We start from the raw sequence: 49,445 nt of genomic DNA, 5'->3' as shown, positions 1-49,445 counted from the left end.
GGTCCCCCCCCCCCGCGCCCTCCCCCACACCAACCCTTTAAACAGCGGGCAACCCCCCCCCGCTACCCCCGCTTTTACACACGTTTCGGCGGCTCGGCGGTTAGAAGCCCGTCGGCATCGTGACCGTGTAGGGGGCTTCGAGGGCCTGGACCTCGTCCTCCGTCAGCTCCAGGTGCACGGCGGCCACGGCGTCCGGGAGGTGGTGCGGCTTCGTCGCGCCGACGATCGGCGCGTCCACGACCGGGTTGCGCAGCACCCAGGCCAGCGCGACCTGCGCCATCGGGACACCGCGCGCCTCCGCGACGCGCTGCACGGTCTCCGCGATCGGCTTGTCGTGCTCCTCGGAGTACCGCGCCTGCAGCGGGTCGGTCTCGCCGCGCAGCGTCTGCTCGCCCCACGGCCGCGTCAGCCGGCCCTTCGCGAGCGGGCTCCACGGGAGGCTGCCGACGCCCTGGTCCGCCAGCAGCGGGAACATCTCGCGCTCCTCCTCACGCATCATCAGGCTGTACTGGTCCTGCATCGTCGCGAACCGGGTCCAGCCGCCGAGGTCGGCCGCGTGCTGGAGCTTGGCGAACTGCCACGCCCACATCGAGGAGGCGCCGATGTAACGGACCTTGCCCGCCTTGACCACGTCGTGCAGCGCCTCCATCGTCTCCTCCACCGGGGTCAGCGGGTCGAAGCGGTGGATCTGGTAGAGGTCCACGAAGTCGGTGCCGAGTCGCCGCAGCGACGCGTCGATCTGCTCCAGGATCGCCCGGCGCGAGAGGCCCGCTCCGCCCGGGCCGTCGTGCATCCTGAAGTTCAGCTTGGTCGCCAGCACGATGTCCTCGCGCCTGGTGTACTCGCGGATCGCGCGGCCGACGATCTCCTCCGAGCTGCCGAAGCCGTACACGTTGGCGGTGTCCCAGAAGGTGATGCCGGCCTCCACGGCCTGGCGGAAGATCGGTGCGGCGCCCTCGTCGTCCAGCGCCCACTCGTTGAAGCCGCGGGATGTGTCGCCGAAGCTCATGCAGCCCAGTGCGAGGCGGCTGACCGTCAGGCCGGTCGACCCCAGTCGGGTGTACTCCATAGTGTCGTTCTCCTCTTCGTGTCGACTCTCGGTGTCGACGCTACGCGGGAGCCGGCGCGGAAGGGAGGTACTGCGTGTGCCCCCGATCGGCCTACCATCACGGCATGACCGATGAACGAGAGAACTGGCCGGAGACCCCCTCCGGCGAGCCCATCGACGTCGACGCCCTCGCGGAGGGCACAGGCGGTGGCCCCTACGACGCCGACGGCGTCTTCGAGCCGGAGGACGACGCGGCGACGGACGACGAGGACGACCCCGGGACCTGAACCGACCACGAGCCGTCCCCTCCTGTTCACCCCACTCCTCTTGTCCCCCGGGCTTGTACCCCACTAGGGTGTGGTCCAGGAGCCAGTCCCGAGCCGGCGGAAACGATGTCAGGCGCACCTCCGACGACCCAGGGACCGGCTGCACAACTGGGGAGGGGTGCAGCGTGACGACCTATGAGACGCCGATCGGGAACGCGCCGAAACCGGGCCAGGACATCCATCTGGTGAGATGGATCCGGTCCGCGGACGGCTGGAGCAGCGAGACCGTGCTCTGCACGTATCTGGCGGGGACGCCCTCGCACTGGGTGGTCGAGAGGCACGGCGAGCGCGTGAGCCTCGACCGGGCGGAGTGGGCGCAGTTCGCCTTCTGACCCCGCGCCGCCCGGTCTAGACGCTCCGGGGCGTCCCGCGTTACTTTCCCGCCATCGGCCGGACCGACCGGCCACGGGGAGGTCGAGAGATGCCGATCGAGGGGACGCCAGGAGCGGGGTTCACGCCGGAGCAGATGCGGGAGGCGCTGGAGCGCATCTCCACACCGGACGAGCTGGCGACGGCCTTCGGGACGTTCGCGTTCGTCGACGGCGTGCCGCGCAGCGGATCGGTCGCGGCGATCTACGACGCCCTCGACGTCATGCGTGCGGCGGAGGCGTTCCTGGTCGGGATCCCCGGCGCCTCGCTCGTGGCGATGCGCGCCGGCCTGCGCAGCGCGGGCGTCACGTCGCCGGACATCATCGGGTACACCGATCCGCGTGCGAACTCCGGCGGCTACTACCTCACGCCCAACACGGAGACGACCTACGGGACGACCTTCCTCGACCTCCGGGCCTGGGGGCCGACCGTGATCGAAGCGCCGCCGCAGTCGCTGTGCGTCATCGACGACTTCTGGTTCCGCTACGTCACGGACATGGGCATCCCCGGACCGGATCGGGGCGAGGGCGGTTCGTATCTGTTCCTGCCGCCCGGGTACGACGGCGACGTGCCGGAGGGGTACTTCGTGTCGCGGCCGGCCACGTTCACGAACTGGGTGGTGCTGCGGACGCTCGGCGGCGTCCCCACGATGAAGACGACGCGCATCTACCCGCTCTCCGAGGCGGCCTCGCCGCGCGAGAACACTTTCGTGAACATCGCGGACGTGCCTCAGAACTCGGTGCACTCGAACGATCTCGCCTTCTTCCGGGAGATCGACCAGCTCATCCAGGAGGAGCCGCCCGAGGCGCTCGACGCGGAGCGCGCGGGGATCTTCGCCGCACTGGGGCTGCTGCGCGGGAGGCCGTTCGCTCCGGACGAGCACCGCGCGCACCTCCTCGACGCCGGAGCGCGGCTGGGGGCGGCAATCTCGCGCGCCATCGTGTTCGCCCCGCGCGACCCCGCCGCGTTCTTCTGGGAGGGGAGGTCGTGGAAGAACGCCTTCGTCGGCGGCAGCTCCGAGTTCCTCCGCGACGGCGTGCGGCTTCTGGACGCGCGGACGCAGTTCCACTACTTCGCCACCGTCATCACCCCGGCGATGGCGCACGCCCAGGTCGGCGCCGGATCCGCCTACGCGTACACCGCGGAGGACGGCGACCGGCGCACGCTCGACGGCGGCGCCACCTACACGCTGCGCATCCCGGCGGACCCGCCCGCGAAGAACTTCTGGTCGATCGACCTCTACGACACGCAGACGCGCTCGCTGCTCCGGCTGCCGGACAACCCGCACCCCGCGCTGTCCAGCCTCGCGGGCACGCTCCAGCAGGAGCACGACGGCTCGTTCCTGCTCTGGTTCGGCCCGCACGCTCCCGCGGGGCACGAGTCGAACTGGGTGGGCACCGTGCCGGGCAAGTCGTGGTTCCCGATGTTCCGCCTCTACGGACCGCTCGAGCCGTGGTTCGACGGCAGCTGGCGGCTCCCGGAACTCGAGCGGGTGACCGAGCCGATCGACTAGCCGCTCAGAGGCCTGCCCGCGCCGCCAGCAGCTCCACCGCCACCCGCCAGTCCCGCGCGGGGATGCCGTCGCCGGTCTCCTCCTCGCCGGGTGACCGCGCCACGAACGCCGGCCACGGGTCGCCGGGGATGTGCGACTCCTCGACGAGCCCGAGGTAGTCGCCGCCGAAGTAGACCTCCCACGCCGCGGTCGCCGTCGGGCTGTACATGAGCGTGAGCGGGAGCGTGCCGTAGGTGTACACGGCGTGCTGGTGGGCCAGTTCCTTCCCCGTCATGTCCGCCTCCACGTCCCGGCCCTCCCTCTCATGTCCGAGCGTAAGCGCGTCGGGCCTCCGGCGGAAGGGATTGCTACGCCACGATGCGGCCGTCGCCCTCGGTGACCTCGTCGTGGGTCGCGACGACCGCCTCGGCGACGACGTCGCTCATCCGTCCGCGCCGGGCGAGGGCGTTCCGCTGCCGGCCGGCGCCGCCTCCGCTGCGCAGGATCCGGTCCACCCCGCGGCGCACCAGTTCCAGGTCGCCGTAGCCGTCGAGCGCGCGCGCCGTGTGGGCGAGCAGGGCGTCGAGGGCGGCGATCGCCGTGCCTTCGCGGCCGGTCACCGGATGCGGGAGCATGCCGCCGACCCCGGTCAGCGCCGCCTGCCACTCGGCCAGCCGCAGGGCGGCGGAGGGCGTCGCCAGCGGCGCGACGCCCGAACGCCACTCGCCGACGGCGGTGTCGACGAGGGCGCGCACCAGAGCGGCCAGCACGACCGTGTCGCGCGCGTCGAGGCAGACGTCCGCGACCCGCACCTCCACGGTCGGCTGCTTGTGCGAGACCCGCGCGTCCAGGTAGAGCATCGCCTTGTCGAGGATGACCCCGGTCTCCACGAGCAGCCGCTCGAACCGGTCGTAGGCCTCCACCGACCCGAACACGTCGGTCGGCCCTGCGCTCTGCCACTGGTGCCAGGCCACGAACCGGTAACTCGCGTGCCCGGTGTCGACGCCGCCCACGAACGGCGAGTTGGCCGTGAGCGCCAGCAGCGCCGGGAGCCAGGTGCGGATGCGGTCGAGGACGGCGACGCCCTCTTCGCGGGAGTGGATCACGACGTGCACATGGCAGCCGCAGACCAGCGTCCCCTTCGCGGTGAGCCCGTACTTGGCCATCATCTTGTCGTAGCGTGTGCCAGGCGTCGGGTGCGGGCGCAACGGCAGCGGCGACATCGCGACCGCCACCGCCCTGGCGCCGTGCCGGCGCGCGAGCGTATCGGCGAGCGTGCGCCCCTCCACGACGTCCGCGTACAGGTCGTGCGTCGTCAGCCGCGGGAGCGTCTGCGTCTCGATCATCTCCTGCTGGATCTCGGCGCCGAGCCGCAGCTCGGTCCCGGCGGGGGCGTCCGCCAGCGCGTACGGGGCGACCGGAGTCGCGATCCCGCGTTCATCGACCAAGAGGAGCTCTTCCTCCACCCCGAAAGTCCTCACGAGACCACTATCGGTGAGGGGTCCTCAGGGAGCAATACCCCGTATCCCGTGAATCCGCCCAGCGCGGCTCGACCGACTCAGTCGGGGAGGCCGACCCGACGCTCGAGCACCTGCCCCGGCCACTCGCCGACCAGGAACGGGTCGGTGCGCGTGTACCCGCACGACTCGTACCAGCGCACCAGGTCGCCGGTCCCGCCCGCGTAGCAGTCGACCCGCAGCGTGCCGACCCCCGCGGCGAGCGCCTCCTCGTGGGCGAAGTCAAGCAGCCGCCGGCCGGTCCCCGTGGCGCGCGGGTCGCGGGAGCCGATCAGGACGCGCACGTACAGCTCCGGCTCCGTCGCGGGCGGCACGTACTCGGTCGCCGCCCCGAGCGCGAGGAAGCCCACGACGCCCGCCTCCGGGTGCTCGGCGATCCACGTCCCCGGCTCGGCGACCCAGCCCTGCACGCGGGTCACCTGCTCCGGCCGGTCCGAGAACGGCTGGGTGCCCCACTGCCCGGTGTTCCCGATGGTGAGGAACCAGGCGATCGCGTCGTCGAACAGGCGCAGCACGGCGTCGGCGTCGGCGGGGCGCGCCGGGCGGATGGAGGTCATGGCCCTGTTGGCTAGCGGCATGGGCTACCGGGCCAGCGCCTGCTCGACGTCGGCGAGCAGGTCGGCGACGTCCTCGATCCCGACCGACAGCCGGATGACGTTGTCCGGGACCTCCAGCTCGGTGCCGCGCACCGACGCGTGCGTCATCTCCGACGGGTAGCCGATCAGCGACTCCACGCCGCCGAGCGACTCCGCGAGCTGGAACACCTCCGTCGACTCCGCGAACCGCCGCGCCGCCGCCGCTCCCCCGCTCAGCGCGACCGAGAGCATGCCGCTGAAGCCGCTCATCTGCCGGGCGGCGAGCTCGTGGCCGGGGTGGTCCGGGAGGCCGGGGTAGTACACCGCGTCGATCCCGGGACGCCCGACCAGCGCCTCCGCGATGGCCTGAGCGTTCTCGCTGTGCCGCTTCATCCGCACGTCGAGCGTCTTGATGCCGCGGACCGTGAGCCACGCGTCCATCGGCGACGACACCGCGCCGGCCGCGAACTGGATGAACTGCGCCTTCTCGGCGAGCTCGGCGTCGGCGAACACCAGGGCACCGCCGATCACGTCGGAGTGGCCGCCGAGGTACTTGGTGGTGGAGTGCACCACCACGTCCGCCCCGAACGACAGCGGCTGCTGGAGGGCGGGCGACGCGAACGTGTTGTCCACGACGACGAGCGCCCCCGCGGCGTGACCCAGCTCGACAAGCGACGCGAGGTCGCTGACCTTCATCAGCGGGTTGCTCGGGGTCTCGATCCACAGCACGCGGGTGCGGTCGGTCCCCAGGGCGGCGCGGACGGCGTCCAGGTCGCCGAGGTCGACGGTGGTGTTGCGCACGTCCCAGGCGCCGTGGATGCGGTTGATGAGCCGGTGGGTGCCGCCATAGACGTCGTTGCCGAGCACGACGTGGTCGCCCGGTCGCAGCACGGCGCGCAGCAGGGCGTCCTCCGCGGCGAGGCCGGAGGCGAACGACAGCGCGCTCACGCCGCCCTCCAGCGAGGCCAGCAGCGACTCCAGCGACGTGCGCGTCGGGTTGCCCGCCCGCCCGTACTCGTAGCCGCCGCGGAGGCCGCCGACGCCGTCCTGCACGAACGTCGAGGTCTGGTAGATCGGCGGGATGATCGCGCCCGTGGTCGGGTCGAACTCCTGGCCGACGTGGATGGCGCGCGTGGCGAAACCGTGGGTCATCGTGATCCTTACTTCGATGCGGGGCTGAGCTGCGAGCGGTTATTCGCTCAGGTACGTGAGGAGGTCCTGCCGGGTCAGCACGGCGACGGGCTTGCCGTCCTCCGTGACCAGCAGCGCGTTCGCGACGGCGAGCGCCGCCCGCGCCGCGGTGACCGGCTCGTTGACGCCGATCAGCGGCAGCGGCTCGCCCAGGTGCGCCCCGACCGGGTCGTTCATCTTGGCGCGGCCGCCGAACACGTCGTCGACCAGCGAGCGCTCGTCGAGCGCTCCGGCGACCTCGCCCATGACGACCGGCGGCTCCGCCGTCAGCACGGGGAGCTGCGAGACGCCGTACGTGTTCATGATCTCGATGGCGTCGTGGACGGTGTCGGACGGGTGCGCGTGCACGAGGTCCGGCAGGTCGCCGCGCTTGGTGCGGATGACATCGTGCACGGTGGCCTCGTCGGGCACCTCGCTGAAGCCGTAGGAGCGCATCCACTTGTCGTTGAAGATCTTCGCCAGGTAGCCGCGGCCGCCGTCCGGGAGGATGACCACCACGATGTCATCGGCGGTGAGGTCCTTCGCGGCGCGGAGGGCCGCCACCACGGCCATGCCGCTGGAGCCGCCGACGAGGATGCCTTCCTCGCGCGCGAGCCGCCTGGTCATGTGGAACGACTCGGCGTCGCTGACCGGGATGACCTCGTCGACCACGGTCGGGTCGTAGGCGCCGGGCCAGAAGTCCTCGCCGACGCCCTCCACGAGGTACGGCCGGCCGGTGCCCCCGGAGTAGACCGAGCCCTCCGGGTCGGCGCCGACGATGCGGACGCGGCCCTCGGAGACCTCCTTGAGGTAGCGTCCGGTGCCGGTGATGGTGCCGCCGGTGCCGACGCCCGCCACCAGGTGGGTGATGCGGCCGTCGGTGTCGCGCCAGATCTCCGGACCGGTGGTCTCGTAGTGGCTGAGCGGGCCGTTCGGGTTGAAGTACTGGTTGGGCTTGAACGCCCCCGGGATCTCTTTCGCCAGCCGGTCGGACACCGAGTAGTAGGAGTCCGGGTGCTCCGGCGGCACCGAGGTGGGCGTCACCACGATCTCCGCGCCGTAGGCGGTGAGCACGTTGCGCTTGTCCTCGCCCACCTTGTCCGGCAGCACGAACACGCAGCGGTAGCCGCGCTGCTGGGCGACGAGCGCGAGGCCCACGCCGGTGTTGCCGCTCGTCGGTTCCACGATGGTGCCGCCGGGCTTGAGCAGCCCCTCGGCCTCTGCGGCGTCGAGGATGCGGGAGGCGATGCGGTCCTTCGACGAACCTCCGGGGTTCAGGTACTCGAGTTTGACGAGCACCGTCGCCGCGATTCCGTCGGTCAGCCGGTTGAGCTTCACGAGCGGAGTGTCGCCGACCAAGTCGATGATGGTCTCTGCGTACTTCACGCGGTCCACCGTAACAGGGCGGTCGGGGCGTTGCCGCCGTATGACCCCGCTCCTTCGCGCTGCGGGCCGCCGCCTAGACTTCTGGCCGGACCGGGATCATCCCCGGCGCTACGTGTGGTTTGCGGCGCGCGGCCCTGGAATCGACTAGGGCCACCCTGGACGAATCACAGGGCAGCCCTCGCCATCAACGCAGTCAGGCCAGACCATGCGAAATGCTCAGTCAGGCTGCCAGCGCCGGCCCCTCAGGGGTACGGGCGGTAGAGACTGGGGCCATAAGTCACGTTCTTCCGAGGACCATTCGCACCGTCTTGGGTCCAGGTGACCACACGGAAGACGCCCTCAACGCCGTAGTTCCCCAAGGCGGCGGCTACGTTGATCGTCGGCGAGTCACCGTTCGCTCCGTTCGTGTCCCACACGGTTGTGTTGGGGACCTTGGACCACAACGTCAGTCTATTCTGCGACTCGATTTCGGCCCCCGCGCGCATGCCGTCGACCTTTGTGTCCTGAACGTAGAGCCAGCCCGCCTGGAGCTGCGCACTGGACGCAGGCCCGATCACCATCCCCCTGGGAGTGGCGGCGTTGGCCGGACCCGATACTCCGGTCACGACGAGCGCGACCGCCGCGGATGCGAACAACCATCTTGTGAGACGTCTCATGATTCCTTCTCTCTGGAACTAAAATGCATCGTTACACATCTAACCATGTCCCTAAGTTGCGTGTTACGCAAGACCGAGCGCACACGGGTGACCGCGCGGCCCGACGAACTAAGCGCGGGACATCCAGGGCGAAAGTGCGTCCCCTTCCACGACGAGGTCTACTTGGATGTCACGCCTAGACTTTCCTCCATGCCCGTGTCGGACCTCTCCCCCGTGGCCCAGGACTACCTGAAGCTGATCTGGTCGGCGACCGAGTGGTCCGCCGACCCCATCACCGTCAAGCAGCTCTCGGAGCGGATGGGCGTGCGCGCCGCGACGGTGTCCGACGGCATCCGCCGGCTCGCCGACCAGGGCCTGGTCGTGCACGAGCCGTACGGTGCGATCGAGCTGACCGACGACGGCCGCCGCGGCGCGGTCGCGATGGTGCGCAGGCACCGGCTGATCGAGACCTTCCTGGTCGAGGAGCTCGGCTACGGCTGGGACGAGGTGCACGACGAGGCCGAGGTGCTGGAGCACGCCGTCTCGGACGGCCTGGTCGACCGCATCGACCGCCGGCTCGGTTTCCCGGCCCGCGACCCGCACGGCGACCCCATCCCGACCGCCGACGGGACCCCGCGGCGACCGGAGGCCGTGCCCCTGCTGAACGCGGAGACCGGCGTGCCGCTCACCGTGGTGCGCATCTCGGACGCGGACCCTGCGGTGCTGCGCTACCTCCGCGAGCGCGGCATCGGCCTGGACGCCGTGCTGACGGTGGACGAGCACCGCGCGTTCGCGGGCGATGTCACGGTGAACATCGGGGACGCCGCGATCGTCCTCGGTGCGACGGCGGCCGCGGCGGTCTGGGTCGCCGGAGCCTGACGACTCACTGCGGCAGCAGTGTGAACGCCACCAGCGCGAGGTTGAGCGCCACGACGAGCCCGGCGACGCCCCAGCCCACGACCCGCACCCAGGTCGCGTCCGCCCGCTCCCCCATCACCGCGCGCGACCCGGTCAGCCGCAGCAGCGGGATCATCGCGAACGGGATGCCGAGGCTCAGGAACACCTGCGACAGCACCAGCGCCCAGGTCGGGTCGGCGCCGAGCCACAGGATGACGACGGCCGGGATGAGCGTCACGATCCGCCGGGCGAGCAGCGGCACCCGCACCCGCAGCAGGCCGCTCATGATGGTGGCGCCGGCGTAGCTCCCGACCGAGGTCGACGCCAGCCCGGACGCCAGCAGCCCGACCGCGAAGATCACGCCGATCGCCGGTCCGAGTGCGGCGCTGATCGCGGCGTGCGCTCCCTCGATCGTGTCCGTCCCCGCGACCCCCGGCAGCGCCGTCGCGGCGAGCAGCAGCATGGCGATGTTGACCGCGCCGGCCAGCAGCAGCGCGAGCACGACATCCAGCCGGGTGGCCCGCAGGAGAGTGCGCGTCCGGCTCTCATCGCGGCTCTCGCCGTGCCGGTCGCGCGCGAGCGCCGAGTGCAGGTAGATCGCGTGCGGCATGACGGTCGCGCCGAGCATGCTCGCGGCCAGCAGCACGGTCGGCGCCCCGTCGAACCGCGGCACCAGCCCGGACGCGGCCGCACGCCAGTCCACCGGGCTGACGACCAGCCCGGCCAGGAAGCCAACGGCGATCACCCCGAGCAGCACCAGGACGACGGCCTCGAACGGCCGCTGCCCGCCATGGGTCTGCACGGCGAGCAGCCCGATGGCGGCGACGCCGACGATGAGGCCGCCGACAGCGAGCGGGAGTCCGAACAGGAGGTTCAAAGCGATGGCCCCGCCGATCACCTCGGCGATGTCCGTCGCGGCCGCGACGAGCTCCGCCTGCGCCCAGTACGCCCGCCGCGCCCCCGTGCCGAGCCGCGCGCCGAGCAGCTCCGGGAGGCTGCGGCCGGTGACGATGCCGAGCTTCGCAGACTGGTACTGCACGAAGACCGCGATCCCGTTGGCCGCGACGAGCACCCAGACCAGAAGGTAGCCGTACCGCGCGCCCGCCGTGAGGTTGGCCGCGACATTGCCCGGGTCGACGTAGGCGATCGCGGCGACGAAGGCCGGGCCGAGCAGGAGCCACAGGCGCAGGCGGGAGCGCGCGGGCCGCTCCACGACCTCCAGCGCCACCGTCGACCTCCCCGCCCTCACTCCATTGTTAGCCCAGCCTAACAATTATCGAGGGGCACGTAAACGCCACTAAGAAGGCGTTTTAGGGGCGTTTACGTGCCCCTCGGCGCCTTTGGGGAAGGCGCGTCAGTCGTCGAGGAGGGCGGTCTCGGTCTGCTCGCGGTAGAGGCGCGCGTAGACGCCGCCGACCTCCAGGAGCTCGCGGTGCGTGCCCCGTTCGACCACCTGGCCGTGGTCGATCACGAAGATGACGTCGGCGGCGACGATCGTGGACAGCCGGTGTGCGATCGCGATGGTCGTGCGCCCGCGGGAGGCCGTGTCCAGCGCCTGCTGCACCACCCGCTCCGAGATGGTGTCGAGCGCGCTCGTCGCCTCGTCGAGGATGAGCACCTCCGGGTCCTTCAGCAGCACCCGCGCGATGGCGATGCGCTGCTTCTCGCCGCCGGAGAGCCGGTAGCCGCGCTCCCCCACGATCGTGTCGTAGCCGTCGGGGAAGCTCACGATCGTCTCGTGGATGTTCGCGCGCGTCGCCGCCGCCTCCAGCTCGGCCTGCGTCGCGTCGGGACGGGCGTACCGGAGGTTCTCGGCGATGGTCGCGTGGAACAGGTAGGTCTCCTGGCTGACCACGCCGATGTGCGAGACCAGCGAGTCCTGCTGCAACCCGCGCAGGTCGGTGTCCCCGAACACGATGCGCCCGGAGGTCGTGTCGTAGAACCGCGGGATGAGGTAGCTCACCGTGGTCTTGCCCGCGCCGCTCGGCCCGACGAACGCGGCGAACTCACCCGGCTCGATCGTGAACGACACGTCGTCCAGGGTGTTGCGCTCCCCCGGCCGGGCGTCCGGATAACGGAACACGACGTGGTCGAACTCGATGCGGCCGAGGTCGCGGCCCGGGTCGACCGGCACGGCGTCCGGGCGGTCGGCGATGGCCGGCTTCAGGTCGAGGTACTCGAAGATCCGGGCGAACAGCGCGCCGGAGGTCTGCAGGTCGAGCGCCACCCGCATCAGCGCGAGCAGCGGGAACAGCAGCCGCGCCTGCACCGTCGTGAACGCGACGATCGTGCCGGCGGTGATGTCCGTCGCTCCACCGAGGATCAGCCAGCCCGAGACCAGGTAGACGATCGCGGGGATGGACGACAGGAAGATGTTCACCATCGCGAAGAACCACTGCCCACTCATCGACTGCGACACCTGCAACCGGATCTGGGTGCGGTTCTCGTCCGAGTAGCGCTCGATCTCCGCCTGCTGACGGTTGAAGCTCTTCGAGAGCAGGATGCCGGACACGCTCAGCGTCTCCTGCGTGATCGCGGTCATGTCCGACAGCGACTCCTGCGTCCGGGTCGCGATCCGCGCGCGCACCTGGCCGACCCGGCGCTGGGCGATCACCAGGATGGGCATCAGGATGACCGCCACGATGGTGAGCTGCCAGTTGAGCAGCAGCATCGCCACGAGCGCCGCGATCACCGTGACCGTGTTGCCGAGGATGCTCGACATGGTGTTGGTGAGCACGTTCGCCACGCCGCCGACGTCGTTCTGCAGCCGCGACTGGATGATGCCGGTCTTGGTCTTGGTGAAGAAGCTCAGCTCCATCGCCTGCAGGTGCGAGAACAGCCGCACTCGAAGCGCACCCATCACCTTGTTGCCGACCGACGAGGTCAGGTAGGTCTGCCAGACGCCGAGCAGCGCCGAGCCGACGAACACCACGATCATGATCACGACGATCTCGATCAGCACCGGCATATCGGGCCTGCCGGACGGCGGGAACAGCCCGTGGTCGAAGGCGCGCTGGGTGAGCAGCGGCGGGACCACGGACAGCGCCGCGCCGATGAGCACCAGCACCATCGTCATGATGATGGCGGCCTTGTGCGCGGAGAACAGCGACACGATCCGGCGGAACAGGTTCGGGATGCGCGGCGCCTCCGCGTTCAGCGCCCGCTGCGCCGCCGCATCCCCGGTGCTGACGCGCGAGCGCATGGGACCGCCGCCTCCGCCCATGCCACGCATTCCGCTCACACCGAAAGCCTACGTCGGCGCCGTGGGCGCTGATGCCGGGCCGGTTACGCCGTCGGAGGAACGTTCCGCGCCCTCCGCACCCACTGGGAGCGGAGCAGGAACAGGCCGGCGACGACGGCCACCGCGGCGATCACCATCGGCGTCACGCTGTCGAAGCCCGTGGCGGCCAGCGCGCCGCCGCCCAGCAGGGCGCCACCGCCGCCGAAGGGGCCGAAGGGGTTTCCGTTTCCATACATGTGTCGCAGCTTTCGTGTCGCCGTGTTCGTTCGATGAGTAGCGGGGCTCAGGCCGCGTGGGCCAGCGGGGAGGCCGCGCGCTCGGCGAGCCGGACGGCCCCGGCGGCGATCAGCTCGCCCGCGCGTCCGTCCCCGTAGGGCGACGGGGTGGCCGCCAGCCGGGCGGCGAGCCCCGGCTCGGCGAGGACCTCCGCCGCCGCGGCCGCGATGTCCTCCCCCGGGACGACCAGCCGGGCGAAGCCGGCGTCGACCGACTCCGGGCGCTCGGTGGACCGCCGGACGACCAGGAGCGGCTTCTTCAGGACCGTGACCTCCTCCTGCACGCCGCCGGAGTCGGAGACGATCAGGTCGGCCGTGCTGGCGATGGCCAGGAACTCGCCGTGACCGAGCCCGCGCCGCACCTCGAACGCGTCGAGCAGTCCGGCGAGCCCCCAGCGGGCGGCGGCCGCCTCGGTGCGCGGGTGGAGCGAGAGGATCACGTCGGCGTCGATGCGGCGCAGCCCGTCGAGGACGCGGCGCAGCGCCGCCGGGTCGTCGGTGTTCTCCGGCCGGTGGACTGTGGCGAGCACGACCGGCCGGCCGGACTCGGTGCGCTCGGCCGGCGCCGCCGCGGCGAGCGAGTCGACGGTCGCCTCCACGACGGTGTTGCCGGTCAGCGCGATCCGCTCGGCGGGCACGCCTTCGCGGAGGAGGTTGTGCCGGTTGTCGGTCGTGGCGGCGCAGTGCAGCTCGGCGAGCGCGCAGACCACCAGTCGGTTGAGCTCCTCGGGCATGGCCCGGTCGAAGGAGCGCAGCCCAGCCTCCACATGCACGACGGGGATGTCGAGATAGCTCGCGGCCTGCGCGCCGACGGAGGTCGAGTTGGTGTCGCCCTGCACGATCACGGCGGCCGGGCGGTGCGCACGGAAGTGGGCGGTGAGCTCGGCGATGCCCTCCGCGATCTGCTCGGGGCGCCCCTTGCCGCTCATGGCGCTGAGCCGCACGTCCGGCTCTCCGATGCCGAGGCCGGCGAAGAACTGGCCGGCCATGCTGTCGTCCCAGTGCTGTCCGGTGTGGATGACCCGAACGCGGGGGCCGAGGGCGCGGACGACGCTGGCGAGCTTGATGATCTCGGGCCGGGTGCCGAGCACGACGGCGATGTCGCCGAGGGACGTGGGCCGGGTGAGGGTGGTACGGGTGGACTGCGGACGGGTGGCCTGCGGACGGATGGATCGGGGCATGGTGTGCTCCTTCACGGGTGGGTGGTGCGCGGGTGGCGCCGGATGCGGGTGATGTCGACTTCGTTGAAGCCCCGGCCGTCGAGGGAGGTCGAGGGCCGGGGCGGTTCGTGGGTGCGGTGCGATTACTTCGTCGCGGCCCGCTTGCGGCGTCCGATCACTGCACCGGTCGCGCCGAGCAGACCGAAGCCGGCGAGACCCAGCAGCACCGGGACCTCCTGCGCGGCGATGATGACCGTCACGTCGGCGGTCTCGTCGCCGGCGGTGACCGTCAGATCGTTCTGACCCTCGGCGAGGCCGGTCGCGGTCAGCGTCCAGGTGCCGTCGGCGCCCACCGTGGTGGTCTCCGGGCCGGTCGGGGTGGTCACCGTGACGGTGGCGCCGGGGGCGCCGGTGCCCGAGAGCACCGCGGACTTCGCCGCGTCGTCCTTGGAGTCGACCTGCGCCGTGAGCGGGGTCGCCGGGGCGGGCGCGTCGATGGTCACCGGGAGCTCGACCGTCGAGGTGATGGTCGCGCCCTTGTCGTCCGTGGCCGGCTGCGACACCGCGAGGTCGTTGCGACCCTCGGCGAGGCCGTCCACCGTGAGCGACCAGGTGCCGTCGGAGCCGACCGTGGTGGTCTTCGCACCGGAGGGCGCGTCCACGGTCACCGTCGAGCCCGGCTCGCCCTTACCGCCGACCGTCGCCGTCTTGGCGTCGTCGTCCTTCGCTGTGACAGCCGCCGTGACGGGCTGGATCTCGCGGGAGAGGCTGAGGAAGGCGCCCGGCTTCTGCGGAGTCATCGGGACCGAGTTCACCGGCCCCGCGGTCTTCACTGCCTTGAAGACGTAGTCGATCTTCACGGATGAGACGGAGCCAGGGAGCTGGAGGTCCGCCCCGAAACCTGCATTCTCGTTCGTGCCGACCAGGCGGGAGGCATCCACGGTGAGGGCGTTGGCCTGGAAGGCCGCACCGTCACCCGTGACCGCGCCGACGAGGGACACAGCGGGGGCGGGCTTACCGCCGATCTCTGCGATGCGCGGCTCCAGGTATCCCTTCACTTGCGCGCCGTCACCGGCCGTGGCCCCCCAGCCGAAACTGTAGAGCTTGATGATCGGCTCGGTCACCGCGGAGTCGAAGACGAGGGTCTCGCTGAGGGTGTCGCACGTCTGGACCGTGCCGAGCGGCGCGACGGCGGGCATGCAGCCCTCCGGCGCCGTGCCGTCGATCAGCTGCGTCGCGCCCGTCCCAGCAAGCGTGAGTCCCGGCGAGCCACTCGCGGTGACGTTCCCGGAGTAGGGGGCGAGCAGCGGGGCGGAGGCGCCGGAGAAGGCGCCGGTGAGTGCGACCGTGCCGTTGGCGGCCGGGTCGGCCGCCTGGGCGGCGAGCGGGGTCAGGAGGGTGACGGCCGCGCTGGCGACGATCGCGCCGACGCCGGCGAAGAGTTTGCGGGTGGTACGCATTGGGTGGTTCCTTTCAAGGCGGGTGGAGCCCGGCGGGTGACCGGGAGCTTCCGGATGAGTGCCGCTCCCTGGGGTGCGGTGATTCGATTCTTCCGACTGATATCTGGAGTTGCGGGTGTGGGATCTGGGGTTGAGTGGTGGTTGAGCGGTCGTTGTGAGCGCTGTCCGCGGACGCGAAGAAGCCCCGGCCGTCGTACCCGTGGACGATCGACCGGGGCTTCCCGGGTCGGCCCCCCACCCGAGGGGGCCGGTGCCGGCGGCGGCACCCGGAGCACGCCGCCGGAACTCTGTCAGCTCGTCCGCGAGACGAGCTGTCCTGCCTCGACCGTCTCCGCGTTGCGGATGGTCTTGGCCCAGCCGGTCTGCCGGCGGACGAGCTGGATGACGGCGCGCCAGGCGACCACGTAGATCAGGTAGACGTAGACGAGGTAGCCGAACCCCCAGCCGGCGGCGGTGCGGAGGTCGGCCTCCCGCTCGCAGCGCTGGCGATAGAGGAAGCCCCAGATCGCGAACTCGCCGACGCCGATCACGACGTAGAGCGCCAGCAGCCAGGCGCCGCCGTGGGCGAGATAGTCCATCAGGCCCGCGGGGTTCGTGACCGTGTTGACGATCATCGCGATGACCGGGATCGGGTAGAAGATCGTGCCGAGCACCTGCACCCAGGGCTGTAGGAGGAAGTAGGTCAGTTCCATCGCGCCGAGGTTCCCGAGTCGCGAGCTGCCCCAGATCTTCGGGATGTAGCGGAAGCACTGCATGGTGCCCTGCGACCAGCGGGCGCGCTGGACGATGTAGCGGCGGAGCGAGTAGAGCGCCTCCTGGTCGACCCAGGCCGCGGTCGTGTACGCGTTCTTCCAGCCGCCGAGCAGGAAGTGCAGGCCGAGTTCGAAGTCCTCCAAGAGCGAGCCGCGCCAGGGGCCGTCGCCCTCGGCGATCGCGTCGAGCGCGGAGAGCCGGGTGAGCTGACCGTTGCCGCCGACGTTGACGGTGCCGGTGTAGCGGCGGCTCATCTGGATGGCGGAGATCGGGCCGCGGAACTCCAGGTCCTGCATCCGCACGAAGGTGCGGGCGAGGAGGTTCGCGAACCGGCCACGGCCCTCCAGCGGCTCCATCACGACGCGGTTGGACATCCGCACCTCGACCTGCACGGCGCCGATCCCGTCCGAGCCGAACAGCTCGGGGCCGGCGGCGACCTCCAGCAGGTTGCCGGAGGGCCGGCCGTCCGCATCCACGACGGCCAGGATGGTCGTGGCGCGGCGCTCTGCCGGGATGGTCTCCCGGATGATCGACCAGGCGTGGTTGAGGGCGTGTGCCTTTCCGGTGCGGGCGTTCGGGCGGCGACGCTGGATGAGCTCAACGCCGCCCAGGTCGGCGGCGGCGCGGCGCACGATGTCGGCGGTGGCGTCCTCGGAGTCGTCGTCGATGACCCAGACGGTGGCCTCGGGGAAGGTCTCGCGCAGGTAGCCGACGGTCTCGCCGATGACCGCCTCCTCGTCGCGGCAGGGCACCACGAAGTGCCACTCGAACGCGGCGGGGTCGCCGTGCTCGTCCGGCGTGCGGCGCACGAAGGGGAGGATGATCGTGACGACGTAGCCGAGGAAGACCGTGCCGGCGACCAGCGAGAAGATGATCGAGATGTCGAGGAGGAGCTGGTGGCTCATGCGGTCACCGCCTGTCCCTTGCGGCCGCGGGCGGCGATCCAGAGCATGCCGACGGTGGCCAGCAGCAGGCCGGCGAGCACGATGACCGAGCCGACCAGGGTGTGACCCCAGCCGAACCCGCTGACGCCGTCGTCGAGGGTCAGCGCGGCGATCGCGACGACGCGGACGGTGTTCACGGCCTCCAGCAGCACGGCGCCGACCGCGACGGCGAACACGGCCCGCAGCACGCTGATCCGGCCGGCCGACAGCAGCGCCGCGGCGATGAGCAGGAACGGGACGAGCAGCAGGACGATGCTGCAGGCGAGGCCGACGGTCATCGAGAAGAGCGTCGGGCCGCCGGCGCCGATCGTGAGGGTGGCGTGGTCGCCGAGGACGGCTGAGACGCCGAGCACGGCCGGGATGGCGTGTGCGAAGACGTGCGCCTCCAGCTGGACGGCCCGCTCGAGCAGGACGACGAGCGCGGCGGCCGCGACGGCGAGCAGTGCCGCGAGGACCAGTTGCGGGACCGAGGCCCGGCGCCGGCGCGGGTGCGGCCGGGCCGGTGGGGTGACGGGTGCGAGTGGGGTGTCTGACATTTCGTGCTCCTGCCGGGTGGCTTCCTCCCGCCGGGTGAGCGGGAGTACTCCGATAGAACCAGCGGACATGTCAGGGTGCGGGGGCCGCGTCCCGGAGTGAGTACCGGGTGAGCGGTCCTCGCTCAGGAGTTCAGCGGGACGGCGTCAGAGGTCGGGGTTCCACTCGTCGCGGAGCTGCCGCCGATTGGAGTAGCCCAGCTTCTTCAGGAGGCGGTGCATGTGGTTCTCGACCGTCCGCACGCTCACGAACAGCCGGTGCGCCATGTCGCGGTTGCTGAGCCCGGCCTTCGCCAGGATGGCGACCTCCCGCTCCCGGTCGGAGAGCAGGTCCCCGCCGCGGTCCTGGTCGACGTGCGACCGGTGCTCGCCGATCAGCAGCGCCCGGCCTTCGTCGTCCAGCGGCTCCGTGCCGGCCTCCGCGCGCAACCGGTCGATCACGTCGACCGCCGCTGCGGCGAGCTGCGGGGCGATCAGTTCGCCGGAGCGGTCGAGGGCGGCGGCGATCTGCTGCTCGTCTCCCGTCCCCATCGCCACCTTCACGTCGAACACCGCGTGGTGGAGCGGGCTGTCGATGCGGTCCATCACCGCGGAGATGTCGCCCGCCTGCTCCGGCGTCACCGTGGTCAGGTCGGTCCAGAACATGCACGCCGTCGCCAGGTGGCCGAGCGTGGCCTCGACGGCCCCCGCCTCCCACAGCAGCTCGTCGCTGGCGGCGAGGTCGCCCTCTGCACGCAGGATCGCGGCGCGCGCGAGCTCCACCCGGGAGGGGTGCGGCGGGAGGTCGAGCGTGCCGGCCCGCTCGCCCTCCGCCAGCAGCGCCGCGGCCAGCTCCAGATCGCCGAGCTGCGCCTGGATGATCGCGCCGAGCAGCAGCAGCGGAGGCTGCGGGATGGCGAAGGGGCCGCCGCTGCCGAGCCGCAGCCCGGTGCTCAGGGCACGCCAGCCGGCCTCGAATCGTCCGCGCTGGACGAGCGTCTGCGCGACGCCGAGCGCGTGGAACTGGAAGCCGAGCGGGCTGAGCTGGTCGTAGGCGTGCTCGGCGCAGCGCCGGGACCACTCCTCGGCGTCCTCCAGCCGGCCGAGCGCGAGCAGCGCCTCCGTGCGGAGGAAGTCGAGGTGGATGGAGGCGAGGGTGCCCTCCTCGAGGCCGTTGCGGGTGTCGATCCGCTCCAGCGCGTCCTCGGGGCTGCCGGCCTCCAGCAGCAGCGCGACGGCCAGGAGCGTCGACCAGGTGTGCTCGTAGTCGCTCGTGCCCGGCGCGCTCAGCCGCGCGATGAGCTCGGGGGTGAGCGGCACGGCGTCGTGGTGGAGCCGGGCAGCCGTGTGCACCTTCCGCACGAAGGGCGCCTTCGCACCGAGGCGCGCGCCGAGGCCGTCCAGCCAGTCGTCGATGCGGTCGCCCTCGCCGCTCCAGGTCAGCCACTGCAGCTCGTAGAGCGAGAACTGGAGGCGGGCGGTGACCGAGTCCCTGTCCCCGAACCGCGTCTCGGCGAAGATGCGCCCGAGCGTGTCGGCCGGGCGCTGCACGGTCAGGGTGCGGAAGTACGCGCAGGCGTTCTCGACCGTCGGCAGCTCGCTCCAGAGTGCGCGCGCCGCCGCCTCGCGCACGGCCACCCGCTCCTTCACCTGTCCGGCGAACTCCGCCGACCAGCGCCAATAGTCGTCGCTGTCGAGCCCGCTCACGACGAACGGGTCGATGGCGGTGTGCTCGCGGTCCGGCACGAAGTCGGCGCCGAAGGTGCGCTCCACGGTCTCGACGAGGCGATGGCGCCGCTCGGGCGTGAGCTGCTCGCGCAGACCGCGGGACAGTGCGGGAGGGCTGACCCTGGCGTCGTGGCCGACCTCCGCGTAGCTCCACGACAGGCGCCCGCGCTGGTTCAGGCTCAGCAGGATCGCGGGGTCGACGAGCCGGTCGAGCTCGCGCGGCGGCAGCGGGCCGGCCCAGGCGAGCAGCTCCAGGGCGCTCTGCTCCTGGGGGCTGAGCCGCCCGGTGAGCGCGTGGACGACGGAGGCCGCCGACGCCTCCTCCAGCGAGCCCACCTCCGACCAGAGCCCGTCGCGCTGCCCGATCGCCCCCGACGCGACCGCGACGTCGACCAGGGCGGCGGCGGCGCGCGGATTGCTGCCCGAGTGCGCGCTCAGCGAGACGACCAGCTCGGCGTCCGGCCGGCCGCGCAGCCGGGCGGCGACGAACCGGGACATCGCCTCGAACGACAGCGGAGGCACGGCGACGTCCGCCGGCGCCCGCTCGGCCAGCAGGGCCGCGAACGGGCGCGGCGCGCCGCCGATCGCGACGGAGCAGCGCCCGACCGTCGCCACCAGCCGGGCGCCGGTGCGGTCGAGGACGGCGCGCAGCGCCGCGATGGCCGGAGCCTCCAGCTCGTCGAGGTCGTCCACCAGGAGCCGGCTCCTCGGCCCGTTCAGCTCCTCGGCGAACGCGGCGACGACGCGTTCGGCCGCGGCGCCTCCCGGCGTTCCTCCCGGCACGTCGAACGGGACCGTCGTCGCGGCGAACGGCGCGAGCGGATCGGCCGCGGACCCGAGCCGCCCCGGAACCAGCACCGCGTCGTTCCCGCGCTTGCGAAGCGCGCCGGCGAGCTGCGAGAGGCACCAGGTCTTGCCCGATCCGTCGTCGCCGACGAGGAGGACGTCCCTGCCCTGCGCGAGCAGCGTCAGCGCGGCGTCGATCGTGGATTCCGGCATGGAGCACCCCGTTTCATTCCAGCGCATGATACTCCACGGTCAGACGCCGCGCTCCACACATCACGATGACAGCATCCCGGCCCCCCGCACGCGGGTAGAAACCACCGTGACCGAATCGCAATGCAAGCGCTTGACGTAAACGCTTGCACAGATTTACCGGCCGGAGTACGTTGAGCGCGGGCGCACCCGCGCCTGCACCAAGAGCACCATGCTCGACACGAGCACCAATAGCTCAACGAGGAGTGAAATGAAAGCAGCACGTCTCTCCGTGATCGCAGGGGTCGCCCTCGCGGGCCTCGCCCTTGCGGGATGCACCGGCGGCGGTTCAGGAGGCAGTAGCGCGGGCGGGGACGCCGGCGCCAACCTCGACAGCAAAGGCCCCATCACCTACGTACAGGGCAAGGACAACTCCAACGTCGTCCGTCCCCTGGTCGACAAGTGGAACGCAGCACACCCCAGCGAGAAGGTCACCTTCAAGGAGCAGACCGACCAGGCCGACCAGCAGCACGATGACCTCGTGCAGCACTTCCAGGCGAAGGACCCGAACTACGACGTCGTCGATGTCGACGTCGTGTGGACGGGCGAGTTCGCCGCGAAGGGCTGGCTGCAGCCGCTCACCGGCAGCCTGAAGATGGACAACTCGAAGCTGCTCGCGCCGACGGTCAAGTCGGGCACGTACAACGGCACGCAGTACGCGGCGCCGCAGACCTCCGACGGCGGCATCCTGTACTACCGCAAGGATCTCGTCCCCACCCCGCCCAAGACCTGGGCTGACATGATCAAGGACTGCGACACCGCCAAGGCGAAGGGCATCGGCTGCTACGCCGGTCAGTTCGCCCAGTACGAGGGCCTGACGGTGAACGTGGCCGAGGCCATCAACACCAACGGCGGCACCATCGTCGGCGACGACGGCAAGACCGTCACCGTCGACAGCTCGCAGGCCAACGCGGGTCTGACCCGCCTGGTGGACGGCTTCAAGAACGGCCAGATCCCGGCCGAGGCCATCACCTACCAGGAGGAGCAGGGCCGCCAGGCGTTCGAGGCCGGCAAGCTGATGTTCCTGCGCAACTGGCCGTACGTCTACAACCTGGCCAAGACCGACGGATCGTCCACGGTGAAGGACACCTTCGGCATCGCACCGCTGCCGGGCATCACGGCCGACAAGCCGGGCGTGTCCAGCCTGGGCGGTCACAACGCCGCGATCAGCGTCTACAGCAAGCACAAGGCGACCGCGTTCGCCTTCCTGCAGTTCCTGCAGAGCGAAGAGACCCAGAAGTTCTTCGTGACGCAGGGCTCGCTCGCGCCTGTGCTGTCCTCGCTGTACAGCGACCCGGGCCTGAACAGCCAGCTGCCCTACCTGTCCACCCTGAAGACGTCGATCGAGAACGCGGTCCCGCGTCCCGTCTCGCCGTTCTACCCGGCCATCACCAAGGCCGTTCAGGACAACGCCTACGCCGCCCTGAAGGGCGACAAGTCGGTCGACCAGGCGCTGAAGGACATGTCCGCGGCCATCAAGACCGCGAGCGCGGGCCAGTAGGTCCCACCACGGTCGCCGGGCGGCGGGACCTCTCCCGCCGCCCGGCTCCCCCACTTACCGCCTTTCCTCCCGGAGGCAGCACATGTCAACGTCGAACGTCGTCGCCCCCTCAGCCACGAAGAACAGGCCGCCCGAGCAGCGCGCCGGAGTCAAGCACAACCGCCGCCAGCAGAGCCGCTGGGCCCTCTACCTCATCCTCCCCACGCTGATCCTCCTGGCCATCGTCATCGGCTACCCGATCGTCAGCGCCGTGGTGATGTCCTTCCAGAAGGACGCCGGGCTCGACCCGGCGACCGGCCTGTTCGTTCAGGGCGGTTTCGCCGGTTTCCAGAACTACGCCCACTGGCTGTTCCAGCAGTGCGCCGGCCCGAACGGGACCACGGTCTCGTGCCCGCCAGGAAACCTCGGCTCCACCTTCTGGAGCGCCGTCGGGGTCACCTTCTTCTTCACGATCACCACCGTGATCCTCGAGACCGTCCTCGGCCTCTGGTTCGCGCTCATCATGAACCGCGCCTTCCGCGGCCGCGGCTTCGTCCGCGCGGCCATCCTGATCCCGTGGGCGATCCCGACCGCCGTCACCGCGAAGCTCTGGTTCTTCATCTTCTCGGTCGCCGGCGTCGCCAACGCCGTCCTCAACACGCACATCCTCTGGACCAGTGACGAATGGGCGTCCCGGTTCGCGGTGATCATCGCGGACACCTGGAAGACGACGCCGTTCATGGCGCTGCTCATCCTGGCCGGCCTCCAGATCATCCCCGAGGATGTCTACGAGGCGGCGAAGATGGACGGCGCGAGCACCTGGCAGCGCTTCTGGCGCGTCACGATGCCGCTGCTGAAGCCGGCGCTGATGGTCGCGATCCTGTTCCGCACCCTCGACGCCCTCCGCATCTACGACCTCCCGCAGATCCTGACAGGCGGCGGCGGTGGCACAGGCCATGCGACGACGACCCTGTCCATCCTCGTGGTCGATCAGATCAGGCAGGGCTTCAACAGCGCTGCCGCCCTCTCCACCATCACGTTCATCCTGATCTTCCTGGTCGCGTTCATCTTCGTGCGGTTCCTCGGCACAAACGTGGTGCGAACGCAGGAGACGCAAGCGAAGGGAGCGAAGTGATGACCACCGTCGCCGGCCCCGCGTCCACCACCTCCGAGACGAACGCCCCCGCCCGCCCGCGCACCAAGAGCCGCACGCGGTCCCGCAACCGGAACCAGAACACCCGCACCATCGTGCAGGCCCTGGTGATCGTGCTGTGGTGTCTGCTGCCGTTCTACTGGATGGTCGTGACGTCGTTCCGCGACGTCGGCTACACCAGCGACAACACGCCGTGGTTCACGCACATCACGTTCGACAACTACGTGACCGCGCTGTCGACCAACCTGGGCAACCACCTCGGCCAGGCGCTGCTGAACTCGCTGTTCATCGGCGTCTGCGTCACGGCGATCTCCCTGGTCGTCGGCATCTTCGCCTCGTATGCGCTCGCCCGCCTGGAGTTCCTGGGCAAGGGCATCGTGCTCGGCATCATCCTCGCCGCGTCGATGTTCCCCGGCGTCGCGCTCATCACCCCGCTGTTCCAGCTCTTCACGAACATCGGGTGGATGGGCACCTACCAGGCGCTGATCATCCCGGAGATCTCCTTCGCCCTCCCGCTGACGGTCTACACGCTCGTCTCGTTCTTCCGCGAGATGCCGTGGGACCTGGAGGAGGCCGCACGGATCGACGGGTGCACCCAGGCGCAGGCGTTCCGCAAGATCATCCTGCCGCTGGCGGCGCCCGCCGTGTTCACGACCGCGATCCTCGCGTTCATCTCGTCCTGGAACGAGTTCCTGATCTCCAGCCAGCTCTCGAGCGACGCGACGCAGCCGGTGACGGTCGCCATCGCCTCGTTCACCGGGAGCCAGCCGCACCAGGAGCCGTACACCGCCATCATGGCGGCCGGTACGATCGTGACCGTGCCGCTCATCATCCTGGTGCTGATCTTCCAGCGCCGGATCGTCGCGGGCCTGACCGCAGGCGGAGTGAAGGGCTGAACCGATGCGCGTGACCGACCCGAAGGAGCTCGTCGACATCGGCCTCGGCTTCGTCGGCTTCTTCGGGGCGGTGTTCGCGATCATCACGGCCGTCTGCGAGCTGACCGGTCAACCCGCGCTGACGTGGGCGCTGATCTCGCTCGTGCTCGTCGTGATCTTCATCGCTCTGCTGCAGGCGCGCCACCGCATCGTGGCGGCGCGCCTGCGGGCGGAGGAGGCACGAGCGGCCCAGGACTCCTGACGGGGGGATCATGGCAGGCATCGAGGAGGTCGCGCGCGCGACCGGCGTCTCCACGGCGACGGTCTCGCGGGCGCTGCGGGGGCTCCCCAACGTGTCGGACACCACGCGTGCTGCGGTGCGGCGCGCCGCCGACGAGCTCGGCTACGTCGCGTCGTCGAGCGCGTCCGGGCTGGCCAGCGGCCGCACCCTGGCGCTCGGCGTCGTCGTCCCGTCGGTCAGCCGCTGGTTCTACACGCAGGTGCTGGAGGGCGTCGACGCGGAGCTGCGCTCGGCGAGCTACGACATGATCCTGTTCAACCTGGGCGGCCACCGCGGCGACCGGGAGCGGGTCTTCCACCGCAGCATCCTGCGCAAGCGCACGGACGCGCTGCTGGCGCTGTGCCTCGATTTCACGCCGGACGAGCGCGAGCAGCTCGCGTCGCTCGGCCACCCGACCATCGTGGTCGGCGGCCCGGTCAAGGGGCTGCGCAGCGTCGGGATCGACGAGAAGGCCACGGCCAAGGAGGCCACCAACCACCTGATCGGCCTCGGCCACACCGAGATCGCCCACCTCGGCGGCGAGGACGAGGAGGGCCTGAACAGCAACGTTCCGGCCGGCCGGCTGCGCGGCTTCGAGAAGGCCATGCGCTCAGCGCACCTTCCCGTGCGGCCGGAGTGGGTCATCCCCGGCGGCTTCTCCCTCCCCGAGGGCCGCGCGGCGATGAACCGGCTGCTCGACCGCCCCGGCCCGCGGCCGACGGCGGTGTTCGCCGGCTCGGACGAGATGGCGATGGGCGCCATCCTCGCCGCGGGCGACCACGGACTGCGCGTGCCGGAGGACCTCTCCGTCATCGGCATCGACGACCACGACTTCGCGGCGTGCTTCGGGCTCACCACGATGGCGCAGAGCCCGTTCGAGCAGGGGGCGGTGGCCACGCGCATCCTCCTGGACGAGCTGGGCGGCGGCGAGCCGAAGGCCGGATCTGTCCGCTCATCGGCGCATTTGGTGGTGCGCACATCGACCGCGCCGCCGCGCTGAGTCCTGCGAGTTCGTACACGCGCGGGTGAATCGTTGCGGATTTGCACGAATTCGGCCGGATATGAACGATCAGCGTCCTGTGATCTGAAACAATAGGTCATGCGGCCGTTGGCCGATCGCGCCTTTCGGGTAGGCACGATCGACCGCCGACAGTCCGTCCGTACCGACGCTTCGGCGCGTACGGGAAGAGCCGCCCTGACTAGGACAGGGCGGCTCTTCGCTTTCTCTTTGAACCGGTTCAGGTCAGTCCGCGTCAGCCAGGGCCAGGACTTCCGCCTCCTGCTCACGCGTCTCGTGCGGGGCGTCGACACGCTTGAGGTGCTTGTGTCCGAGCATGACCAGGGCGGCGGCGATCAGGACCGAGATGGCGCCGGCGTAGAACGGGGTCGACCGGGCGAACAGGCTCGCCAGCAGGGTGGCCGCCGGCGGGGCGATCGCGCCGCCGAGGAACCGGACGCCGGAGTACGCACTCGAGGCGACGGCTCGCGGCAGGTCGGTGGCCTCCATCACGCACTCGGTCAGCACCGTGTTGAGGATGCCGAGCAGCAGGCCGCCGACGATCACGCACACGATCAGCGCGACCAGCGAGCCCACCAGCAGGCCGGCAGCGGCGAGGTCGAGCGCCAGCAGCGGCATGATCAGCCACAGCACACGGGTCCGCGGCAGCCGCGCGGTGAGGAGCGGCGCCACCAGGACCGAGGTGACTGCGAGCGCGACGCCCCAGCCGAAGAAGATCAGCCCGAGCGTGATCGCGTCCTTCACGCCGAGGTCGGCCAGCGCGAACGGCGTGTACGCCAGCAGCACGAAGAAGCCGATGTTGTAGAACAGCGCGGCGGCGGCCAGGAAGCCGAGCGCGGGCCGGCCGAGCGCGCGGAACGGGGCCGAGAGCTTGGTCGGGACCGGCTTTTCGGGGTTCTTCTTGAGCATGACGACGATCGCGATGAAGCCGATGGCCATCAGGGTCGCCGTACCGAAGAACGGCCCGCGCCAGCTCCAGCTTCCGAGCAGCCCGCCGAGCAGCGGGCCGATGGCGATGCCCAGGCCCAGCGCGGCTTCGTAGAGGATGATCGCCGCCGACGTCCCGCCCGCCGCCGCTCCGACGATGGTCGCGAGCGCCGTGGAGATGAAGAGCGCGTTGCCGAGACCCCAGCCGGCGCGGAAGCCGATGATCGTCCACACGTTCTGCGACAGCCCGGCGGCCAGCGCGAACACCACGATCAGCGCGAGGCCGATCAGCAGGGTGCGCTTGGCGCCGATCCGGCTGGAGATCCAGCTCGTGAAGAACATCGCCACACCCGTGATCAGCAGGTAGCTCGTGAAGAGCATCTCGGTCTGCGTCGGGGTCGCCTGCAGGCTGGCGGCGATCGCCGGGAGGATCGGGTCGACGAGGCCGATGCCCATGAACGCGATGACCGACGCGAACGCGACGGCCCAGACGGCGGTCGGCTGTTTGAGGATGTTGTCCGGCTTCTGATGGGACATGGACGGGTGAGGCCTCCTAGGTCTGCAGAGTGATGAAGAGTGAACGGTGAGGCGAACTGCCTCAGCGGCCGCCGACAGCCGCCGACGTCGCGGCGGACAGGTCGACGCGCGAGGCGATGATCTCGACGGTGGCCCGCATGGCGGCCAGCTCGTCGTCGCGGAGGTCGGCGAACATCGGCACCAGGGCCTCCGACAGCGTGTCGCGCCAGTCCTGGAGCGCGGCGGCGCCCTTCGGGGTGATCGCGATCTGCCAGGCGCGGGCATCGTCCACGTCGGCGATGCGCTTGACCCACTCCGACTCGACGAGGTTGCGCACGATCTTGGTCATCGTCGGCTGCGAGACGCGGCTCTGGGAGGCGAGCTCGCCGAGCCGCATCGCACCTGACGTCTGCAGCACGCTGAGCGTCCGCCAGGTCGCCGGGGACTCGGTGCTGCCCGTGACGCGGGCGGCCAGCCGGGCGAGCCGGTGGCTCGCGACGACGAGGTCGCCGAGGGTGGTGCGGAGCTGGGCGGTGTCGGTGGTGGTCTCGGTCACGACAGCCATTTTATATAGCTAGCCTATATAAATCAAGTCGGCCCATCCTGCTTGACTCTCCGGATGACCTCCACCGACCCGGCCGGCGACGGCACGTATCACAAGGGCCTCAAGCGACGGCACATCCAGATGATCGCCATCGGCGGCGCGATCGGGACCGGCCTCTTCCTCGGGGCCGGCGGCCGCCTCGCCTCGGGCGGCCCCGGCCTCCTCATCGTCTACGCGGTGTGCGGAGTGTTCGCGTACCTCATCCTCCGCGCGCTCGGCGAGCTGATCCTGCACCGCCCGGACTCCGGCTCGTTCGTCTCGTACGCCCGCGAGTTCTACGGCGAGAAGCTCGCCTTCGTGACCGGCTGGATGTACTGGATGTACTGGGCGATGATCGGCATCGTCGATGTGACGGCGGTCGCGCTTTACATGCACTTCTTCGGCAAGTACATCCCGGTGCTCGGCGACATCCCGCAGTGGATCTACGCGCTGGTCGCCCTGGCGGTCGTGCTCCTGCTCAACCTGCTCTCGGTGAAGGTGTTCGGCGAGCTGGAGTTCTGGTTCGCGCTCATCAAGGTGGTCGCGCTCGTCGCCTTCCTCATCATCGGCATCGCCTTCGTCGTCTGGGGGACGCCTGTCGACGGCCGCACGCCGGGCTTCGCACTGCTGGCCGACAACGGCGGCCTCTTCCCGAACGGAGTGCTGCCGCTCATCCTCGTCGTGCAGGGCGTCGTCTTCGCCTACGGGGCGATCGAGCTCATCGGCACCGCCGCCGGGGAGACCGAGGACCCGGCGAAGACCATGCCCCGCGCGATCAACACGATCCTGGTGCGGATCGCGCTGTTCTACGTGGGGTCGGTGCTGCTGCTCTCGCTGCTCCTCCCCTACACCGCGTTCAAGGCGGGCGAGAGCCCGTTCGTCACGTTCTTCTCGTCCATCGGCGTCGACGGTGCGGACGCGATCATGAACCTCGTCGTGCTGACCGCTGCGCTCTCCTCGCTCAACGCGGGCTTCTACTCGACCGGCCGCATCGCCCGGTCGCTGGCGCTGCGCGGTGCGGCTCCCCGCTTCGCGCTGCGGATGAACAGGGCGGGCGTGCCCTACGGCGGCATCGTCATCACCGGCATCGTTGCGCTGGCCGGCGTCGGCCTGAACCTGGTCGTGCCCGCCGAGGCGTTCGAGATCGGCATCAACCTGACCTCCATCGGACTGCTCACGGCCTGGGCGGTCATCGTGCTCTGCCAGCTCAAGCTGCAGTCGCTCGCCCGGGCCGGCCGGCTCGCCCGGCCCGCGTTCCACCTGCCCGGCGCTCCGTTCACGAGCTACCTGACCCTCGGCTTCCTCGCGCTGGTCGGGGTGCTGATCCTCCTCGACTACCCGATGGGCACCTTCACGGTCGGCGCGGCCTTCGTGGTCATCGTGCCGCTGCTCGTCGGCGGCTGGTTCCTGGTGCGCGGCCGGGTGCGCGAGCACTCCGCTCAGGAGGCGGCCGCGGCCTCCGAGGCGGAGCCGGCGGTGCGCTGAGCCAGCAGGAACGCCTGCCGCGACTTCTCGGGGGCCACCGGCTCGCGGATCAGTTCGGCGACGAGCGCGAAGCCGGCCGCAGCCAGCCGCTGCTTCACGCGGGCGGGTGACTGGCGGCGGGTGCGCAGGTCGAGTTCGTGCCCGTACGCCTGGCGCAGGTGCACCACGTCCTCGTCGCCGTGCTCGCTCACCTGGAAGCCGAGCAGCAGCCGGCCTCCCGGCCGGACCACCCGGGCGAACTCGGCGAGCACGGCGTCCTGCCGCTCCTGCGGGATGTGGATGATCGAGTACCAGGCCAGCGCGCCGGCGAGCTCCCCGTCCCGGTACGGCAGGGCTGCCATGGACGCGACCTCGAACGGGATGCCGGGGTGGTCGCGCCGCGCGACCTCGATCATCCCGGGCGACAGGTCGACGCCGCGCACGTCCACCCCGATGCCGGCGAGGAACCCGGACACCCGGCCGGGACCGCAGCCGATGTCGGCCACCGCTCCCCCGCCGTCCGCCGCCACCTGCTCGGCGAACGCCGTCAGCATCGCCCGCTCGATCGGCAGCTTCGCGAGCTCGCCCTCCAGCAGCGCCGCGTAATCCTCGGCCACCAGGTCGTACGCGACCCGAGCCTCCCGCTCACTCTCCACCACCCACCCGACCCTACAAGCACGAGGGGCACGTCGTTGTCGCTTTTCCGTGTGGAAAGCGACAACGACGTGCCCCTCGATGGTCGGGTTACCGCAGGTACCGGTCGTACAGGAGGGTCCTGCGGTAGAGATCCGGCGGGTGGGCGCCGCTGTCGCGGTCGTCACCGTGCAGGAGCGCGGCCCCGAGTCCGCGCAGGGTGGAGGCGAACGTGCGCCAGGTATTCATCGTGGTTTCTTCTTCCGGTTGTGCGTCCTTGCACACCGATGCACGCGGGCAGGCGCGATCGGACGCTCTGGTGGATGAGCGTCCGCGCTGCGCCGTGGTGGTTAAACCACGGAAGGCGCCGCCCCGTTACGGGGGCGACGCCCTCCACAACGCGGAACACTCTCTGGTACAGAAGGAGTCCGCGTCGCGTGGCTGTGTCAGCCTGCGGTAGAAGAAGCCCCGATGGGGCGTCGACTACTTGAGGTTGACGGTGGCGCCAGCCTCTTCGAGCTGAGCCTTCGCCTTCTCGGCGGCCTCCTTGCTGGCGCCCTCGAGCACGGTGCTCGGTGCGCCGTCAACGAGAGCCTTCGCCTCACCGAGGCCGAGGCTGGTGAGGGCGCGCACCTCCTTGATGACCTGGATCTTCTTGTCACCGGCGGCCTCGAGGACGACGTCGAACGCAGTCTTCTCCTCGACCTCTTCCGCGGGGGCGGCAGCGCCGGCACCGGCCGCAGCAACGGCGACGGGGGCGGCGGCGGTGACCTCGAAGGTCTCCTCGAACTTCTTCACGAACTCGCTGAGCTCAATGAGCGTGAGCTCCTTGAACGCGTCGAGCAGGTCCTCAGTCGACAGCTTTGCCATGATTTTCTCCTTAGTGTGTGTGGTTACTCACCGCTACTTGGTCCGTGAGGACTCAGGCAGCGGACTCCTGCTTCTCACGCAGCGCGTCGACCGTGCGAACGGCCTTCGACAGCGGTGCGTTGAACAGATATGCGGCTCCGAACAGCGAGGCCTTGAAGGCGCCGGCCAGCTTGGCCAGCAGAACCTCACGGGACTCGAGGTCGGCGAGCTTGCCTACCTCTTCTGCGGTCAGCGGGTTACCGTCGAAGTAACCGCCCTTGACCACCAGCAGAGGGTTTGCCTTGGTGAAGTCGCGCAGAGCCTTCGCGACGGCGACGGGGTCGCCGTGCACGAACGCGATCGCGGACGGCCCGACCAGTTCCTCGTCGAACGACGAGATTCCCTGGTTGTTGGCCGCGATCTTGGTCAGCGTGTTCTTCACCACGGCGTAGGTCGCGTGCTCACTGATGGACTTGCGCAGCGTCTTGAGCTGAGCAACAGTGAGACCGCGGTACTCGGTCAGCAGAACGGCGGTCGAGCTCTCGAACAGTCCTTCGAGCTCGGCGACCGTGGCTTCCTTGTTCGCCATGGCTACTCCTCGGTTGTCTTCATGCACACCGCGGGAGCGGTGTGCGCCTCGACCGCGGGCAAAGAAAAAAGCTCCGGCGCAAGGGCACGGAGCTCGTCGTCGCAGCGAACTGCGGGAATCGCTTCACACACCTGCGCGGGCCCCCACCTGAGTGAGTCTTCGGACGTGCATGCACGTCAACCAGCGGTCTTTGGCTTCGTCAAGGGTACGGGATGGGGTGGGCCGGTTGCAAATCCGGTGCTCCGCGGTGGGCCCGCAGGAACTCCCCCACATCCCGCCCGAACCGCGGGTGCAACGCCACCCCGGCGTGCGAACGGTTCAGATAGACGACGTGCGAAGCACGCGGGAGTCCACGGACCGTCTCCGCGGCGAGCTGCAGCGGGTAGAAGAAGTCGCGTCCGCCGGAGACGACCAGCGCGGGCGCGGAGACGCGCGACAGCCGGTCGCGGACGTCGAAGCGTTCCTCGGCCTCCACCAGGGTGCGCAGCCCGTCCGGGTCGGCCGGCCCGGGCAGCAGCCGGGTGAGCAGCCGGACGGCGGGGGCCAGCAGCGGGGAGTCCATCGTCGCGAGCGCCAGCTCGGACGTCGCACCGGGGTCGCCGGCGCCGAGGAGGTCGGCGTAGCGGCGCTGTGCGGCCCTGCCGTTCGCGCCGAGCGTCGCCGCCCCCGCCGCGACCACGAGCGAGCTCACCAGGTCCGGATGGTCGACGGCGAGCTGGAGGGCGATGCTGGCGCCCGTCGACACCCCCATGATCGCCGCGGGGGCGCGGAACCGGCCGCGCAGCATCGTGGCGTACAGGTCGGCGACCTCCGCCATCGTGGCACCGGGCTGCAGCCAGGTCGGCCGGCCCACCGCGTGCACGCGGTGAGTGCGCGCCGGACCGCTGACGATGACGCGCTCGGTCAGCGCGTCCAGCCCGCGGGCGCGACCGGGCTCGGACGGCAGCCCGCGCAGGAAGACCAGCGGCGGGGCGGCGGGGTCGCCGTACGCGACCGTGGGCAGGACGGTTCCGGTCACTCCCGGTCCGCCCCTTCCGGCGCGTTCTCGGGTGCTGGTGCGTTCTCGGGTTTCACCGGCGCGTCCTCGACAATCGTGTCCTCGACCGTCTCGGCAGGGAGCGCGTCCGCCAGGGGCGGCTCGCCCACGAGCGGCAGCCGCACCGTGAACACCGTGCTGCCCGGCTCGCTGGCCACCGTGACCGTGCCGCCGTGCGCCTCCACCACCGCGGAGACGATGGCGAGGCCGAGCCCGGTCGAGCCGGTCGCGCGGTTGCGGCTGCTGTCGCCGCGGGCGAAGCGCTCGAACAGCGTCGACCGGAGTTCCTCGGGGATGCCGGGGCCGTCGTCCGTCACCGTGACCACGGCCTCCCGTGTGACTGCGTCCACCGCGAGCGCCGCGACCACCGTGGTGCCCTCCGGCGTGTGCACGCGGGCGTTCGCGAGGAGGTTCATCACCACCTGGTGCAGCCGCGGGGCGTCGCCGAGGACCTCCACCGGCTCCTCCGGCAGGTCGATGTGCCAGGTGTGGTCGGGGCCGGCCGCGTGCGCGTCGCTGAGGGCGTCGATCAGCAGCAGGGACAGGTCCACCGGGTCGCGGTCGAGCTCACGTCCCTCGTCGAGGCGGGCCAGGAGCAGGAGGTCCTCCACCAGGGAGGTCATCCGGGTCGCCTCCGACTCGATGCGGCCCAGCGAGCGGGTGACGTCCTGCGGGAGCTCGTGCGGCGACCGCCGGGTGAGTTCGGCGTAGCCGCGGATCGAGGCGAGCGGGGTGCGCAGCTCGTGGCTGGCGTCGGCGACGAACTGGCGCACCTTCTGCTCGCTCGCCTGCCGGGCCGTCAGCGCGGAGGCGACATGCCCGAGCATTCGGTTGAGCGCAGAGCCGACCTTGCCGACCTCGGTGTGCTGGTCGGTGTCCGCCTCGGGGACGCGCACCGACAGCGCGACATCGCCGCGGTCGAGCGGCATGTGCGCCACCTGCTCCGCGGTCTCCGTTACACGCGCGAGCGGCCTCATGGCGAGGCGGACGACGAAGCTGGCGATCAGGAAGGCGAAGACGAGCCCGGCGAGGGTCACGAGCCCGATGACGAGCGTGAGCTGCTGGGTGGTCGCCGTCACCTCGCTGAGCGGGAGGCCGATGATGACGCTGTCGCCGTTGTCGAGCTGCGCCGCGGCGATGCGGTACGAGCCGAGCTGGTCGCCGAGGTCGACGGTCCGGGGCTGGGAGTCCGCGGGTACGGTGAGCAGGGCGAGGCCGTTGATGGTCACCTGCTTGGGTCCGAGCGGCTGGTCGGTGGACGGCGAGGGCCGGTCGGAGAGGATGACCGGAGGGAACAGCAGGCCTCCATCGGCGCTTCGAACCGCGCCGAGGGTGCCTGTCGGCTGTCCTGGCGTCGTCACGACGCCTTGAGCCTGGGGGTTCGTCGGACCGCCCGCATTGATGCGGTCGGCCGTGTGCTGGCCGCGTTCGAGAGCGCTGATGAGCTGCTGGTCGAGCCGGTCCAGCAGGTAGTTCTGCAGCGCCAGGACGCTGACCGTGCCGATCACCGCTCCCAGCACAGCGAGCATCGCGACCACGACGAGCACCACCCGGCTGCGCAGCGTCCAGGAGCGGAACGGACGGAGGCCGAAGCGCCGGGCGCGCTCACGGCCGGGGGTCGGGGCGCCCGCAGTGCGGGCAGCGGTCATTGGGCGGCCTTCACCATGTAGCCGGCGCCGCGCACGGTGTGGATCATCGCGGGGCGCCCTGCGTCGATCTTCTTGCGCAGGTAGGAGATGTAGAGCTCGACCACGCTGGAGGAGCCGCCGAAGTCGTACGACCACACCCGATCCAGGATCTGGGCCTTGCTGAGCACGCGGCGCGGGTTGCGCATCAGGAACCGCAGCAGCTCGAACTCGGTCGCGGTGAGCTGGATGGGGGCGCCGTCGCGGTGCACCTCGTAGCTGTCCTCGTCCAGCACGAGGTCGCCGACGATGAGCACCGGGTCGTCCTGGTCCGCGACGGCTGCGCGTGACCGGCGCAGCAGGCCGCGGAGCCGGGCGACGAGCTCCTCCAGGCTGAACGGCTTCGTGACGTAGTCGTCGCCGCCGGCGGTGAGCCCGGCGATCCGGTCGTCGAGGGAGTCCTTGGCGGTGAGGAACAGCACAGGCGCCTCGTTGCCGTCCGCGCGCATCCGGGAGAGCACCTGGAGGCCGTCGATGTCCGGCAGCATGATGTCCAGCACGACCACGTCCGGCTTGAACTCGCGGGAGAGCTGCAGAGCCTGCTGCCCGTTGGACGCGGTCTTCACCTCCCAGTCCTCGTAGTGCAGCGCCATCGCGAGCAGATCGGTGAGCGTCGCCTCGTCGTCGACGACGAGGACGCGGATCGAGCTGCCGTCTGCGCGGCGCAGGAGGGTACGGGGCTGGCTGGATTGGCCGGAGGCGGCTCGGGCGTTGATGGTCACCTTTCCCATTATGAGGAGCGGGATTGATGGTGTCTTTGTGAAAGCTATGGAGCTTCTGTGAACCGGTGCATCGACGCCGCTGCGCCGCATGTGAGCACCCTAAGCGGCACACGGCAGATCCATAGCCTCGCCATAGAGACCCGCTATCCCCCGACCCTAGCTTCACGATGAATCACTTTTCCGACCCAGAGATATGGAAGCCAATGTTCGGGACCTATCTGCGGCGCGAGCTCCTCAATCGCCGCAAGCAGACGATCATCATCGCGATCGGCATGGCGCTCGCGATCGCGCTCGTCATCATCGTCAACGCGGTCTCCGCCGGCGTCAAGGACGCGCAGGCGAGCGTGCTGCAGTCCGTGTACGGCGTCGGCACCGACATCACCATCACCGAGCCGGCCACCGCCCAGAGCGCGACTGCCCAGCAGGGCGCCGGCGGCGGGCCCCGCTTCGACTTCGGCGCGAACTCCGGCACCGACACCGGCGCAGGCCGCCAGGTGAACACCTCCCGGCTGGCGACCACCCGCGGCGACACGGTGATGGACGCCGCCACCCTGACCACCGCCAAGAAGGTCCAGAACGTGCAATCCGCGGCCGCGGTGCTGTCGCTGACCAACACCAGCTTCAGCGGCACCCTCCCCAACTTCCAGCAGCTGCGCGAGCAGCGGCAGGCCGGCGGCGGGTCCACGGCCTCCACTCCCCCGCCCACCGGTGGCGCTGACGGCGCGGGCGGCAGCTCGTTCACGGTCGACTCGTTCTCGGTGATGGGCCTCGACCCGGCCGGCAAATCGGTCGGGCCGCTCTCGTCCGTGACGCTGTCCAGCGGGCGCACCTTCACCGCGGCGGACAAGGCGGCGGATGTCGTCGTGCTCGACGCGGCGTACGCCAAGACCGCGTCCAAAGCGGTCGGCGACACCATCACCATCGGCGGCACCGACTTCAAGGTGGTCGGGATCGTCTCCGCGACCGGCGCCGACTCCACCACCGCGGCCAACGCGTACATCCCGATCGGCGTCGCCCAGACGCTCTCCGGGCAGGCCTCCAAGATCTCCTCGGTCTACGTCACGGCGGCGTCGTCCAGCGACATCGACCAGATCAAGGCCGACCTGACCAAGGCCCTCCCCGGCGCGACCGTCAGCACGCAGGCCGACCTGGCCTCCACCGTGTCCGGCTCGCTCGGCAGCGCGGGGCAGCTCATCGCCAACCTCGGCACCTGGCTCTCGGTGATCGTGCTGGCGGCGGCGTTCCTCATCGCCATCCTCTTCACCATCTCCGGTGTGACCCGCCGGACCCGTGAGTTCGGCACCCTGAAGGCGATCGGCTGGTCCAACCGGCGGATCACCGGCCAGGTCGCCGGCGAGTCGATCGTGCAGGGCCTCATCGGCGGCATCATCGGCGTCGCCGTCGGACTCCTCGGCGTCTGGGTCGTCAACATCGTCTCCCCGACTCTGACCGGCAGCGTCGGCGGCTCCGGTATCGCCAATGCGGCCGGCCGGGGAACCGGCGCCGGGACTGGCGGCGCGGGAACCGGCACCGGCGCGGGCGGCTTCGGCGGCGGCGGCTTCGGGGGCGGCGGGACCGGAGGCGGCGGAGCGTTCGCCGGCATCCGCCGGGCCGCCTCCACCACCACGGCTGACATCGCCCTGCACGCCCCGGTGACCCTGTGGATCATCGTCGGCGCGGTCGCGCTCGCCATCCTCGGCGGTCTCATCGCCGGTGCGATCGGCGGCTGGCGCGCCTCCCGTCTCCGTCCCGCCGCAGCCCTGCGCTCGGTCGCCTGAGCCCGGCCCGACCAGAAGGAGTCACCGTGTACACCCTCACGAACGTCACCAAGAAGTACCGCCAGTCCTCCCGCGAGGTGATCGCCCTCAGCGACGTCACCCTGGAGATCCCCGACGGCCAGCTCGTCGCCATCCAGGGCCCGACCGGCGGAGGCAAGTCGACGCTGCTGCAGATGCTCGGCGCGCTCGACCGGCCCACCTCCGGCTCGGTCGAGCTCGGCTCGGCGAGCCTGTCGAAGCTCGGCGACCACAAGCTCACCGGCATCCGCGCCAACGAGATCGGCTTCGTCTTCCAGGGGTTCAACCTGATCCCGACGCTGAACGCCCAGGAGAACGTGGAGACCGCGCTCGCGCCGCTCAAGGTGAGCGCCGAGGAGCGCAAGCGCCGCGCCGCGGAGGCACTCGCCTCGGTTGGACTGGCCGACCGCGGCAGCCACCTCCCGTCCGAGCTCTCGGGAGGTCAGCAGCAGCGCGTCGCGATCGCCCGCGCCCTGGTGAAGAACCCGGACGTGCTGCTGGCCGACGAGCCGACCGGCAACCTGGACGAGGAGACCCGCGACGAGATCATGGACCTCCTCGAAGGCCTGTGGCGCGACCGCGGCCTCACCGTCATCGTCGTCACCCACGACAGCGCCGTCGCCAAGCGCGCCCAGCGCCGGCTGCACATCAAGCACGGCCAGGTGAAAGAGGTCGCGTAGCGCACACCGCGACCGCTTCGGCGCCCGTCCCCGCGACACCGGGGACGGGCGCCGTCGCGTTCAGGGGTCGCGACTCGCCGTCGCGGCGCGCGGCGAACGGCGTGTTGCGTCCCCTGGGTGGTCAGGAGGGCGTGGCGACGACGACCATTCCGGCGGCCTCCGCCAGGAGGATCGCTTGGCGTCGTCGATGGTGGCGCCGCGAAGGCCGACGTCGGTCGGGTCGACGCCGGTCAGGTCGCTGCCGACGAGGTTCGCCGCCGAGAAGTCCGCGCCCGTGAGCACCGCGGCCGACAGGTCGCATCCCGAGAACACAGCCTCGGTGCAGCGCGCCCGGCTGAGGTCGGCCTCCCGCAGCCGCACCCCGGTGAAATCGGCGCCGCGCAGCTCGGCGCGGCCGAGATCGACGAACGACCAATTGCCGCCATCCACCTTCAGCAGCGCGAACTCGCAGCCGCTGAAGCTGCTCCCGGTGACCTTGCACCGCCGGAACGTGGCGTCGAAGAAGTTGCACCCGATGAACGTGCAGTTCACGAATGCGCTGTCGGTGTGCTCACTGACGTTGAAGCGCACCTTCCGGAACGTGCACGCGGTGAACGTCGCCCCCGCCGACCGAACCTCGGTCAAGTCGACGTCGATGAACTCCACCCCGTCGAACTCGACCCCGTCGAGCTCGCGCCCGTACCAGTCCTCGCCCCGAACGATCTCCACGCCCCGACCCTACCTTCGGCCGCCGAGACGTGAGTCGTTGCGGAAATCGCCCGCGCGATTCCCGCAACGACTCACGTTTCGGCGGTCAGTCCTGGTTGCTGAAGGCGGCGTCGAAGGAGGCGGTGGGCAGGTTCCAGAGCAGGGAGCGGATGTAGCCGACGGCCTCCTTGGCGCCGTGCAGGCGGTCCATGCCGGCGTCCTCCCACTCGATCGAGATCGGGCCGGTGTAGCCGATCGACTCCAGCGCGCGGAAGGAGTCCTCCCACGGCACGTCGCCGTGTCCGGTCGAGACGAAGTCCCAGCCGCGGCGCGGGTCGCCCCAGGGCAGGTGCGAGCCGAGCACGCCGGCGCGGCCGTTCTTCGGGCGCAGCCGGGTGTCCTTGCAGTCGACGTGGTAGATGCGGTCCTGGAAGTCCACGATGAAGCCGACCGGGTCGATGTCCTGCCACATCATGTGCGACGGGTCCCAGTTGAAGCCGAACGCCTCGCGGTGGTCGATGGCCTCCAGCGAGCGGACGCTGGTCCAGTAGTCGTAGGCGATCTCGGACGGGTGCACCTCGTGCGCGAACCGCACGCCCTCACCGTCGAAGACGTCGAGGATCGGGTTCCACCGGTCGGCGAAGTCCTGGTAGCCGGCGTCGATGATGGACGCGGGCACCGGTGGGAACTGCGCCACGTACGGCCAGATGCTGGAGCCGGTGAAGCCGACGACGGTGTCCACGCCGAGCTTGCGGGCGACCTTCGCGGTCAGCTTCAGCTCCTCCGCGGCACGCTGGCGCACGCCCTCCGGCTCGCCGTCGCCCCAGACCTTCGAGCCGACGATCGCCTGGTGGCGGAAGTCGATCGGGTCGTCGCAGACCGCCTGGCCCTTGAGGTGGTTGGAGATGGCCCAGACCTTCAGGCCGTACTTGTCGAGGATGTCGAGGCGGCCCTGGAGGTAGGCGTCGTCCTCCGCGGCCCGCCAGACGTCGAGGTGCTCGCCCGAGCAGGCGATCTCCAGGCCGTCGTAGCCCCACTCGGAGGCGTGCTTGGCGACCTCCTCCAGCGTGAGGTCGGCCCACTGGCCGGTGAACAGGGTGACCGGGTGCGTGCGCCCCGACTCGACGTCAGTCATCAGTTGGTTCCCATCTCGATCCAGGTGCCCGACTCGGCGGAGTCGATCACGGCGTCGGTGATCCGGACGGCGCGCAGGCCGTCCTCGAAGCGCGGCAGGCCGTCGGGGGTCTCCCCCGCGACCGCGGCGTAGCTGTCGGCGACGAACGCGTTGAACGCGTCCTGGTAGCCCTGCGGATGGCCGGAGGGCACGACGCAGAGGCGGGCGGCGTCGGCGCTGAGCTGGTCGGCGTCGCGCGGTACGAGGAGGCTGCCGGAGCGGCGGCCGACCCAGAGCGTCTCCGGCTGCTCCTGGTCGAAGGCCACGCTCTCCGCGCTGCCCGCGATCTCCAGCCAGAGCCGGTTCTTGCGGCCGGGAGCGACCTGCGACACGAGCAGGGTGCCGATGGCGCCGCTCTCGGTCTCGATGACCACCGCGGCGGCGTCCTCGGTCGTGATGCCCGCGTGCGAGGCGCGCTCGGCGAACACCGTGCGCTTCTTCGCGGACAGGCGCGCGACCCGGTCGCCGCTCACGAACTCCACCAGGTCGACCAGGTGCGAGCCGATGTCGGCGAAGGCGCGGGAGCGGCCGCCCTGCTCCGAGTCCACGCGCCAGTTGTCGTCGCCGGAGGCCAGCAGCCAATCCTGCAGGTAGGAGGCGTTCACGGTGAGCACCTGCCCTGCCGAGCCGGACGCGAAGCGCGCCCTGGCCTCCCGCACGAGCGGGTGGAAGCGGTACACGAACGGCACGGTCGCGATGCGGCCGGCCGCGGCGGCGACCAGCGCCTCCGCGTCGGACACCGTCGTCGCCAGGGGCTTCTCGCAGACCACGTCCTTGCCGGAGGCCAGCACGGCCGCGGCCTGCGCGGCGTGCAGCGCGTTCGGCGTGGTGACGTGCACGACGTCGATCGCGTCGTCGGCGAGCACCTCCTCCAGTGATCCGTACGCCCGGCCGATCCCGAGGCGCTCGGCCGCGGCGGCCGAGCGCTCGGGCGACGACGAGACGATGCCCGCCAGTTCGGCGCGCGCGGCCCGCGCAGCGCGCGAGTGCACCTCCGCCATGAAGCCGCCGCCGACGATCGCGACGCGCAGCCGCGACCCGGCCGTGCTCTCGTCACGCCGGCTCAGTCCACCCGACTCGCTGCTCACGCTGCTCCGTTCGTCCGTCGATCCGGGTCAGGCCAGAGTCGCCGCGCGCGGGTCCAGAGTCGCCGCGCGCGGGTCCCAGTCCTCCGGCAGGGCGGGTGCGACCTCGACGGTGCTCTTCACATCCACCGCGACCCCGGACGTACCGGCCTCGATGGTGGCGACCATCACGTCGAGGACGTGGAAGGCCTGCTCGCCCGAGGCGCGCTCCGGCACACCCGCGCGGATCGCCCGGGCCAGCTCGACGACGCCGATGCCGCGGCCGTTGGTGGTGCCGGTCGCCGGCAGCGTCTCGATGCCGCCCGCGCCGTGCACCAGGAGGTCGCCCTCGAAGGTGTTCGGGTCCGGGACCACGAGCGTGGCCTCCAGGCCGGCGACCTCGAACTGGGTGCGGCCGAGCTTGGAGTCGAAGCTGAAGATCGACTGCGCGGTCTGGCCGCTCTCGAACTCGTACAGCGCGCTGACGTGCGTCGGCACGGTGACCGCGAACGACTCGCCTGCGCGAGGGCCGGAGCCGATGACGCGCGACTCCTTCGCCTTGGACGCGACGGCCGACACACGCTTGACCGGGCCGAAGAGCTGCACCAGCGCGGTGAGGTAGTACGGGCCGATGTCGAACAGCGGGCCGGCGCCCTCCTGGAACAGGAAGTCCGGGTTCGGGTGCCACGACTCGGGGCCGGCGCTCTGCATGAGCGTGAGCGCGGTCAGCGGCGCGCCGATGGCGCCGCTCTCGAGCAGGCGGCGCGACGACTGGATGCCGGCCCCGAGGAAGGTGTCCGGCGCCGTGGCGACGCGCAGGCCCTTCTCGTGCGCGACCTCCAGCAGCTGCACGCCGCTGGCGCGGTCGAGCGCGAACGGCTTCTCGCTCCAGACGTGCTTGCCCGCGGCGAGCGCCTGCAGCGCCACCTCGACGTGCACCTTGGGGATGGTGAGGTTGACCACGATCTCGATCGTGTCGTCCGCCAGCAGCTCCTCGACGGTGCCGGAGCCCGGAACGCCGTACTTGTCGGCCTGGGCCTTCGCGCGGTCCAGGTCGATGTCGGCGACGAAGCGCACGTCGAGGTCCGGGAACGCGGTGAGGTTCTCGAGGTACTGGTTGCTGATGACGCCGGCGCCGATGAGGCCGACGCCGACCTTTCCGGTGCCGGTCACGCGAAGGCCTCCGAGGTGAGGTAGGCGAAGCTGTCGGCGACGGCCTGGAAGCGGTCGCCGCGGGAGTCGTCGAGCTCGATGACGCGGAGGGCGTTCGGCGCGGCGTCGATGATGGCGGCGACGGGCACGGAGCCCTGGCCGACGGCGACCTGGTCCTTGGTCTCCGTGGTGCCGGGGCCGTCCTTGATGTGGAGGGCGACGACGCGGTCGCCGAGCTTGGTGAGCAGCTCGACCGGGTCCTTGCCGCCGACGATCACCCAGTAGGTGTCGACTTCGAGCACGACCTCGGGGGCGAGCTTGCTCGCGAAGTACTCCAGCGCGGTGACGCCCTCGATGGTGCTCTCGAGCTCGTGGGCGTGGTTGTGGTAGCCGACACGGACGCCGTGCTTCGCGGCGACCTGGGCGGCGGCGTTGAGGGCGGCGGCGGTGGCCTCGACATCCTCGGCGGTGTGCCAGCGCTCGCCCGGCACATGCGGGTCGATGACCGTCTGGATGCCGAGGTCGGCGGCGGCGGCGAACACGGTGTCCAGGTCGTCGCGGCCGATGAAGCCCTGGTGGGTTGTGGGCGCGGTCAGGCCGGTCTCGGCGAAGCCCTGGCGGAGGCCGTCCGCGAAGTCCAGGAAGCCGAAGGGCTCGACCTGGGTGAAGCCGATGTCCGCGATGCGGCGGAGGGTCCCGACCGTGTCTTCGGTCAGAAGCTCACGGACCGTATAGAGCTGCACGGAGAGTTTTGACGTCGACATGGTTCTCCTCGTCGAGTTCGCTGGGGGTGTCGGCGCGCGAAACGGCGCCGACATCCATTCAAGCGAGACTTCTGCCGATTGTCAATCAAAAGTCGCCGCTCGATCGGCGGCCTTTGGACCGCCGAGCAGCCCTGTGGTTCAATACGTGCATGACCGACAGTGTCCGGGAGTCCGGCATCGTCGCCGCTGACGCCTCGGAACTCCTGGCGATCCTGCGCGACGGCGTTCCGCGTACCCGCGCGCAGCTCGCCGAGCTGACCGGCCTCGCCCGCTCGACGATCGCGGTGCGCATCGACACGCTCACCGAGTCCGGGCTGGTCGCGCCGGCCGGCGACGACGTCTCGACCGGCGGCCGCCCGCCCGCGCGCATCCGGTTCAACCCCGACTCGCGCGTCGTGCTCGGCGTGGACCTCGGCGCCACCCACGGCGTCGTCGCGCTGGCCGACCTCGCCGGAACGGTCACAAGCAGCGACTCCCGCCGGCTCCAGATCTCCGACGGACCGGAGGCCGTGCTCGACTGGGCCCTCGAGACCGCCGAGCGCCTGTACGCCGCGACCGGACGCCCGCTCGGCGACCTGGTCGGCGTCGGCGTCGGGGTGCCCGGACCGGTCGAGCACTCCACGGGCCTCCCGGTCAACCCGCCGATCATGCCCGGCTGGGACCGCTTCGACATCCCCGCCTATGTGCGGCGCGTCTTCGACGTGCCGGTGCTGGTCGACAACGACGTGAACCTGCTCGCGCTCGGCGAGCACGCCCTCGCCTGGCCCGACCAGTCCGAGCTGCTCTTCGTCAAGGTCGCCACCGGCATCGGCGCCGGCATCATCAGCGGAGGCCGCCTGCAGCGCGGCGCGCAGGGCTCGGCCGGCGACCTCGGCCACGTCCGCGTGCCGTTCACCAGCGAGACGCCGAGCCACGGCGCCCGCGACGCCGACCTCGAGGCCCTCGCGAGCGGCCCGGCCATCGCACGGGCGCTCACTGCGGCGGGCATCCCTGCCGAGACCAGCGACGACGTCGTGGCGCTCGCCCGCACCGGCAACGCCGAGGTGCTGCAGGCCATCCGCCAGGCCGGCCGGGACCTGGGCGAAGTCGTCGCGACCTGCGTCAACCTCCTGAACCCCTCGCTCGTCGTCGTCGGCGGCAGCCTGTCGCAGGTCGGCGAGCAGCTCCTCGCCGGGGTGCGGGAGGTCGTCTACCAGCGCTCGACCCCGCTCGCGACCCAGCATCTCACCATCACCCAGTCCCGCTCCGGCGAGACCGGCGGCGCCATCGGGGCGGCCATCATGGTCATCCAGGACACCCTCGGCGTCGCCTCCCGTCCCCTCCCCCGCTGAGCCGCCACCGTCCACCGTCCACCTCCGCGCGCCGGGAAGGTCGAATCGATTCGACCGGGCGCCGCGGTACCGATCTCCACAACACCACCCCTTCGAAAGGACCGCAGTGACCACCGCATCCACCCCGCTCCGCGCCGGCGTCGTCGGCCTCGGCTGGGCCGGCCAGCAGCACATGGCCGCCTACTCCGACCTCCCGGGCGTCGAGCTCGTCGCCATCGCCGGCATGGAGGACGGCCCGCGCGCCGAACTCGGCGAGAAGTACGGCGTGACCCGCCTCTACAGCGACTGGCGCGACCTCGTCGCCGACGGCGACCTCGACGTCGTGAGTGTCGCCGTCCCCACCTTCCTGCACGCCCCGATCGCCGTCGGAGCGCTGGAGGCCGGCATCCACGTCCTCAGCGAGAAGCCGATCGCGCGGACCGCCGCCGAGGCGCAGACGATGGTCGACGCCGCCCACAGCTCCGGCCGCGTGTTGGAGGTCGCCTTCAACCACCGCCGCCGCGGCGACATCGAAGCGCTCAAGGCCGCGATCGACGCCGGCCAGATCGGCCGGCCGTACCACGCGCGGGCGGTCTGGCTGCGCCGTGCCGGCATCCCGGCGCTCGGCAGCTGGTTCACCAACCGCGAGATGGCCGGCGGCGGACCGCTGATCGACATCGGCGTGCACGTCCTCGACTACGCCCTGCACCTGTTCGGCGAGCCGCAGGTGACCGCGGTCTCCGCCGTCACCCACTCGGAGCTCGGCGCGCGCGGCCGCGGCGGCGCGAAGAGCGACAAGCAGCACGTCGGCTCCGCCTACGAGGTGGAGGACCTGGCCAGCCTGCTGCTGCGGCTGGAGGGCGGCGGGTCCATCGTGCTCGAGACGAGCTGGGCGGCGTACCGCCCCGCGGGCGACGAGTTCGGCATCACCCTCTACGGCACCGAGGGCGGCGCCGACCTCCGCGTCGTCGACTACGCCCCCGCCGGCGAGCTGACCATCTTCACCGGAGAGGGCGAGGAGGTCGAGGACGTCGCGGTCACCGCAGACGCCGGCCGCGGCCACCTCGCGGTGGTCGAGACGTTCCTGGAGCACGTCGCCGATCAGGCGAACTGGTCGCACTGGGACGGCTCGCTCGCACTCGACCGCGCGCGCGTCATCGACGCGGCGTACGAGTCGGCCCGCCTCGGCGCCGAGGTGCGCCTGAGCCCGGCGACCGCCGGCCTCGACACGACCACGACTGAGACCCAGGAGGCCTGAGCATGACCGCACTGCGCACAACTCCACTGCGCGTGACCGTCTGGAACGAAGGCGTCCACGAGACCACCCAGCCCGCCATCGCCGCGATCTACCCCGACGGCATCCACGGCGCCATCGCCGCCGGCCTCACCGAGCTGCTCGGCGAGGAGGTCGCGGTGCGCACGGCGACGCTCGCCGACCCCGAGCACGGCCTGAGCGAGCAGCAGCTCGCCGAGACCGACGTGCTGCTCTGGTGGGGCCACATCGCGCACGACCAGGTCTCCGACGAGGTGGTGGAGCGCGTGCGGCAGCACGTCCTCGGCGGGATGGGCCTGATCGTGCTGCACTCCGGGCACTTCTCGAAGATCTTCATCCGGATGCTCGGCACCACCTGCTCGCTGCGCTGGCGCAACCCGGAGGGCGGGGAGCGCGAGCTGGTCTGGAACGTGAACCCCACGCACCCGATCGCGGCGGGCGTCGACCAGCCGATCGTGATCGACGCGCAGGAGATGTACGGGGAGTTCTTCGACATCCCGACCCCCGACGACCTGGTGTTCATCAGCTCGTTCACCGGCGGGGAGGTGTTCCGCTCCGGCGTAACCTTCACGCGCGGACGCGGGAAGATCTTCTACTTCTCGCCCGGCGACCAGGAGTACCCGGTGTACTTCCACCCGCAGGTGCGCCGCGTCCTCGCGAACGGCGTGCGCTGGGCCGCGCCCGTCGGCGGTGCCCGCAAGGCTCCGGAGGTCTCCAACCCCCAGCCGGTCTAACCATCCATCTGACAGGACACGCCGCCTCCGCACCGTGGGAGGCGGCGTGTCCTGTCAGTTCGTTCGGGGCAGACTGGTCGCATGGTCGACGTCACGCTGCCCGCTCCTCGCTTCCCCGACCCCGCGGACGCGCCGGCGCTGCGCTGGGGCGTGATCGGCCCCGGCGGGATCGCCGCCGACTTCACCGACGCGCTGCACGCGCACACGACGCAGCGGATGGTCGCGTGCGGCTCCCGCTCGGCCGAGCGCGCCGCGGCGTTCGCGGCCGCGCACGGCGCCGAGCGCGCGTACGACTCGTACGAGGAGCTGGTCGCCGACCCGGACGTGGACGTCGTCTACGTGGCGACGCCGCACAGCGAGCACCTGGAGCACGCCCTCCTCGCCATCGCGGCGGGCAAGCACGTCCTGGTGGAGAAGCCGCTCGCCGCGACCGCCGACCAGGCCAGGCGGATCGCCGCGGCGGCCAGGGAGACCGGCGTCTTCGCGATGGAGGCGATGTGGACCCGCTACCTGCCGCAGACCGACATCGTGCGTCAGCTCCTAGACGCCGGCGCGCTCGGCGAGGTGCGCGTGGTCACCGCCGACTTCGGCGGGAACGCCGCCTTCGACCCGGCCGGGCGGCTGTGGGACCCTGCGCTGGCGGGCGGCGCCCTCCTCGACCTCGGGGTCTACGTGGTGTCGTGGGCGTCGTTCGCACTCGGCGCTCCTGCCGGGATCATCGCCACCGGCACGCTGGCCCCGACCGGCGTGGACGAGCAGGTCGCGCTGATCCTCAGCTCGGCCCAGGGCGGCCAGGCGCTGCTCAGCACGGGCCTGCGCGCCGGCACGCCGTCGCTGGCGACCATCTGCGGCTCAGAGGGCAGGATCGAGCTGGACAGCCCGTTCTGGGGACCGAGCGGGCTGCGGTTGGTCGGCTCCGACGGCCGGGTCGCCGCGGAGTGGCGCGACCCCTACGGCCGCCCGTACCGCGAGGGGATGTCGTACGAGGCGGCCGCCCTCGCCCGCTACGTGGCGGAGGGCCGCACCGAGTCGCCGCTGCACTCGCTGGACGAAGCCGTGTCGACACTCGCCACCATCGACGAGGCACGCCGCCAGCTCGGCGCCGCGGGCGTGGGCTGACAGCGCGAGTCCGTGGGGCGAGGCAGAATGGACAGGTGTTCGACCGTTCCGCCACCCGCACCGCCGACCTTTACCGGCCGGGCGTCCTGGCGGACCTCGGCCCGAGCTCGTCCGCCCCGGCCCCGCGGCCGGTGGTGCCGGCCGTCCCCGGCGCGACCGGCCATCTGGCGCGGATCGTCGCGTCGTCCAGCGACCGCGTCGGCTGGCTCCGCGCCCGGAGCCGCGGGATCACCGCGACCGACGTCGCCAAGCTGTCCACTCCGCAGTCGCTGCGCGCGGCCGTCTACGACAAGCTGAACGGCTCCGGGTTCTCCGGCAACTCCTTCACCCAGCACGGCCGCAGCCGGGAGCCGGAGATCGCCGCCTGGGTGGCCGCGACCCACGGCATCCAGCCCTCCGACCTGCTCTTCCACGCCGAGCGCGACCGGAGGCACCTCGCGACGCCCGACGGCCTCGTCCTGCGCGTCGGCGGCCGGATCGAGCTCGCCGAGATCAAGACCACGAACAAGCCGTTCAACAGCATCCCGCGGCACTACCTCCGGCAGATCTGGTGGCAGCAGTACGTCCTCGGCGCCGAGCGGACGCTGTTCGTGTGGGAGCAGCACGACCGGTTCGTGCCCATCCACGACGAGCCGCAGTGCCAGTGGGTCGACCGCGACGACCGCGAGATCGCCCGGCTCGTGGCCCTGGCCGGCGACCTGATCGACCTGCTGCGGGAGGCCACTTCGCGGCCGACGGCCCAGGCTCAGCCGACGATCGCTTCCTGATCCGTCTGGTCGGCCTCCGCGATCTCCGCTGCGTCGGCCGACACGCTGCGGACACCGGACGGTCCCCTGACCAGCGCGAGAGCGTAGGCCGCCATCCACGCGATCGCGACCGTGGTGCCGACGAGTTCCAGCCACGCGCCGATGTCCGTCGCGACGTGCACGAGCGCGAGCAGTCCGCCCAGGATCGTGATGACGGCGACCGCGACGCAGCTCGCCAGGGACACGCGCGCGACGCGCGGCAGCCCGGAGGCGAACGCGACCTGGAGCATGGCGAAGCACGCCGCTGCGAAGCCGACCACCGCAGAGACGGTGTGCACGAGATCCTGCACGGTGGAGGCCGGGTCGACCAGCGGGACCGGGCAGTACGCCGTGCAGGTCACCTGCGAGGCCAGGACGAAGCACAGCGCCGCGAAGCCGAGGCTGACGGCGGGAGCCCACCGGTCCAGCGCCCGCACGGACGACCGGACGCGCCCGCTCGCCAGCGCCACCGAGAAGCCGCCCGCGGCGATGAGCAGCAGGGCGACCTTGAACGGGATGGCGGTGGGGGCGCCGACCGCGCCGAGCTCGCTCACGTAGACCGGGTACGGCACGGTGAGCCTGGCCGCCCAGATGATGGTCAGTCCGCTGAGCACGCACACGGTCCCGATCGCCAGCAGGACGGGGACGGCCCGTTGCCGGCCGCCGGCGAGAACGGGCAGGGCGAACGGCTGGCGCACGATACGCAGCAGTCGTCGCACGGGGGCTCCTCGGGAAGATTCGGGTCGAGGGATTCTAACCGGCGCATCCCTGCGAACGTCCTGAGCCGGGCCGCCCCTTTCTGAATGAGGAGGGAGGAGGCCTGAGCGGACCGGGAAACAGACTGTTCACACGCGGTGACCCGCCCGAAACACCCGCGACCACTCCGCGCGTTTGACTGGGAGCAGCCGCACCGACCGCGGCGACGCGACGAGGGGATCACGAATGCCGAACACGATGCGCGCCGCCCTCCTCGACGCGGCGGGCGACCCGGGGGCTCTCCGGATCGGCGAGGCCCCGACTCCCGACCGGGTGAACGCGGAGTTCCTGGTCAAGGTCGTCGCGGCCGGCGTGAACCCGCTCGACGCGTCCACCCGCTCGGGCAGCGGCGTGTTCGGCGCCATCCACAGCTTCCCGGCCGTGCTCGGCCACGACTTCAGCGGCGTGGTCGTGGAGTCGCCGTTCGCCGCACATCCGCTCCGGCCGGGTGACGAGGTCTTCGGGATGGTGATGGTCCCCCGCTTCGGAGGCAGCTATGCCGAGTACGTCTCCGTGCCCAGCGTGAGCCTCGTCCGCAAGCCGGCGACGCTCTCCCACATCGAGGCGGCGGCGGCCCCGCACGCGGCGCTGACGGCGTGGGGGATGGTGGTGGAGCTGGCCAAGGCGCACGACGGCCAGCGCGTGCTCGTGCACGCGGGCACCGGCGCCGTCGGACACGTCGCGATCCAGTTCGCCGCGTATTTCGGCGCTCACGTCATCGCCACGACCCCGAACGCGGACCACGCCTGGCTGCGCTCGCTGGGCGCAGCCGAGGTGGTGGACGAGGACGCCACCGGCTACGACCCCACCCGGCTCGGCGACAGCGTCGACGTCGTGATCGACCCGGCCCCCGACACCGAGCGTGCCACCCGCGCGCTCGCCCTCATCCGGCCGGGCGGCCTCCTCGTGCTGCACGCCCCGGCCGGCGTCGAGCCGGGGCTGGCCGAGGCCGCCGCTGCCGCAGGAGTGCGTGTCACCGGCTACACCGGCGCGCCGGACGGGAGCACGCTCGCCGTCATCGCCCGCCTCCTGGAGACCGGGAGCGTCCGCGTGCACGTCGACCGGATCTTCCCGCTGGACGAGATCGCGGAGGCCCACCGAGCACTCGAGCACGAGCACACCAAGGGCGCGATCGTGCTCAAGGTCGCGGAAGGCTGACCAGCGCGCGCTCCATCACCCAGTCGTCCTCCAGCCGGTCCCCGACCAGGAAGCGCTTGGAGCCGACGCGCTCGAAGCCGTGCTTGCCGTAGAAGCGCTGGGCCCGCGCGTTCTCCTCGTTGACGCCGAGCCAGATCCCCGCGGCCCCGGCCTCCGCCGTCACCGCCAGGCTGGCCTCCATCAGCCGGCCGGCGACGCCCTCGCCGTGGTGACCGGGGAGGACGTAGCACTTGCTGAGCTCGGCGGTCGGGCGCGCCCGCACGGCGGCCCGCACGTCGGCGTCCGTCGGCTCGCCGAGGTTCACCATCGTGTAGCCGATCACGGCCCCGTCGTCGTCCTGCGCGACGAGCAGCCGCCGCGCCGGGTCGACCGTGTACTCCGCGAACCGCTCCGCCGACAGCACGGCCGCGATGAACGCGGCCTTGGCCGCGTCCGTGGTGTGCGGCGGGCAGGCGAGCGGGAAGGTCACGGCCGCGACCTCCGCCAGCGCCACCGCATCCGCGGCGGTCGCAGCACGGATGGCAACGGTCACCCCGCCAGCGTAACGCGCCTCCCCATCCGCCGAGGGGCACGTAAACGCCCCTAAAACCCGCGTTTTAGGGGGGGTTAGGGGCCCCCCCCAACCCCAAAAAGGCCCGGGCCCCCCAGGTGAGCGCGCCC

49 protein-coding genes are annotated in these 49,445 nt (G+C 71.1%); 18 read left to right on the top strand and 31 right to left on the bottom strand.

Features of this window, described 5'->3' with window-relative positions; all coding sequences use genetic code 11:
* Positions 1 to 100: 100 nt before the first annotated feature.
* On the bottom strand, positions 101 to 1,069 hold the full coding sequence (locus ACFRFH_RS13135; protein ID WP_382463451.1) for an aldo/keto reductase: 969 nt from the start codon (positions 1,067 to 1,069) through the stop codon (positions 101 to 103).
* Positions 1,070 to 1,173: 104 nt separating this feature from the next.
* Between ACFRFH_RS13135 and ACFRFH_RS13130 the strand changes: the two genes are divergently transcribed.
* The 3 genes from ACFRFH_RS13130 to ACFRFH_RS13120 all read left to right on the top strand — a co-directional run bounded on the left by ACFRFH_RS13130 (position 1,174) and on the right by ACFRFH_RS13120 (position 3,256).
* Entirely contained in the window at positions 1,174 to 1,335 is a 162-nt protein-coding gene (locus ACFRFH_RS13130; protein ID WP_382463450.1) for a hypothetical protein, read from the top strand.
* A gap of 164 nt (positions 1,336 to 1,499) precedes the next feature.
* Positions 1,500 to 1,706, top strand: a complete 207-nt coding sequence (locus ACFRFH_RS13125) for a hypothetical protein (RefSeq protein ID WP_179607925.1) — start codon at positions 1,500 to 1,502, stop codon at positions 1,704 to 1,706.
* Between the two features lie 89 nt (positions 1,707 to 1,795).
* On the top strand, positions 1,796 to 3,256 hold the full coding sequence (locus ACFRFH_RS13120) for a DUF1254 domain-containing protein (protein ID WP_382463449.1): 1,461 nt from the start codon (positions 1,796 to 1,798) through the stop codon (positions 3,254 to 3,256).
* Positions 3,257 to 3,260: 4 nt separating this feature from the next.
* Here ACFRFH_RS13120 and ACFRFH_RS13115 read toward each other — a convergent pair whose 3' ends face one another.
* The 6 genes from ACFRFH_RS13115 to ACFRFH_RS13090 all read right to left on the bottom strand — a co-directional run bounded on the left by ACFRFH_RS13115 (position 3,261) and on the right by ACFRFH_RS13090 (position 8,539).
* Positions 3,261 to 3,530: a hypothetical protein gene (locus tag ACFRFH_RS13115; RefSeq protein WP_382463448.1), complete on the bottom strand. Its 270-nt coding sequence runs from the start codon at positions 3,528 to 3,530 to the stop codon at positions 3,261 to 3,263.
* Positions 3,531 to 3,603: 73 nt separating this feature from the next.
* Positions 3,604 to 4,716, bottom strand: a complete 1,113-nt coding sequence (locus tag ACFRFH_RS13110; protein WP_382463447.1) for a glutamate--cysteine ligase — start codon at positions 4,714 to 4,716, stop codon at positions 3,604 to 3,606.
* 77 nt (positions 4,717 to 4,793) lie between these two features.
* Entirely contained in the window at positions 4,794 to 5,309 is a 516-nt protein-coding gene (locus ACFRFH_RS13105; RefSeq protein ID WP_382463446.1) for a GNAT family N-acetyltransferase, read from the bottom strand.
* A 24-nt stretch (positions 5,310 to 5,333) separates the two neighbouring features.
* Positions 5,334 to 6,479, bottom strand: a complete 1,146-nt coding sequence (locus ACFRFH_RS13100; protein ID WP_382463445.1) for a cystathionine gamma-synthase — start codon at positions 6,477 to 6,479, stop codon at positions 5,334 to 5,336.
* Positions 6,480 to 6,518: 39 nt separating this feature from the next.
* Entirely contained in the window at positions 6,519 to 7,883 is a 1,365-nt protein-coding gene (locus ACFRFH_RS13095; RefSeq protein ID WP_382463444.1) for a cystathionine beta-synthase, read from the bottom strand.
* Between the two features lie 242 nt (positions 7,884 to 8,125).
* A complete protein-coding gene (locus ACFRFH_RS13090; protein WP_382463443.1) occupies positions 8,126 to 8,539 on the bottom strand; it encodes a hypothetical protein in 414 nt (137 codons plus the stop codon).
* 189 nt (positions 8,540 to 8,728) lie between these two features.
* Between ACFRFH_RS13090 and ACFRFH_RS13085 the strand changes: the two genes are divergently transcribed.
* Entirely contained in the window at positions 8,729 to 9,397 is a 669-nt protein-coding gene (locus ACFRFH_RS13085; protein ID WP_382463442.1) for a metal-dependent transcriptional regulator, read from the top strand.
* A gap of 4 nt (positions 9,398 to 9,401) precedes the next feature.
* Here ACFRFH_RS13085 and ACFRFH_RS13080 read toward each other — a convergent pair whose 3' ends face one another.
* The 8 genes from ACFRFH_RS13080 to ACFRFH_RS13045 form a co-directional block, all read right to left on the bottom strand.
* Positions 9,402 to 10,643, bottom strand: coding sequence for an Nramp family divalent metal transporter (locus ACFRFH_RS13080; protein ID WP_382463441.1), 1,242 nt, complete (start codon positions 10,641 to 10,643; stop codon positions 9,402 to 9,404).
* A 126-nt stretch (positions 10,644 to 10,769) separates the two neighbouring features.
* Complete coding sequence (locus ACFRFH_RS13075) at positions 10,770 to 12,647, bottom strand: ABC transporter ATP-binding protein (protein WP_382463839.1); 1,878 nt, start codon at positions 12,645 to 12,647, stop codon at positions 10,770 to 10,772.
* Positions 12,648 to 12,700: 53 nt separating this feature from the next.
* On the bottom strand, positions 12,701 to 12,892 hold the full coding sequence (locus ACFRFH_RS13070; protein WP_382463440.1) for a hypothetical protein: 192 nt from the start codon (positions 12,890 to 12,892) through the stop codon (positions 12,701 to 12,703).
* A 47-nt stretch (positions 12,893 to 12,939) separates the two neighbouring features.
* Positions 12,940 to 14,112, bottom strand: a complete 1,173-nt coding sequence (gene wecB, locus ACFRFH_RS13065; protein ID WP_382463439.1) for a non-hydrolyzing UDP-N-acetylglucosamine 2-epimerase — start codon at positions 14,110 to 14,112, stop codon at positions 12,940 to 12,942.
* 122 nt (positions 14,113 to 14,234) lie between these two features.
* Positions 14,235 to 15,551, bottom strand: coding sequence for a hypothetical protein (locus tag ACFRFH_RS13060; RefSeq protein WP_382463438.1), 1,317 nt, complete (start codon positions 15,549 to 15,551; stop codon positions 14,235 to 14,237).
* A gap of 290 nt (positions 15,552 to 15,841) precedes the next feature.
* Positions 15,842 to 17,209 (bottom strand): glycosyltransferase family 2 protein, encoded by a 1,368-nt coding sequence (locus ACFRFH_RS13055; RefSeq protein WP_382463437.1) that lies wholly within the window; start codon positions 17,207 to 17,209, stop codon positions 15,842 to 15,844.
* On the bottom strand, positions 17,206 to 17,784 hold the full coding sequence (locus ACFRFH_RS13050) for a hypothetical protein (protein WP_382463436.1): 579 nt from the start codon (positions 17,782 to 17,784) through the stop codon (positions 17,206 to 17,208). The genes ACFRFH_RS13055 and ACFRFH_RS13050 overlap by 4 nt, the downstream gene beginning before the upstream one ends.
* 144 nt (positions 17,785 to 17,928) lie before the next feature.
* Positions 17,929 to 20,487 carry a LuxR C-terminal-related transcriptional regulator gene (locus ACFRFH_RS13045; protein ID WP_382463435.1) on the bottom strand — a complete coding sequence of 853 codons (2,559 nt, stop codon included), beginning with the start codon at positions 20,485 to 20,487 and terminating at the stop codon, positions 17,929 to 17,931.
* A 247-nt stretch (positions 20,488 to 20,734) separates the two neighbouring features.
* Here ACFRFH_RS13045 and ACFRFH_RS13040 point away from each other — a divergent pair, with 247 nt between their 5' ends.
* The 5 genes from ACFRFH_RS13040 to ACFRFH_RS13020 all read left to right on the top strand — a co-directional run bounded on the left by ACFRFH_RS13040 (position 20,735) and on the right by ACFRFH_RS13020 (position 25,311).
* The gene (locus ACFRFH_RS13040; protein ID WP_382463434.1) at positions 20,735 to 22,024 is read left to right on the top strand and encodes an ABC transporter substrate-binding protein; all 1,290 of its coding nucleotides are present in this window, start codon (positions 20,735 to 20,737) and stop codon (positions 22,022 to 22,024) included.
* A gap of 82 nt (positions 22,025 to 22,106) precedes the next feature.
* Positions 22,107 to 23,138 (top strand): carbohydrate ABC transporter permease, encoded by a 1,032-nt coding sequence (locus ACFRFH_RS13035; protein ID WP_382463433.1) that lies wholly within the window; start codon positions 22,107 to 22,109, stop codon positions 23,136 to 23,138.
* Positions 23,138 to 24,052, top strand: a complete 915-nt coding sequence (locus ACFRFH_RS13030) for a carbohydrate ABC transporter permease (RefSeq protein ID WP_382463432.1) — start codon at positions 23,138 to 23,140, stop codon at positions 24,050 to 24,052. The genes ACFRFH_RS13035 and ACFRFH_RS13030 overlap by 1 nt, the downstream gene beginning before the upstream one ends.
* Before the next feature lie 4 nt (positions 24,053 to 24,056).
* Positions 24,057 to 24,293, top strand: coding sequence for a hypothetical protein (locus ACFRFH_RS13025; RefSeq protein ID WP_382463431.1), 237 nt, complete (start codon positions 24,057 to 24,059; stop codon positions 24,291 to 24,293).
* Between the two features lie 10 nt (positions 24,294 to 24,303).
* On the top strand, positions 24,304 to 25,311 hold the full coding sequence (locus tag ACFRFH_RS13020; RefSeq protein ID WP_382463430.1) for a LacI family DNA-binding transcriptional regulator: 1,008 nt from the start codon (positions 24,304 to 24,306) through the stop codon (positions 25,309 to 25,311).
* A 243-nt stretch (positions 25,312 to 25,554) separates the two neighbouring features.
* Here ACFRFH_RS13020 and ACFRFH_RS13015 read toward each other — a convergent pair whose 3' ends face one another.
* Both ACFRFH_RS13015 and ACFRFH_RS13010 read right to left on the bottom strand, forming a co-directional pair.
* Positions 25,555 to 26,793, bottom strand: coding sequence for an MFS transporter (locus tag ACFRFH_RS13015; protein WP_382463429.1), 1,239 nt, complete (start codon positions 26,791 to 26,793; stop codon positions 25,555 to 25,557).
* Between the two features lie 61 nt (positions 26,794 to 26,854).
* Positions 26,855 to 27,328 (bottom strand): MarR family winged helix-turn-helix transcriptional regulator, encoded by a 474-nt coding sequence (locus ACFRFH_RS13010; RefSeq protein WP_382463428.1) that lies wholly within the window; start codon positions 27,326 to 27,328, stop codon positions 26,855 to 26,857.
* 63 nt (positions 27,329 to 27,391) lie between these two features.
* Between ACFRFH_RS13010 and ACFRFH_RS13005 the strand changes: the two genes are divergently transcribed.
* Entirely contained in the window at positions 27,392 to 28,840 is a 1,449-nt protein-coding gene (locus tag ACFRFH_RS13005) for an amino acid permease (protein WP_382463427.1), read from the top strand.
* On the opposite strand, the gene ACFRFH_RS13000 is transcribed toward ACFRFH_RS13005, so the two are convergent.
* The 7 genes from ACFRFH_RS13000 to ACFRFH_RS12970 all read right to left on the bottom strand — a co-directional run bounded on the left by ACFRFH_RS13000 (position 28,795) and on the right by ACFRFH_RS12970 (position 34,342).
* Positions 28,795 to 29,478, bottom strand: a complete 684-nt coding sequence (locus tag ACFRFH_RS13000; RefSeq protein WP_382463426.1) for a class I SAM-dependent methyltransferase — start codon at positions 29,476 to 29,478, stop codon at positions 28,795 to 28,797. The genes ACFRFH_RS13005 and ACFRFH_RS13000 overlap by 46 nt on opposite strands.
* An 85-nt stretch (positions 29,479 to 29,563) precedes the next feature.
* A complete protein-coding gene (locus tag ACFRFH_RS12995) occupies positions 29,564 to 29,701 on the bottom strand; it encodes a hypothetical protein (RefSeq protein WP_179607953.1) in 138 nt (45 codons plus the stop codon).
* Positions 29,702 to 29,935: 234 nt separating this feature from the next.
* Positions 29,936 to 30,322 carry a 50S ribosomal protein L7/L12 gene (gene rplL / locus ACFRFH_RS12990; protein WP_382463425.1) on the bottom strand — a complete coding sequence of 129 codons (387 nt, stop codon included), beginning with the start codon at positions 30,320 to 30,322 and terminating at the stop codon, positions 29,936 to 29,938.
* Between the two features lie 52 nt (positions 30,323 to 30,374).
* A complete protein-coding gene (gene rplJ, locus ACFRFH_RS12985; protein WP_369960998.1) occupies positions 30,375 to 30,890 on the bottom strand; it encodes a 50S ribosomal protein L10 in 516 nt (171 codons plus the stop codon).
* Positions 30,891 to 31,089: 199 nt separating this feature from the next.
* Positions 31,090 to 31,908 carry an alpha/beta fold hydrolase gene (locus ACFRFH_RS12980; RefSeq protein ID WP_382463424.1) on the bottom strand — a complete coding sequence of 273 codons (819 nt, stop codon included), beginning with the start codon at positions 31,906 to 31,908 and terminating at the stop codon, positions 31,090 to 31,092.
* Positions 31,905 to 33,575, bottom strand: coding sequence for a sensor histidine kinase (locus tag ACFRFH_RS12975; protein WP_382463423.1), 1,671 nt, complete (start codon positions 33,573 to 33,575; stop codon positions 31,905 to 31,907). Before ACFRFH_RS12975 ends, ACFRFH_RS12980 begins: the two co-directional genes overlap by 4 nt.
* Entirely contained in the window at positions 33,572 to 34,342 is a 771-nt protein-coding gene (locus ACFRFH_RS12970) for a response regulator transcription factor (protein WP_382463422.1), read from the bottom strand. Before ACFRFH_RS12970 ends, ACFRFH_RS12975 begins: the two co-directional genes overlap by 4 nt.
* Positions 34,343 to 34,536: 194 nt before the next feature.
* Between ACFRFH_RS12970 and ACFRFH_RS12965 the strand changes: the two genes are divergently transcribed.
* Together ACFRFH_RS12965 and ACFRFH_RS12960 are read left to right on the top strand one after the other, a co-directional pair.
* Positions 34,537 to 36,111, top strand: a complete 1,575-nt coding sequence (locus ACFRFH_RS12965; RefSeq protein WP_382463421.1) for an ABC transporter permease — start codon at positions 34,537 to 34,539, stop codon at positions 36,109 to 36,111.
* 26 nt (positions 36,112 to 36,137) lie between these two features.
* Entirely contained in the window at positions 36,138 to 36,809 is a 672-nt protein-coding gene (locus ACFRFH_RS12960) for an ABC transporter ATP-binding protein (protein ID WP_370056293.1), read from the top strand.
* A gap of 60 nt (positions 36,810 to 36,869) precedes the next feature.
* Here the strand turns inward: ACFRFH_RS12960 and ACFRFH_RS12955 are convergent, their stop codons facing one another.
* The 5 genes from ACFRFH_RS12955 to ACFRFH_RS12935 form a co-directional block, all read right to left on the bottom strand.
* Complete coding sequence (locus ACFRFH_RS12955) at positions 36,870 to 37,517, bottom strand: pentapeptide repeat-containing protein (protein WP_382463420.1); 648 nt, start codon at positions 37,515 to 37,517, stop codon at positions 36,870 to 36,872.
* Between the two features lie 85 nt (positions 37,518 to 37,602).
* Entirely contained in the window at positions 37,603 to 38,631 is a 1,029-nt protein-coding gene (locus ACFRFH_RS12950) for a sugar phosphate isomerase/epimerase family protein (RefSeq protein ID WP_382463419.1), read from the bottom strand.
* Positions 38,631 to 39,758: a Gfo/Idh/MocA family protein gene (locus tag ACFRFH_RS12945; RefSeq protein WP_382463418.1), complete on the bottom strand. Its 1,128-nt coding sequence runs from the start codon at positions 39,756 to 39,758 to the stop codon at positions 38,631 to 38,633. The genes ACFRFH_RS12950 and ACFRFH_RS12945 overlap by 1 nt, the downstream gene beginning before the upstream one ends.
* A 27-nt stretch (positions 39,759 to 39,785) precedes the next feature.
* A complete protein-coding gene (locus ACFRFH_RS12940) occupies positions 39,786 to 40,907 on the bottom strand; it encodes a Gfo/Idh/MocA family protein (RefSeq protein WP_382463417.1) in 1,122 nt (373 codons plus the stop codon).
* On the bottom strand, positions 40,904 to 41,650 hold the full coding sequence (locus tag ACFRFH_RS12935) for a sugar phosphate isomerase/epimerase family protein (protein ID WP_382463416.1): 747 nt from the start codon (positions 41,648 to 41,650) through the stop codon (positions 40,904 to 40,906). Before ACFRFH_RS12935 ends, ACFRFH_RS12940 begins: the two co-directional genes overlap by 4 nt.
* 149 nt (positions 41,651 to 41,799) lie before the next feature.
* On the opposite strand from ACFRFH_RS12935, the gene ACFRFH_RS12930 reads away from it, so the two are divergent.
* From ACFRFH_RS12930 to ACFRFH_RS12910, 5 genes are all read left to right on the top strand, one after another.
* The gene (locus tag ACFRFH_RS12930) at positions 41,800 to 42,981 is read left to right on the top strand and encodes an ROK family protein (RefSeq protein ID WP_382463415.1); all 1,182 of its coding nucleotides are present in this window, start codon (positions 41,800 to 41,802) and stop codon (positions 42,979 to 42,981) included.
* A gap of 106 nt (positions 42,982 to 43,087) precedes the next feature.
* Entirely contained in the window at positions 43,088 to 44,218 is a 1,131-nt protein-coding gene (locus ACFRFH_RS12925; protein ID WP_382463414.1) for a Gfo/Idh/MocA family protein, read from the top strand.
* Positions 44,219 to 44,220: 2 nt separating this feature from the next.
* Positions 44,221 to 44,967, top strand: a complete 747-nt coding sequence (locus ACFRFH_RS12920) for a ThuA domain-containing protein (RefSeq protein WP_382463413.1) — start codon at positions 44,221 to 44,223, stop codon at positions 44,965 to 44,967.
* Positions 44,968 to 45,048: 81 nt separating this feature from the next.
* On the top strand, positions 45,049 to 46,086 hold the full coding sequence (locus ACFRFH_RS12915; protein ID WP_382463412.1) for a Gfo/Idh/MocA family protein: 1,038 nt from the start codon (positions 45,049 to 45,051) through the stop codon (positions 46,084 to 46,086).
* Between the two features lie 35 nt (positions 46,087 to 46,121).
* A complete protein-coding gene (locus ACFRFH_RS12910) occupies positions 46,122 to 46,853 on the top strand; it encodes a YqaJ viral recombinase family protein (protein WP_382463411.1) in 732 nt (243 codons plus the stop codon).
* On the opposite strand, the gene ACFRFH_RS12905 is transcribed toward ACFRFH_RS12910, so the two are convergent.
* Entirely contained in the window at positions 46,832 to 47,590 is a 759-nt protein-coding gene (locus tag ACFRFH_RS12905) for a DUF998 domain-containing protein (protein WP_382463410.1), read from the bottom strand. The genes ACFRFH_RS12910 and ACFRFH_RS12905 overlap by 22 nt on opposite strands.
* Before the next feature lie 223 nt (positions 47,591 to 47,813).
* Between ACFRFH_RS12905 and ACFRFH_RS12900 the strand changes: the two genes are divergently transcribed.
* A complete protein-coding gene (locus ACFRFH_RS12900) occupies positions 47,814 to 48,785 on the top strand; it encodes an NADP-dependent oxidoreductase (RefSeq protein WP_382463409.1) in 972 nt (323 codons plus the stop codon).
* On the opposite strand, the gene ACFRFH_RS12895 is transcribed toward ACFRFH_RS12900, so the two are convergent.
* Complete coding sequence (locus tag ACFRFH_RS12895) at positions 48,766 to 49,317, bottom strand: GNAT family N-acetyltransferase (RefSeq protein ID WP_382463408.1); 552 nt, start codon at positions 49,315 to 49,317, stop codon at positions 48,766 to 48,768. The genes ACFRFH_RS12900 and ACFRFH_RS12895 overlap by 20 nt on opposite strands.
* Positions 49,318 to 49,445: the final 128 nt, after the last annotated feature.

Origin of the sequence: Leifsonia sp. NPDC056824 (genome assembly GCF_042789575.1) — a bacterium.
GTDB lineage: Bacteria > Actinomycetota > Actinomycetes > Actinomycetales > Microbacteriaceae > Leifsonia.
The sequence above is the reverse complement of the archived record's forward strand: the minus strand, read 5'-3'. Positions and strand labels throughout refer to the sequence as shown.

What these genes read in the sequence shown, in the direction of transcription:
- ACFRFH_RS12970 (WP_382463422.1), bottom strand. Translation starts at nt 34,342, where the DNA reads ATGGGAAAGGTGACCATCAACGCCCGAGCCGCCTCCGGCCAATCCAGC.
- ACFRFH_RS12965 (WP_382463421.1), top strand. Translation starts at nt 34,537, where the DNA reads ATGTTCGGGACCTATCTGCGGCGCGAGCTCCTCAATCGCCGCAAGCAG.
- ACFRFH_RS12950 (WP_382463419.1), bottom strand. Translation starts at nt 38,631, where the DNA reads ATGACTGACGTCGAGTCGGGGCGCACGCACCCGGTCACCCTGTTCACC.
- ACFRFH_RS13135 (WP_382463451.1), bottom strand. Translation starts at nt 1,069, where the DNA reads ATGGAGTACACCCGACTGGGGTCGACCGGCCTGACGGTCAGCCGCCTC.
- ACFRFH_RS13050 (WP_382463436.1), bottom strand. Translation starts at nt 17,784, where the DNA reads ATGTCAGACACCCCACTCGCACCCGTCACCCCACCGGCCCGGCCGCAC.
- ACFRFH_RS12900 (WP_382463409.1), top strand. Translation starts at nt 47,814, where the DNA reads ATGCCGAACACGATGCGCGCCGCCCTCCTCGACGCGGCGGGCGACCCG.
- ACFRFH_RS12915 (WP_382463412.1), top strand. Translation starts at nt 45,049, where the DNA reads ATGGTCGACGTCACGCTGCCCGCTCCTCGCTTCCCCGACCCCGCGGAC.
- ACFRFH_RS13025 (WP_382463431.1), top strand. Translation starts at nt 24,057, where the DNA reads ATGCGCGTGACCGACCCGAAGGAGCTCGTCGACATCGGCCTCGGCTTC.
- ACFRFH_RS13090 (WP_382463443.1), bottom strand. Translation starts at nt 8,539, where the DNA reads ATGAGACGTCTCACAAGATGGTTGTTCGCATCCGCGGCGGTCGCGCTC.
- ACFRFH_RS13020 (WP_382463430.1), top strand. Translation starts at nt 24,304, where the DNA reads ATGGCAGGCATCGAGGAGGTCGCGCGCGCGACCGGCGTCTCCACGGCG.
- ACFRFH_RS13015 (WP_382463429.1), bottom strand. Translation starts at nt 26,793, where the DNA reads ATGTCCCATCAGAAGCCGGACAACATCCTCAAACAGCCGACCGCCGTC.
- ACFRFH_RS13085 (WP_382463442.1), top strand. Translation starts at nt 8,729, where the DNA reads ATGCCCGTGTCGGACCTCTCCCCCGTGGCCCAGGACTACCTGAAGCTG.
- ACFRFH_RS13130 (WP_382463450.1), top strand. Translation starts at nt 1,174, where the DNA reads ATGACCGATGAACGAGAGAACTGGCCGGAGACCCCCTCCGGCGAGCCC.
- ACFRFH_RS13045 (WP_382463435.1), bottom strand. Translation starts at nt 20,487, where the DNA reads ATGCCGGAATCCACGATCGACGCCGCGCTGACGCTGCTCGCGCAGGGC.
- ACFRFH_RS13075 (WP_382463839.1), bottom strand. Translation starts at nt 12,647, where the DNA reads ATGCGTGGCATGGGCGGAGGCGGCGGTCCCATGCGCTCGCGCGTCAGC.
- ACFRFH_RS13070 (WP_382463440.1), bottom strand. Translation starts at nt 12,892, where the DNA reads ATGTATGGAAACGGAAACCCCTTCGGCCCCTTCGGCGGCGGTGGCGCC.
- rplJ (WP_369960998.1), bottom strand. Translation starts at nt 30,890, where the DNA reads ATGGCGAACAAGGAAGCCACGGTCGCCGAGCTCGAAGGACTGTTCGAG.
- ACFRFH_RS13060 (WP_382463438.1), bottom strand. Translation starts at nt 15,551, where the DNA reads ATGCGTACCACCCGCAAACTCTTCGCCGGCGTCGGCGCGATCGTCGCC.
- ACFRFH_RS12975 (WP_382463423.1), bottom strand. Translation starts at nt 33,575, where the DNA reads ATGACCGCTGCCCGCACTGCGGGCGCCCCGACCCCCGGCCGTGAGCGC.
- ACFRFH_RS13100 (WP_382463445.1), bottom strand. Translation starts at nt 6,479, where the DNA reads ATGACCCACGGTTTCGCCACGCGCGCCATCCACGTCGGCCAGGAGTTC.
- ACFRFH_RS12920 (WP_382463413.1), top strand. Translation starts at nt 44,221, where the DNA reads ATGACCGCACTGCGCACAACTCCACTGCGCGTGACCGTCTGGAACGAA.
- ACFRFH_RS12935 (WP_382463416.1), bottom strand. Translation starts at nt 41,650, where the DNA reads ATGTCGACGTCAAAACTCTCCGTGCAGCTCTATACGGTCCGTGAGCTT.
- ACFRFH_RS12995 (WP_179607953.1), bottom strand. Translation starts at nt 29,701, where the DNA reads ATGAATACCTGGCGCACGTTCGCCTCCACCCTGCGCGGACTCGGGGCC.
- ACFRFH_RS13040 (WP_382463434.1), top strand. Translation starts at nt 20,735, where the DNA reads ATGAAAGCAGCACGTCTCTCCGTGATCGCAGGGGTCGCCCTCGCGGGC.
- ACFRFH_RS12930 (WP_382463415.1), top strand. Translation starts at nt 41,800, where the DNA reads ATGACCGACAGTGTCCGGGAGTCCGGCATCGTCGCCGCTGACGCCTCG.
- ACFRFH_RS13035 (WP_382463433.1), top strand. Translation starts at nt 22,107, where the DNA reads ATGTCAACGTCGAACGTCGTCGCCCCCTCAGCCACGAAGAACAGGCCG.
- ACFRFH_RS13005 (WP_382463427.1), top strand. Translation starts at nt 27,392, where the DNA reads ATGACCTCCACCGACCCGGCCGGCGACGGCACGTATCACAAGGGCCTC.
- ACFRFH_RS13055 (WP_382463437.1), bottom strand. Translation starts at nt 17,209, where the DNA reads ATGAGCCACCAGCTCCTCCTCGACATCTCGATCATCTTCTCGCTGGTC.
- ACFRFH_RS13115 (WP_382463448.1), bottom strand. Translation starts at nt 3,530, where the DNA reads ATGACGGGGAAGGAACTGGCCCACCAGCACGCCGTGTACACCTACGGC.
- ACFRFH_RS13105 (WP_382463446.1), bottom strand. Translation starts at nt 5,309, where the DNA reads ATGACCTCCATCCGCCCGGCGCGCCCCGCCGACGCCGACGCCGTGCTG.
- ACFRFH_RS13120 (WP_382463449.1), top strand. Translation starts at nt 1,796, where the DNA reads ATGCCGATCGAGGGGACGCCAGGAGCGGGGTTCACGCCGGAGCAGATG.
- wecB (WP_382463439.1), bottom strand. Translation starts at nt 14,112, where the DNA reads ATGCCCCGATCCATCCGTCCGCAGGCCACCCGTCCGCAGTCCACCCGT.
- ACFRFH_RS13030 (WP_382463432.1), top strand. Translation starts at nt 23,138, where the DNA reads ATGACCACCGTCGCCGGCCCCGCGTCCACCACCTCCGAGACGAACGCC.
- rplL (WP_382463425.1), bottom strand. Translation starts at nt 30,322, where the DNA reads ATGGCAAAGCTGTCGACTGAGGACCTGCTCGACGCGTTCAAGGAGCTC.